This is a genomic window from Streptomyces sp. NPDC047917 (genome assembly GCF_043204345.1).
Classification (GTDB): Bacteria; Actinomycetota; Actinomycetes; order Streptomycetales; family Streptomycetaceae; genus Streptomyces; species Streptomyces sanglieri.
On sequence record NZ_JBIDCA010000007.1, the window covers coordinates 1 to 55399 of the forward strand.

52 protein-coding genes and 1 rRNA gene (1 of these 53 cut by a window edge) are annotated in these 55399 nt (G+C 71.3%); 17 read left to right on the forward strand and 36 right to left on the reverse strand.

Annotated features, from left to right (window positions below):
* Together rrf and ACGF8B_RS17710 are read left to right on the forward strand one after the other, a co-directional pair.
* Nucleotides 1–95 (forward strand): 5S ribosomal RNA (rrf, locus tag ACGF8B_RS17705); the annotation flags it as partial.
* 104 nt (nucleotides 96–199) lie between these two features.
* Nucleotides 200–760 carry a GNAT family N-acetyltransferase gene (locus ACGF8B_RS17710; RefSeq protein WP_392739314.1) on the forward strand — a complete coding sequence of 187 codons (561 nt, stop codon included), beginning with the start codon at nucleotides 200–202 and terminating at the stop codon, nucleotides 758–760.
* A 66-nt stretch (nucleotides 761–826) separates the two neighbouring features.
* Here the strand turns inward: ACGF8B_RS17710 and ACGF8B_RS17715 are convergent, their stop codons facing one another.
* Complete coding sequence (locus tag ACGF8B_RS17715; protein WP_392739316.1) at nucleotides 827–1294, reverse strand: hypothetical protein; 468 nt, start codon at nucleotides 1292–1294, stop codon at nucleotides 827–829.
* A 151-nt stretch (nucleotides 1295–1445) separates the two neighbouring features.
* Between ACGF8B_RS17715 and ACGF8B_RS17720 the strand changes: the two genes are divergently transcribed.
* Entirely contained in the window at nucleotides 1446–2705 is a 1260-nt protein-coding gene (locus tag ACGF8B_RS17720) for a sensor histidine kinase (protein WP_392739318.1), read from the forward strand.
* Entirely contained in the window at nucleotides 2690–3337 is a 648-nt protein-coding gene (locus ACGF8B_RS17725; RefSeq protein ID WP_266797386.1) for a response regulator transcription factor, read from the forward strand. The genes ACGF8B_RS17720 and ACGF8B_RS17725 overlap by 16 nt, the downstream gene beginning before the upstream one ends.
* Before the next feature lie 40 nt (nucleotides 3338–3377).
* Here the strand turns inward: ACGF8B_RS17725 and ACGF8B_RS17730 are convergent, their stop codons facing one another.
* The 8 genes from ACGF8B_RS17730 to ACGF8B_RS17765 form a co-directional block, all read right to left on the reverse strand.
* A complete protein-coding gene (locus ACGF8B_RS17730) occupies nucleotides 3378–5033 on the reverse strand; it encodes a type IV secretory system conjugative DNA transfer family protein (RefSeq protein ID WP_392739320.1) in 1656 nt (551 codons plus the stop codon).
* Between the two features lies 1 nt (nucleotide 5034).
* Nucleotides 5035–6453 carry an ATP-binding protein gene (locus ACGF8B_RS17735; RefSeq protein WP_392739322.1) on the reverse strand — a complete coding sequence of 473 codons (1419 nt, stop codon included), beginning with the start codon at nucleotides 6451–6453 and terminating at the stop codon, nucleotides 5035–5037.
* Nucleotides 6454–6552: 99 nt separating this feature from the next.
* Nucleotides 6553–8103 (reverse strand): SCO6880 family protein, encoded by a 1551-nt coding sequence (locus tag ACGF8B_RS17740; protein WP_392739324.1) that lies wholly within the window; start codon nucleotides 8101–8103, stop codon nucleotides 6553–6555.
* Complete coding sequence (locus ACGF8B_RS17745; RefSeq protein ID WP_392739326.1) at nucleotides 8100–9464, reverse strand: hypothetical protein; 1365 nt, start codon at nucleotides 9462–9464, stop codon at nucleotides 8100–8102. The genes ACGF8B_RS17740 and ACGF8B_RS17745 overlap by 4 nt, the downstream gene beginning before the upstream one ends.
* Nucleotides 9454–10329 carry a hypothetical protein gene (locus ACGF8B_RS17750; protein WP_392739328.1) on the reverse strand — a complete coding sequence of 292 codons (876 nt, stop codon included), beginning with the start codon at nucleotides 10327–10329 and terminating at the stop codon, nucleotides 9454–9456. Before ACGF8B_RS17750 ends, ACGF8B_RS17745 begins: the two co-directional genes overlap by 11 nt.
* A 178-nt stretch (nucleotides 10330–10507) precedes the next feature.
* Nucleotides 10508–10816 (reverse strand): hypothetical protein, encoded by a 309-nt coding sequence (locus ACGF8B_RS17755; RefSeq protein WP_018101695.1) that lies wholly within the window; start codon nucleotides 10814–10816, stop codon nucleotides 10508–10510.
* A gap of 303 nt (nucleotides 10817–11119) precedes the next feature.
* Nucleotides 11120–11758: a DUF402 domain-containing protein gene (locus ACGF8B_RS17760; protein ID WP_392739330.1), complete on the reverse strand. Its 639-nt coding sequence runs from the start codon at nucleotides 11756–11758 to the stop codon at nucleotides 11120–11122.
* Nucleotides 11759–11874: 116 nt separating this feature from the next.
* On the reverse strand, nucleotides 11875–12309 hold the full coding sequence (locus ACGF8B_RS17765; RefSeq protein ID WP_392739332.1) for a DUF6892 domain-containing protein: 435 nt from the start codon (nucleotides 12307–12309) through the stop codon (nucleotides 11875–11877).
* A gap of 120 nt (nucleotides 12310–12429) precedes the next feature.
* Between ACGF8B_RS17765 and ACGF8B_RS17770 the strand changes: the two genes are divergently transcribed.
* Nucleotides 12430–16584, forward strand: a complete 4155-nt coding sequence (locus ACGF8B_RS17770) for a hypothetical protein (protein WP_392739334.1) — start codon at nucleotides 12430–12432, stop codon at nucleotides 16582–16584.
* Between the two features lie 121 nt (nucleotides 16585–16705).
* Here ACGF8B_RS17770 and ACGF8B_RS17775 read toward each other — a convergent pair whose 3' ends face one another.
* The gene (locus tag ACGF8B_RS17775; protein WP_392739336.1) at nucleotides 16706–17281 is read right to left on the reverse strand and encodes a CGNR zinc finger domain-containing protein; all 576 of its coding nucleotides are present in this window, start codon (nucleotides 17279–17281) and stop codon (nucleotides 16706–16708) included.
* A gap of 81 nt (nucleotides 17282–17362) precedes the next feature.
* Here ACGF8B_RS17775 and ACGF8B_RS17780 point away from each other — a divergent pair, with 81 nt between their 5' ends.
* Nucleotides 17363–17818, forward strand: coding sequence for a carboxymuconolactone decarboxylase family protein (locus ACGF8B_RS17780; RefSeq protein ID WP_392739338.1), 456 nt, complete (start codon nucleotides 17363–17365; stop codon nucleotides 17816–17818).
* Nucleotides 17819–17835: 17 nt separating this feature from the next.
* A complete protein-coding gene (locus ACGF8B_RS17785; RefSeq protein ID WP_392739340.1) occupies nucleotides 17836–18759 on the forward strand; it encodes a phosphotriesterase in 924 nt (307 codons plus the stop codon).
* Nucleotides 18760–18849: 90 nt separating this feature from the next.
* On the opposite strand, the gene ACGF8B_RS17790 is transcribed toward ACGF8B_RS17785, so the two are convergent.
* Genes ACGF8B_RS17790 through ACGF8B_RS17800 form a run of 3 tightly spaced genes read right to left on the reverse strand, consistent with a single transcriptional unit; the run spans nucleotide 18850 to nucleotide 20136 of the window.
* Nucleotides 18850–19089, reverse strand: a complete 240-nt coding sequence (locus ACGF8B_RS17790) for a DUF397 domain-containing protein (protein ID WP_392739342.1) — start codon at nucleotides 19087–19089, stop codon at nucleotides 18850–18852.
* Nucleotides 19082–19273 (reverse strand): DUF397 domain-containing protein, encoded by a 192-nt coding sequence (locus ACGF8B_RS17795; protein WP_392739344.1) that lies wholly within the window; start codon nucleotides 19271–19273, stop codon nucleotides 19082–19084. The genes ACGF8B_RS17790 and ACGF8B_RS17795 overlap by 8 nt, the downstream gene beginning before the upstream one ends.
* A gap of 11 nt (nucleotides 19274–19284) precedes the next feature.
* A complete protein-coding gene (locus ACGF8B_RS17800; RefSeq protein ID WP_392739346.1) occupies nucleotides 19285–20136 on the reverse strand; it encodes a Scr1 family TA system antitoxin-like transcriptional regulator in 852 nt (283 codons plus the stop codon).
* Between the two features lie 213 nt (nucleotides 20137–20349).
* On the opposite strand from ACGF8B_RS17800, the gene ACGF8B_RS17805 reads away from it, so the two are divergent.
* A complete protein-coding gene (locus ACGF8B_RS17805; RefSeq protein WP_392739348.1) occupies nucleotides 20350–20790 on the forward strand; it encodes an ATP-binding protein in 441 nt (146 codons plus the stop codon).
* 119 nt (nucleotides 20791–20909) lie between these two features.
* On the opposite strand, the gene ACGF8B_RS17810 is transcribed toward ACGF8B_RS17805, so the two are convergent.
* The 8 genes from ACGF8B_RS17810 to ACGF8B_RS17845 all read right to left on the reverse strand — a co-directional run bounded on the left by ACGF8B_RS17810 (nucleotide 20910) and on the right by ACGF8B_RS17845 (nucleotide 29733).
* Nucleotides 20910–22145: a DUF4185 domain-containing protein gene (locus ACGF8B_RS17810; RefSeq protein WP_392739350.1), complete on the reverse strand. Its 1236-nt coding sequence runs from the start codon at nucleotides 22143–22145 to the stop codon at nucleotides 20910–20912.
* Between the two features lie 55 nt (nucleotides 22146–22200).
* Nucleotides 22201–23190: an alpha/beta hydrolase gene (locus ACGF8B_RS17815; RefSeq protein WP_392739352.1), complete on the reverse strand. Its 990-nt coding sequence runs from the start codon at nucleotides 23188–23190 to the stop codon at nucleotides 22201–22203.
* Nucleotides 23191–23199: 9 nt separating this feature from the next.
* Entirely contained in the window at nucleotides 23200–24186 is a 987-nt protein-coding gene (locus ACGF8B_RS17820; RefSeq protein WP_392740106.1) for a hypothetical protein, read from the reverse strand.
* A 47-nt stretch (nucleotides 24187–24233) separates the two neighbouring features.
* Nucleotides 24234–25259 (reverse strand): LGFP repeat-containing protein, encoded by a 1026-nt coding sequence (locus tag ACGF8B_RS17825; RefSeq protein WP_392739354.1) that lies wholly within the window; start codon nucleotides 25257–25259, stop codon nucleotides 24234–24236.
* A gap of 76 nt (nucleotides 25260–25335) precedes the next feature.
* Nucleotides 25336–25818, reverse strand: a complete 483-nt coding sequence (locus ACGF8B_RS17830; protein WP_392739356.1) for an RICIN domain-containing protein — start codon at nucleotides 25816–25818, stop codon at nucleotides 25336–25338.
* Between the two features lie 114 nt (nucleotides 25819–25932).
* On the reverse strand, nucleotides 25933–27639 hold the full coding sequence (locus tag ACGF8B_RS17835; protein ID WP_392739358.1) for a serine/threonine-protein kinase: 1707 nt from the start codon (nucleotides 27637–27639) through the stop codon (nucleotides 25933–25935).
* 68 nt (nucleotides 27640–27707) lie between these two features.
* Nucleotides 27708–28523, reverse strand: a complete 816-nt coding sequence (locus ACGF8B_RS17840) for a serine/threonine protein kinase (protein ID WP_392740108.1) — start codon at nucleotides 28521–28523, stop codon at nucleotides 27708–27710.
* A 454-nt stretch (nucleotides 28524–28977) separates the two neighbouring features.
* On the reverse strand, nucleotides 28978–29733 hold the full coding sequence (locus ACGF8B_RS17845) for a DUF4232 domain-containing protein (RefSeq protein ID WP_392739361.1): 756 nt from the start codon (nucleotides 29731–29733) through the stop codon (nucleotides 28978–28980).
* Nucleotides 29734–29961: 228 nt separating this feature from the next.
* Between ACGF8B_RS17845 and ACGF8B_RS17850 the strand changes: the two genes are divergently transcribed.
* From ACGF8B_RS17850 to ACGF8B_RS17870, 5 genes are all read left to right on the forward strand, one after another.
* Nucleotides 29962–31908, forward strand: coding sequence for a hypothetical protein (locus ACGF8B_RS17850; protein WP_392739363.1), 1947 nt, complete (start codon nucleotides 29962–29964; stop codon nucleotides 31906–31908).
* Between the two features lie 228 nt (nucleotides 31909–32136).
* Nucleotides 32137–34473 (forward strand): alpha/beta hydrolase, encoded by a 2337-nt coding sequence (locus tag ACGF8B_RS17855; RefSeq protein ID WP_392739365.1) that lies wholly within the window; start codon nucleotides 32137–32139, stop codon nucleotides 34471–34473.
* A complete protein-coding gene (locus tag ACGF8B_RS17860; RefSeq protein ID WP_392739367.1) occupies nucleotides 34470–35075 on the forward strand; it encodes a hypothetical protein in 606 nt (201 codons plus the stop codon). The genes ACGF8B_RS17855 and ACGF8B_RS17860 overlap by 4 nt, the downstream gene beginning before the upstream one ends.
* 275 nt (nucleotides 35076–35350) lie before the next feature.
* Nucleotides 35351–36346: an NlpC/P60 family protein gene (locus tag ACGF8B_RS17865; RefSeq protein ID WP_392740111.1), complete on the forward strand. Its 996-nt coding sequence runs from the start codon at nucleotides 35351–35353 to the stop codon at nucleotides 36344–36346.
* Nucleotides 36347–36636: 290 nt separating this feature from the next.
* Entirely contained in the window at nucleotides 36637–37368 is a 732-nt protein-coding gene (locus tag ACGF8B_RS17870; protein WP_392739369.1) for a phosphatase PAP2 family protein, read from the forward strand.
* 22 nt (nucleotides 37369–37390) lie between these two features.
* Here the strand turns inward: ACGF8B_RS17870 and ACGF8B_RS17875 are convergent, their stop codons facing one another.
* Nucleotides 37391–39004: an FAD-binding oxidoreductase gene (locus ACGF8B_RS17875; RefSeq protein ID WP_392739371.1), complete on the reverse strand. Its 1614-nt coding sequence runs from the start codon at nucleotides 39002–39004 to the stop codon at nucleotides 37391–37393.
* Nucleotides 39005–39177: 173 nt separating this feature from the next.
* Nucleotides 39178–39366 carry a hypothetical protein gene (locus tag ACGF8B_RS17880; RefSeq protein ID WP_384759760.1) on the reverse strand — a complete coding sequence of 63 codons (189 nt, stop codon included), beginning with the start codon at nucleotides 39364–39366 and terminating at the stop codon, nucleotides 39178–39180.
* A 132-nt stretch (nucleotides 39367–39498) separates the two neighbouring features.
* Between ACGF8B_RS17880 and ACGF8B_RS17885 the strand changes: the two genes are divergently transcribed.
* Both ACGF8B_RS17885 and ACGF8B_RS17890 read left to right on the forward strand, forming a co-directional pair.
* Entirely contained in the window at nucleotides 39499–40413 is a 915-nt protein-coding gene (locus tag ACGF8B_RS17885; protein ID WP_392739373.1) for a hypothetical protein, read from the forward strand.
* Between the two features lie 148 nt (nucleotides 40414–40561).
* Nucleotides 40562–40744 (forward strand): hypothetical protein, encoded by a 183-nt coding sequence (locus tag ACGF8B_RS17890; RefSeq protein WP_392739375.1) that lies wholly within the window; start codon nucleotides 40562–40564, stop codon nucleotides 40742–40744.
* 42 nt (nucleotides 40745–40786) lie between these two features.
* Here ACGF8B_RS17890 and ACGF8B_RS17895 read toward each other — a convergent pair whose 3' ends face one another.
* The gene (locus ACGF8B_RS17895) at nucleotides 40787–41137 is read right to left on the reverse strand and encodes a metal-sensitive transcriptional regulator (RefSeq protein WP_392739377.1); all 351 of its coding nucleotides are present in this window, start codon (nucleotides 41135–41137) and stop codon (nucleotides 40787–40789) included.
* 200 nt (nucleotides 41138–41337) lie between these two features.
* Between ACGF8B_RS17895 and ACGF8B_RS17900 the strand changes: the two genes are divergently transcribed.
* Complete coding sequence (locus ACGF8B_RS17900; RefSeq protein ID WP_072488031.1) at nucleotides 41338–41958, forward strand: DUF47 domain-containing protein; 621 nt, start codon at nucleotides 41338–41340, stop codon at nucleotides 41956–41958.
* Between the two features lie 5 nt (nucleotides 41959–41963).
* On the forward strand, nucleotides 41964–42962 hold the full coding sequence (locus ACGF8B_RS17905) for an inorganic phosphate transporter (protein ID WP_093540205.1): 999 nt from the start codon (nucleotides 41964–41966) through the stop codon (nucleotides 42960–42962).
* A 222-nt stretch (nucleotides 42963–43184) separates the two neighbouring features.
* Here the strand turns inward: ACGF8B_RS17905 and pstB are convergent, their stop codons facing one another.
* The 12 genes from pstB to ACGF8B_RS17965 form a co-directional block, all read right to left on the reverse strand.
* Nucleotides 43185–43961: a phosphate ABC transporter ATP-binding protein PstB gene (gene pstB / locus ACGF8B_RS17910; protein WP_392739379.1), complete on the reverse strand. Its 777-nt coding sequence runs from the start codon at nucleotides 43959–43961 to the stop codon at nucleotides 43185–43187.
* Nucleotides 43962–43988: 27 nt separating this feature from the next.
* A complete protein-coding gene (gene pstA, locus ACGF8B_RS17915) occupies nucleotides 43989–45074 on the reverse strand; it encodes a phosphate ABC transporter permease PstA (RefSeq protein WP_392739381.1) in 1086 nt (361 codons plus the stop codon).
* Nucleotides 45071–46066, reverse strand: coding sequence for a phosphate ABC transporter permease subunit PstC (gene pstC / locus ACGF8B_RS17920; protein ID WP_392739383.1), 996 nt, complete (start codon nucleotides 46064–46066; stop codon nucleotides 45071–45073). Before pstC ends, pstA begins: the two co-directional genes overlap by 4 nt.
* A gap of 165 nt (nucleotides 46067–46231) precedes the next feature.
* Complete coding sequence (gene pstS / locus ACGF8B_RS17925) at nucleotides 46232–47368, reverse strand: phosphate ABC transporter substrate-binding protein PstS (RefSeq protein ID WP_392739385.1); 1137 nt, start codon at nucleotides 47366–47368, stop codon at nucleotides 46232–46234.
* A gap of 329 nt (nucleotides 47369–47697) precedes the next feature.
* Nucleotides 47698–48147 (reverse strand): NUDIX hydrolase, encoded by a 450-nt coding sequence (locus ACGF8B_RS17930; RefSeq protein ID WP_392739387.1) that lies wholly within the window; start codon nucleotides 48145–48147, stop codon nucleotides 47698–47700.
* The gene (locus tag ACGF8B_RS17935) at nucleotides 48144–49139 is read right to left on the reverse strand and encodes a CHAD domain-containing protein (protein ID WP_392739389.1); all 996 of its coding nucleotides are present in this window, start codon (nucleotides 49137–49139) and stop codon (nucleotides 48144–48146) included. The genes ACGF8B_RS17930 and ACGF8B_RS17935 overlap by 4 nt, the downstream gene beginning before the upstream one ends.
* Nucleotides 49126–51381 carry an RNA degradosome polyphosphate kinase gene (locus tag ACGF8B_RS17940; RefSeq protein ID WP_392739392.1) on the reverse strand — a complete coding sequence of 752 codons (2256 nt, stop codon included), beginning with the start codon at nucleotides 51379–51381 and terminating at the stop codon, nucleotides 49126–49128. Before ACGF8B_RS17940 ends, ACGF8B_RS17935 begins: the two co-directional genes overlap by 14 nt.
* Before the next feature lie 251 nt (nucleotides 51382–51632).
* Nucleotides 51633–52601 (reverse strand): ABC transporter permease subunit, encoded by a 969-nt coding sequence (locus ACGF8B_RS17945; protein WP_392739394.1) that lies wholly within the window; start codon nucleotides 52599–52601, stop codon nucleotides 51633–51635.
* A complete protein-coding gene (locus tag ACGF8B_RS17950; protein ID WP_392739396.1) occupies nucleotides 52598–53503 on the reverse strand; it encodes an ABC transporter ATP-binding protein in 906 nt (301 codons plus the stop codon). The genes ACGF8B_RS17945 and ACGF8B_RS17950 overlap by 4 nt, the downstream gene beginning before the upstream one ends.
* Nucleotides 53500–53910 carry a GntR family transcriptional regulator gene (locus tag ACGF8B_RS17955; RefSeq protein WP_392739398.1) on the reverse strand — a complete coding sequence of 137 codons (411 nt, stop codon included), beginning with the start codon at nucleotides 53908–53910 and terminating at the stop codon, nucleotides 53500–53502. Before ACGF8B_RS17955 ends, ACGF8B_RS17950 begins: the two co-directional genes overlap by 4 nt.
* Nucleotides 53911–54035: 125 nt before the next feature.
* Nucleotides 54036–54959 carry a mycothiol synthase gene (gene mshD, locus ACGF8B_RS17960; protein ID WP_392739400.1) on the reverse strand — a complete coding sequence of 308 codons (924 nt, stop codon included), beginning with the start codon at nucleotides 54957–54959 and terminating at the stop codon, nucleotides 54036–54038.
* A gap of 180 nt (nucleotides 54960–55139) precedes the next feature.
* Nucleotides 55140–55399, reverse strand: partial view of a TetR/AcrR family transcriptional regulator gene (locus ACGF8B_RS17965; RefSeq protein WP_392739402.1) — the 3' portion only. Its footprint extends 319 nt past the window's final position; the window shows 260 of its 579 coding nt (coding positions 320–579); its start codon lies off the right edge, out of view; it ends in the stop codon at nucleotides 55140–55142.

Below are 55399 nucleotides of genomic sequence, written 5' to 3' on the forward strand. Positions count from 1 at the left end.
AAACGCCCGGTTACATTCCGAACCCGGAAGCTAAGCCTTTCAGCGCCGATGGTACTGCAGGGGGGACCCTGTGGGAGAGTAGGACGCCGCCGAACTCCTTTTACGGGAAAGCCCCGTGTCCTTGTGGACACGGGGCTTTTCTGCGTTTACCCCCTTGATATCGTTTGCGCGGGTCCGGTGGCAGGGGCAGGATCGGCGGATGGAACATGTGATTCGAGCCGTGCGCGCCGATGAATGGCCCCTGGTCAAGGAGTTGCGGCTGGCCGCCCTGCAAGATCCGGCCGCGCCGGTGGCGTTTCTGGAGACGTACGAACAGGGCGTGGCCCACTCCGACGAGTTCTGGCAGGACCGGGCACTCGGCGCGTCCGCGGCCGGCGGCGGTGACGTCCGGCAGTTCGTCGCCGTCGCGCCGGACGGGCGGTGGGACGGCGGGGTCACCGTGCTGATCGAGCGACCGGACGCGGAAGTGCGGTTCGGGGAGGCGGTCGACGTACACCAGGCGCATGTGGTCGGTGTGTTCGTACGGCCCGGGGCGCGGGGCGCGGGTCTGGCCGAGGAGCTGTTCCGGGCCGGGACGGACTGGGCCTGGTCGCTGGCGGCGCCGCGGATCGAGCGCGTGCGGCTGTATGTGCACGAGGACAACCCGAGGGCCGCGGCGTTCTACCGGCGGATCGGATTCTCGGCGACCGGGCGTTCGGTGCCCGTGCCGGGAGACCCGTCCGCCCGGGAGATCGAGTACGCGGTGGAGCGGGAGGCGTAGACCCCGGGCCTGCGGCCGGGGCGCGCGGCGTGCGGTGTCGGCGTGTGCCGGGTGGGGCAGTGTGTCTCAGCGCGTTCCGGGGAAGGCGGCGCGCAGTTCGGGGCTTCTGGTGAGGAACGCGACCCGGACGACGGGCAGCATGCAGACGGTCTGCACCACGGCGTACCAGAGCGGGCAGACCCCCGGGATCAGGTCCACGCCGACGATCGCGATCGGCATGACGACGGAGACGGAGCGCACGCGCTCGAAGGCCCGCCGGGATCCCCGGGAGGCGGAGACGGTCATCCGGTGGAGGAGCACGGCGATCAGGGGCAGCAGCGCCGCCCGTACCCACATGAAGGTGTTGACCGGGTGGCCGCTGCCCGCCACCGCGGCGACCGCCAGGAGAGCGGTGGTACCGAGTGCGCCGTAGAGCTTGAAGCCGTTCCGCGCCGTGCCGAGGGCTGCCCGGGTGCGGGGGCCGTCGAAGAGGGCCGGTCCGGTCGTGGTGCCCCTGCCGGTTGCCGGGTCCGCCGTGAGCTTGTTGGTTTCCATGTTCAGCGACGCTACGAAGCGATCGGCCGGCCCGGTATGCGTCTGGGCCCACGGGTGGGTGGGGCCAGACCCACTCCTCGGCCGACCGGGGCGGTCGCGGGCTCCGCGCGGTGCACAGTGGGAACACCGAAGGGGAAGCGGAGGAGGAGCCATGACGCAGACGGGTTCGTGGCCGGTGCGCGCCGGGGTGGGTTTCGTACGGGCGTGTGCCGTGGCGGCCGTCAGCATGCTGGTGCCGGCGGGGTGGGCCGCCTCGGTGGCGCTGGGCATCCGGTGGGGGGCGTCGAACCCGTGGTCGTGGCTGTTGCCGGTGGTGCTGGTGTGCGTGGGGACGTTCACGCTCTCCCGCCCGGTCTGCCGTGCGGTCCGCTTCCTCGTCGAGAGGTGGACCGGCACCGTCGTTCCGGCCGGCTACCGGCAGGCCGGGACGGTGACGCAGCTGTCCACCGGGTACTGGTGGAACGGCTTCGGTTACGAGCGCAGCAGGCATGATGCTGTCATGGACCTGAAGTGGCGGGTCCGTTGGAAGGACCCCGCCAACTGGCGCGACCTGCGGTTCCTGGCCGTGGTGCCGTTCACCGCGGGTGTGGTCGCGTCGCTCCCGCCTGCCGGGCTGGCCGCCGCGGTCGTCGGGCTCGGCGGGCCCGGGGCCGTCGCACGTGTCGTCGGGGTGGCCGGCCTGGCCGTGGCGGTCGCCGGTGCCCCGTACGCCTGGCGGTGCGTGGAGCCGGTGGCCGTCCGCTTCCTGCGGGCATCGCCCGCGATGGTGCTGGCGGACCGGGTGGCGGAGCTGACGGCCCAGCGTGCCGATACGACGGTCGCGCAGGCCGCCGAGATCCGCCGGATCGAGCGGGATCTGCACGACGGGGCGCAGGCCCGGCTGGTCGCGCTCGGGCTCTCCCTGGCGACGGCGGAGAAGCTGATGGAAACCGATCCCGAGCAGGCCGGGGCACTGATGCGGGCGGCACGGGCGGGTGCCGCCACATCGCTGACCGAGCTCCGTGAACTGGTCCGGGGCATCAACCCGCCGGTGCTGAGCGACCGGGGGCTGGTCGAGGCCGTTCGCGCGTTCGCCCTGGACAGCCCGCTCGAAACCGATGTGACCGCCGACCTCCGGCTGCGCCCGGAGCCGCCGATCGAGTCCGCCCTCTACTTCGGGATCGCCGAGCTGATGACCAACGCGGTCAAGCACGCCCGAGCGGCCCGGGCCCGGATCTGCATGGTCCGGGACGGTGCCCGCCTGGTCGTCGATGTCGAGGACGACGGCCGGGGCGGGGCCGCCGTGGGCGACGGCGGCGGACTCGCGGGGTTGCGGCAACGCCTCGCGGTCTTCGACGGCACCCTGGAGATCACCAGCCCGGCAGGCGGTCCGACCCGCGCGAGGATAGTGGTGCCATGCGAATCGTTGTAGCCGAGGACCTCTACCTTCTGCGGGACGGAATGGTCCGCCTGATCGAGGCGTACGGGCACCAGGTGGTGGCGACGGCGACCACCGGGCCGGAGACGCTCGACGCGCTGCTGGAATGGCGGCCGGACGTGGCCGTCGTCGACATCCGTATGCCGCCGACCCAGTCGGACGAGGGCCTGCGGGCAGCCCTGGCCGCGCGCCGTGAACTGCCCGGACTTCCGGTCCTGATCCTCTCCCAGTACGTCGAACAGCTCTATGCCCGCGAGCTGTTGGCCGACGGCGCCGGGGGAATCGGCTACTTCCTCAAGGAGAGCGTGTTCGATGCCGACCAGTTCATCGACGCTCTGGAACGCGTCGCGGGTGGCGGGACCGCGATGGATCCGGCCGTCATCGCCAAGCTGCTCTCCAGCGGGTCCTCGAACCGGCGGCTGGAGGGGCTGACCGAACGCGAGCACTCCGTGCTCGGTCTCATGGCCGAGGGGCTGTCCAACCAGGCCATCGGCAGGCGGCTCTTCCTCAGCGAGAGCGCGATCGGGAAGTACACCACCTCCATGTTCGGCAAGCTCGGCATCACCGATGACGACGACGGCAACCGCCGCGTCCTCGCCGTACTCGCCTACCTGAACAACCCCTGACGGCGCGCCGGGTGGGTGGCTCCGCCCCGGCGCGGGCGGGTCATACCCCCTGGGGCCAGCGGGCGCGGGCCTGTTCCCGCGAGCGGAGGAGGGCCAGGGTCGGCAGGCCCGTGGCCCGGCCGTTCGCCAGCAGTTCCGGGAGGCGGGGGAGCGGGGCCACCGCGGCGATGTCGTCGAGCACCAGCGTCATCGGCGGGTCGAGCCGACCGTCGGCCGACCGTGCGGCCATGCGGCGGCCGTGCTCGACCACGTGTGCGGCTAGTGCCGTGAGCAGGGGCATTGCTCCCGGACCTGAGCGGGGGTCCTCGATCGGCTCACCCACCACATAGAGGGTGCCCCCCTCGTCCGCGAATGATTCCAGCGCGAGCGAATCGGCCCGGTTCGGTGTGCAGGCCTCGCGGATGTGCACCGACGAGAGTGCGCCGAAGGCCCGTACCGTCAGCTCCTGTGCCATTTCGCGGCGTTCGGGGTGTGCGGTCAGTGCCGATTCCAGCAGACCGGCCAGTCCGGAGGCCGCTTTGGGGTGGGTACGGAGCAGGCGTACCGGTTCGTGGGCGCTGCCGCCGAGGGCCCAGCGGTGGACCTGGCGGAAGGGGCGGCCGTCTGTGGCGGCGGCGTGCAGCCAGCACTGCAGGAGCGTTTCCGCCGTGTCGGCGGTCGCCGCGTCGATCCGGGCCTGCGGACGGACCGGGGCGAGGAGAGCGGCGGAGCGGGCGGCGGCCGTGTCGGGCTTTTCGCAGCCCGCGGTGGGGGACCAGTGCAGGCGGGCCGGGGTGTCGCAGAGGTGGCCCGGGTCGTAGACGAGGACCGGGCCGAGCTTGGCGCGGGCGTCCTTGGTCTCGGCCCAGACGGTGGGGTCGGAGGTGACGACGAGCGCGGGGCCGTCGGCTTCGTGGATGGCCTGGACGGCGGTGGGGCGGCGCGTGGTGGCGGAGCCGTAGACGACGGGGGCGCGGGGGGAGGGGAGCGGGGGGAGGGCGGGGTCGCTGAGGCCGGGGGCGGGGCCGGGTTCGGCGTGCGGGCCGGTGGTCGCTTCGGTTCCGGTGGGGGGTTCGGTTCCGGTTCCGGTGGTGGCCGTGGTGGCCGTGGTGGCCAAGGTGGCCGTGGTGGGTTCGGCTCGCGGTCCGGGGGCGGTTTCGATCACGGGGCCGGCTTCGGTCCTGGGGAGAGGGGCGGTCTCGGCCGGGGAGTGCTCCAAGGAGACGGCGGTGTCGTCCCGCCGGGCCCGGCGGCGGGGCCCCTGCCGTCGGCGGGCCCGTACGGGCCCGTCCTCGTACGCGTACTCGTCCGCCCCGTCCCCGTAGCGCTCGGCCCGCTGCCGGGCCCGTACCGCTCGCCAGCGGGCCACCACACCCAGCACGAACACCGTCAGCACCAGCAGCACCATCAGTTCGCCGATGAACAGGCCCCAGAAGAGCCCGTACCCGGAGAGTTCGCCCGCCGGGGTGTTCGGCCAGGCGGCCGGGAGGTCGTGCGGAGCGGTGACGAGCCGGCGCACCGACAGCGGCGACTCGGCGAGCGTGACCCCCTCCGGCCAGGCGCCGTGCGCGAACAGTCCGGCCAGGCCGGTGGCCGTCCACACCAGCAGCGTCAGCCCGAGCAGGAGGGCCAGCAGGCCGATGAGCATGCCGTCGGGGATGCCACCGCCGGTGCCGCCGCCGTTGCCGCCGGTACGTTGATCAGCGCGCCCCGCCATGTCATGCCACCGTTGACTCGGACGACTCGTTCAGCCGTTGCTGGTGCTCGATCCGGGCCGCGCGCTGCTCCGCCTCCAGGTCCGCGGCGCGTACGTCCTCGGGCAGGGGGTCGCCGGCGGAGGACTCGGTCATCGCGCGGTCGGTGAAGACCAGCGGGCGTTCCGCCTCGGTGATCAGGTGTTTGACCACCTGGACGTTGCCGTTGACGTCCCAGACCGCGATGCCTGGGGTGAGCGTCGGGATGATCTCGACCGCCCACCGGGGCAGGCCGAGCACGCGCCCCGTCGCTCTGGCCTCGTCGGCCTTCTGGGCGTAGATCGTGCGGGTCGACGCCATCTTGAGGATCGCCGCGGCCTCCCGCGCCGCCGCTCCGTCGACGACGTCACTGAGGTGGTGGACGACGGCCACGAACGACAGGCCGAGGCGGCGCCCGAACTTCAGCAGGCGCTGGAAGAGCTGGGCCACGAAGGGTGAGTTGATGATGTGCCAGGCCTCTTCCACCAGGAAGATGCGCTTCTTCCGGTCGGGCCTGATCCAGGTGTGCTCCAGCCAGACGCCGACGATCGCCATCAGGATCGGCATCGCGATCGAGTTCCGGTCGATGTGCGAGAGGTCGAAGACGATCAGCGGGGCGTCGAGGTCGATGCCGAAGCTGGTCGGCCCGTCGAACATGCCGCGCAGGTCACCGTCGACCAGCCGGTCCAGGACGAGGGCGACGTCCAGGCCCCAGGCCCGTACGTCGTCTATGTCGACGTTCATCGCCTCGGCGGACTCGGGCTCCGGGTGGCGGAGCTGGTCGACGATGTCGGTGAGGACCGGCTGCCGGTCGGTGATCGTCTCGTTGACGTAGGCGTGGGCGACCTTCAGCGCGAAGCCGGACCGCTCGTCCAGGCCGTGCCCCATCGCGACCTCGATGATCGTGCGGAGCAGGGCGAGCTGGCCGGTGGTGGTGATCGCGGGGTCGAGCGGGTTGAGCCGGATGCCGCCGTTGAGCGCGGAGGTCGGGTCGAGGCGGATCGGGGTGAGGCCGAGCTCCTGGGCGATGAGGTTCCATTCGCCGACGCCGTCCTCGCCCTGGGCGTCCAGCACGACGACCTGGCGGTCGCGGAAGCGGAGCTGGCGCAGCACGTACGTCTTCTCCAGCGCGGACTTGCCGTTGCCCGACTCGCCGAGCACCAGCCAGTGCGGGGCCGGCAGCTGCTGTCCGTACAGCTGGAAGGGGTCGTAGATGTAGCCCTTGCCGGAGTAGACCTCGCGGCCGATGATCACGCCGGAGTCGCCGAGGCCGGGGGCCGCGGTGGGCAGGTAGACGGCCTGGGCCTGTCCGGTCGACGTGCGGACGGGCAGCCTGGTCGTCTCCACCTTCCCGAAGAGGAAGGCGGTGAAGGCGTCCGACAGCGCGGACAGCGGGTCTCGCATGGCGTGACCGACCTCCCTTTCGGTTCTCTCGGTTCTCTTGGTTCTTGGTTCTCGGTTGCTGTGCTTGTGCTTGTGCTTGTGCCGCGCTGTGCTGTGCGGCTAGCGGCGGATGCCGGTGGCGAACGGCAGGGTGTTCACGAAGGCGCGGTGGTGCTCGCGGTCGCACCACTCCAGCTTGAGGTACGACTTGCCGGCCGAGGCCCGGATCGTCCGCTTGTCGCGGGCCAGTGCCTCCGGCGAGCGCGACGACACGGTGATGTACCCCACCAGGTTCACCCCGGCCGCGCCGCTCGCGAGGTCTTCACCCCGCTGGTCGAGACGGCCGTGGGCGGCGATGTCGCGCGGGTCGACGGTGCGGTTCATCTTGGCCTGACGGCTGGCTTCCGCCTCGTCGTTCGTCTTCTCGGTGAGCATCCGCTCGATGGCGACCTCGGTGGGTTCCAGGTCCATGCAGACCGCGACCGTACGGATCACATCGGGGGTGTGGACGAGGAGCGGGGCGAGGAAGTTGACGCCGACGGGGGTCATCGGCCACTCCTTCACCCAGGCCGTGGAGTGGCACCAGGGGGCGCGGGTGACCGACTCGCGGGTCTTGGCCTGGAGATATGTCGGCTCGACCGCGTCCAGCTCGGCCGGCCAGGCGTTGCGCTTGGTCATGGCCTGGATGTGGTCGATGGGGTGGTCGGGGTCGTACATCGAGTGGACGAGGGAGGCGAGGCGGCTCTGGCCGAGCGGCTGGCGGACCCGGATGTCGGCCTCGGCGAGGCGGGCGCAGATGTCGGTGAGCTCGCGCGCCATGACGACGGCGAGGCCGGCGTCCCGGTCGAGCCTGCGGCCGGACTCGGGGCGGGCGGCGCGGGCCATGGCGTTGGCTTCGGCGGCCAGCTCGCGGGTGTAGTGCATGCAGGCCACGAGGTAGGCGCGGTGCTGCTCGCTGGAGGTGGAGACCATGGACTGGAGCTGGTCGTAGGACTCCTGGAGCCAGCCGGGGGAGGCCTTGTCGCCGCGCTGGGCGACGTCCTTGGCGTGCGCGTCGGGGTCGGCGGGCAGGGTGCGGGCCAGCATCTGGATGCGGGTCACGAAGCCGTCGCCGTTGGCGACGTGCTTCAGCAACGTGCCGAACCGGTCGACGAGAGCTTCCTGGTCCTCGCTGTCGCGGAGACCGACGCCGGGGCCCTCGATCTCGATCGCGGCGGTGACGGTGCGCCGGTCGGCGTGCAGGAGTACGGCGATCTCGTCCGGGCCGAAGGGGGCGGCGAGCCAGTTGATCCGGCCGATGCCGGGGGGCGGGCCGATCTCGACCTCACGCCCGTCGACGCCGACGCCCGCCTCCATGGCGGCGGAACGGTAGGCCGTACCGCGGCGCAGGGAGCGCTTGTAGCTGCGGTTGATCTCAAACCATTTGTAGAAGGTGCGGTGCTTGTACGGGAGGTACACGATCGCCAGGGCGAGGATGGGGAAGCCCACGAGCAGCATGATCCGCGGGCCGAGGTAGGGGACGGCCAGTCCGCTCACCATGCCGAGGAACGCGCCGGCGATGATCAGCGCGATCTCGCCGGTCTCGCGGTTCTTGCCGACGATCGCGTTCGGCCGGGCCCGGCCGATGAGATACGTACGGCGGGGCGCGATCGTGTGGGACGGAGTCGTCAACGCCCTCCACCTCCCGTGCTGTTGTTACCTGAACTGCCTGATCCGCCACCTCGGTGGGAGCGGCTGCCGTGCGGGGTGCCGGACGTCGGCCCGGATCCGCTGCGCGGCGGAGGTGCGGCGGAGGGGACAGATCCGCCGCCTGCTCCGCTTCCACCGGAGTTGCGGGAGCTGTGCGCGGCGACTCCGCCGCTGATCGCGTTGGCGGGACGGCCGCCGCCGTTGCCTCCGTCGCCGCTGTTCTGGCCGCTGCGGCTGCTGTGGGTCTTGATGCCCTGGGAGACGAGGGCGGCGGGCGAGCTGATCAGCGCGGCGGCCTGGGAGCCGTCGGTGGCCGCCTTGCGGTTGGTGCGGGCGCCCTGGATCTCGTCGCCGAAGCCGGGGACGAAGCGGTAGATCATCGCGGAGGCGAAGATCGCCAGCAGGATGATGGCGAGGCCGGAGACGACGGCGGAGAACGCGTTCGGCCCGTCGTTCTGGGAGAGCGCGCCGGCCAGGCCGAGCACGACGACGATGACCGGCTTCACCATGATCACCGCGATCATGATGCCCGCCCAGCGTCGGACGTGGCCCCACATGTTCTTGTCGACGAGCCCGGCGTAGACGACGGTGCCGAGCAGGGCGCCCACGTAGAGCAGGGCGGCCCGGATGACGAGCTCCAGCCAGAGGACACCCGCGGCGAGGATCGAGACGAGCGAGACGACGATCAGCATGATCGGCCCGCCGCCGATGTCGGAGCCCTTCTTGAGGGCTTCGGCGAACGACCCGAAGAACACGTCGGTCTGCCCGCCGGAGGAGGAGGCGACGACCTCGGTGACGCCGTCGGTCGCGGAGACGATCGTGTAGAGGATCAGCGGGGTGAACGCGGAGGCGAGGACCGTCAGCCACAGGAACCCGATGGCCTCGGAGATCGCGGTGGTCAGCGGCACGCCGCGGATCGCCCGCTTGGCGACGGCGAGCAGCCACAGGAGGAGCGTCAGGACGGTGGAGGCGGCGAAGACGATTGCGTACTGCTGGAGGAACTTGGTGTTCGTGAAGTCGACGTTGGCGGTGCCCTTCACGGCCTCGCTGAGCTTTCCGACGATCCATGCGGCGGCGTCGGCGCAGCCGCGGGCGAGGGAGGAGAGGGGGTCGAGGGAGCTGTCGACGGAGGGGGAGATGTTGGTCTTGGGGGCTGCGTCGCCGTTTTCGCAGTAGTCCTTGGCGGGACCACGGATCAAGTCACACGCATTGTTGCTCTCGCTGGGCGTTGGGCTGGGAGAGGGCGCGGCGAACGCGCGGCCGGCCAGCAGCACGAGCGCGACCTGCAGGCCGGATGTCGCCGCAGCTACTGAAAGGGCTCGGCTGGATCGTTTAGCGGGCATAGGTGAACCCTCCGAACTGTTCCACGGCGTTGGCCATTTCTTCCGCGGGGGAAGCAGCCTGGTCACGGCCGACAGGTGTGGGGCCGTCCTTCTGCGTGAAATCGGTGATCTTCCAGTTCCCGTCGATCCAGACCAGTTCGAAGGTGTTGGTGTACCAGCTCTCGGAGACCGGGTTCTTGGAACCCTCGCCGGCCAGTCCGAACAGGGCTGAGTACCAAACGGCGATGCTCGCGGAGTCGCCGTTGAATTTCACGGTCTTGGTGCCGGCCGGGTTGGAGCGTGAGATGAAGGTCAGGCCCGTCGGTGCGCTGCCGTCAGCGTTCAGCCCGATGCTGGTGAGGAAGTCCTGGCCGGAGTACACCTTGTCCAGATCGCCCTGACGGGCAGCGGCGACCTCGGGCGCGTAGACGGCCGTGACGACCGTGCGACGGCGGGTCTTGTCGAACATGTCGGCCGAGCCGAGCGCCACAGCGTAGTTCGCCGCCGCGCTCTGCGCCCCCTGCTCGTCATGCGCGAACCCCGACGGAATCGTGCCGTTCTTCCCCGTCACCGGCTTCGTCCCGGTGGCAGCCGTGGACGCTGCCTCCGGCTTGCTCCCCGAGCTTCCCGAACCGTTGTCCTTGTCGTCTCCGCGCCCTCCGCCCATGTTGGCGAACGCGATGGCCGCGATCAGGAGGACGACCACGCCCGCCATCGTGAGGAGCGAGCGGGAAGCACGGGCCGGGCGGCGGGGGGCGTTGTAGCCGTCGCCGCCCTCGCCGTCGGGCAGGCGGGTACGGGTCTGGCGCGTCCCGCCGATGGTGCTGTATGCATCGTCCGTACGGCCCGAGTCGTTGCCGTAGCCCTTGTCGTCGCCGAGACTCATGCCGCGTACGCCCCCTCAACCGTTGCCTGAACCGGGTAGTACGACGGTAGCCGTGCGGGATGCCGCGCGGACGCGGTGTTATGACTCGACATCAGGGGACGCAACCTCTGCCGGTGGGCACGACGGACGGATGGTGTGGGGGTGGGCGGGACTGCCCCTGGCGTGGGATGACCGCCGGTCAGACGGCCATTCCATAGACGATGGTGAAGAGGGTTCCGAGCGATCCGATGATGAACACACCGGTCAGACCGGCAACGATCAGCCCCTTGCCCTGCTCGGCGCTGAACGTGTCGCGCAGTGCCGTCGCGCCGATGCGCTGCTTTGCCGCACCCCATACCGCGATGCCGAGGCAGAGCAGGATGGCGATGGCCATCACGACCTCGATCATTACGCGGGCCTCGTTGCCCAAGGTCCCGAACGGCCCCCAGTTCGGGGCGATTCCGCCGATGATGGTGGTGATGTCGCCCTTTTCAGCTGCCAGGATCATGTAAGTCACCGCCCCTGTTGGGTAGTTCAATGCCCCTGCCGCACGGCACGGGTCGCTCTCTATCTTCGCTGATGAAACTGCTCTCGCACGACGGCTTGACGGCTCTCTTTACCCGGATCCCGCACATGTGACCGGTCCGACCGCCCTGACCAGCGGATCGAATCGATGTATGACCGAATACGTATGGTTACTCTGTGTATCACGGGGTGTGACCCCGGGCAATGACTGCCATCCCGCCACCCTGGCCGAGAATTTTGAACATGCCCTGGTCAGCGCGCCGTACCCGGTCGGAGCAGGAGCCGGTCAGAGCAGCGGATGGCGTGGGACGGGCGGCCGGGGCGGTGTGGTCCAGGAGGGCGGTGGCCGGAAATCGCACCAGGTGCCGTCGAAGGGAAACGTTCCGGCCTCGGCGAGCCGGGCCACCGAGGCGCCCTCGTCCCGGATCGCCGAAGCCTCGTCAGCCGACCAGTAGACGGGGTGACCGGTCTTGTCGGCGAAGGACTGCTCGTCCTTCCACCGCCAGCTCCGGTCGGGTGCGACGTTGATGTCGAGTTCGTGGTCGGTGATGTCGATGTCGTCACCGCGATGGATCCGGCGCTCCAGGTTTACGTACCAGCCACGGAACTTCCGTCTGCGGCCGAAGAGCCAGAGCACCGAGTGCGCTGCGTCGGTCGGCTGGTAGAAGAGCGCGTTGCCCATCGGCCAGCGGTCGGCGACCACCGGGTAGCCGCCGGGCGGACGGTCGTCCGGCGCGATGTCCCTGAGGTGCGCCCCGTTCGGGAGTTCCGTACGCCACATAGGGGTGCCGGTCTCCATCCACACCAGCTGGCCCCGGTCGGTGCGTTCGACGAGGCGTACGGGGACCGACACACTCAGGTGGCCGCCGATGAAGAAGTTCCAGCGGAGGATCCGGCCCGGCTCGTCGTTCATGCCGTCGTTCATGTCGTTGATCATGCCCGCGCCACCGAGCCCGGACACTTCGTCCGATTACCTGACGTGGCACCGGCGGCGCCACGCCTGCCACAGCCGCGGCCGGCCGCCCTGCCGGTGACGCCGCCTCAGTCGGAAACGATGCCCCGGGCGGCGAGGATTTCTTCTTTGAACGGGACGCCCATCCCGCAGTCCCCGGCGCCGGTGACCCGGCGCAGGTTCGGCAGCAGGTCGAGGTCGTCGAGCGATTCCACGTCGAACAGTTCGTCCTCGCCGTCCCAGACCGGGGAGCACTCGTAGTAGACCTGGAGCCCTCCGTCGAGGACGAGGGTGTCCACGGTCGCGAGCAGCTCCTCGCTTATCTCCAGCGCCTCGAAGTGGGCGCGGGCCTCGTCGAGCACCGTGTACGCGAGATCGTTGTCGAACGCGTAGAGCTGCGGGTCGGTGATTCCCTTGGCCCGCAGGCACTCGTCGATGCTGAAGGCCGGGGTGAGCTTCTCGTCCTCGTACATGAGCTGTTCGATGACCAGGAGCTTGAAGTTGAAGTCGCGGAAGACAGGCATGCGGGGACCCTACACAGGCCTCATCCGGCCTCGCCCGGCCTCGCGCGACCTCGCGCGACCTCGCCCGGGCCTCCGGAGCGCGCCGGCCCGCTGTCAGTGCCGCCTGCCAGACTCGTACACATGACCAGCAGCACCGGAACTCCCGTTCCGCTCCCGGCCAATCACCGCATCTCCGAGACGTACGTCGACTGGGCGCGCGCCCGTGTTCCGGGCGCCGAGGACGACGCGCGTGACGCGTTGGAGCGGGCCGGCCGTGGTCGGCACCGGGCCTGGGAGAAGCCCGGACGGTTCATGGACGAGACGGAGCGTCTGGCCAGGGGCCTGCCCGCCGCCCATCTGCCATGGTTCTGGGACACCATCGGGCACTGGATGCTGGAGACGCACCGCCGCTCCGCCGCCCGCGCGTACGGGAACGCGCGCACCGCGGAGCGCACCCACGGGCTGCCCGTCGACCCCGACTGGCGGTCGGCGAACGTTCGGCTGTTCGCCCGGTTCGGCGCCCTGCCCGCCACCGAACTCAGCGGCGCCCCCGCCTGGCTGACCGAGGTTCACGGGCCGGTCGGCGCGCACCGCGAGTTCACACGGCTGCTGGCCGACTGGGCGGCGTCCCCCGGCGAGCTGCCCGCCGATCTGGCCCGCCGGGTCAGGGACTCCGCGCGGGCGGCCGGGCTCGGCACCGACGAGGAGGCGCGGGTGCTGGGCGAGGTGCTCGCGTCCGCTCCCGGCAAGGCCGTGCCGGACCGGCTGTTCGGCGCGGCGCTCGCCCCGCTCACCGCCCACCCGCCGGCCGACGACCGGGCCGCCGCCCTGCTCGACCTGTTCCCCGAGTCGAAGAACGACGCGGCCGCCTGGCTGCGGCTGCTCATCGGCTGCGGGGCCGCCGACGCCGCCGCGACCGGCCGGATCGCCCCCGAGGGCGGCCCCGGTGAGTGGCTGCGCCGGTACGCCACCCGGTACTCCCACCGCACCGTCGCCGGCGGCGGGGTGACCCGCCAGGCCATGCCGGTCGAGCTCTTCGAGCTGGTGGCCCGGTTCGCGCCGCTGCTGAAGGAGGACGGCACCCCGGTCCGGCTCCACGAGGACCGCTACCAGTGGCCGCATCTGGACGCCGATCTGCTCGATGTCTGCCTCGCCGAGGGGATCCCCGTCCACGACCCCGGAGCCACCGTCCCCCTGGAGTTCTGGGACAAGGAGGCGCGGCGCGACCTCAGGGCCCTCGCCGCCGACCCCGTGTTCGGATCCCGGCTCGAAGGCACGGTGCACGCCGGGCTCCGCTCCCGGGGTGGCACCGCCATCAGCCGCCTTCCGCACAATCCGGGTATCGCCGCCGAGGTGCACGGCCGGATCGAGAAGCTGCTCGACAGCCTGCGCGGTGGCGGGCTCGCGGCGGCCGACGAAGCGGTGGACGAGCTGCACGGCCTCCTCGACCGGCCCACCGCCATCGCTCTGGACGGCATCGAGGAGGCGCTCGACGCGCTGGACCTCACCGGCCCGCTGGCCCGCGCCCTGCGTGCCGGGCTGCCCGAGGAGCTGGGCTGGCCCGCCATGGAGGAGGCCCTCGCCGAATTCCGGCCGGACGAGACGGTGTACGTCACCAGCACCTGGCCGGTGCTCACCCTGTACGGGGAGACCCGCGCGTTCGCCGTCGACCACGCGGGCCGGCGCGGCGAGCACACCCTGGAGCTGCCGGATGGCGCCGGGCCGCCCACGGTGCACTGGGTCGGCGGCCAGTTCCTCGTCGCCTGGTCCGGAGCGGGCACGGGCGAGAGCAATGCACCCGACACGGCGGCGTACTGGTCGGGCAGCCCCGCCGACATCTTCATGCCGGAGGAGTCCTACGGGCTGCGCCCCTACGGCGGCAGTATCCGGGGCGGCCTCGGCTATCAGTTCCAGACCCCGGACGGCGGCGGCCGGTTCGACGGCGAGAAGATCCTGCGGCCCGGCGGCACCGGAGGGATCGGCCACCGCGACTACCAGATGTACGACGGTCAGTACCTCTGGAGCACCACGGTGTTCAGCGAGGACCGCGGCGGCGGGTGGCTCCGTGTGGACCCCGCCACCGGCGCACCCACCGCCGACCACCCGCTGCCCGGCTTCCACACCCCCGACTCGGGCCCGGACGGCACCAGGCCCTTCCCCGACCACCGGATCCTCGCCGAACTCCCGCCCGGCGCCCCGCCGTCCCCGCTCGGCCAGGACGGCCGGCTCACCGGCTGCCGGGTCGACCACCGCACCCCGTACGCCGGTCCCTCGCCCCGCGAGTTCGAGCTGGAGTCCGTCGACGGCCGCACCGCGTCCTACCGCACCACCACCTGGGGCCGCCGCCCGTGGGGCATCCTCGGCCTTCCGGCCGGCGGTGCGGACACCGTCGTGGTCGGCAGCACCACGGTCCGCTGCCACGCCGCCGAGGACAACTCGCTGCTCTGGCAGGTCCGGGGCTTCCCCGGCAGCCACCGCACCGGGCCGGTCCGGACCACCCTCGGTGAGCAGGCCGGGCCCGTGCCGCCACCCGCGTTCTGGCACTTCCTCACCCCGCGCGACGAGCCCTCCTCCGGCGTACTCCGCGCGGTCACCGACGGGGCCGTGCGCGAGCTGCTGTCGTGCGGCGCCGAGGACGCGCTGCCCGGGGTGACCGATCCCCGGATCCGGCAGGGCCTCGACCGCGCGGCCCGGCTCGCCGCCGATGTGCTGCGCCGCCGCCGCGAGCTGTCGCACCGGGTGGCCGTCATGCGCTCCGGACCGGTCGTCGAGCTGCCCGACCCGGAGCCCGACACCCGGCTCGTCCCGGCCCTGCACGGCCTGCTGCCCCAGCTGCGGGGGTACGAGGAGCGGCCGCCGCAGCCGCAGCCCGCCGTCCTCACCGCGGTCGCCGCCGACGGCCGGTATCTGCGCGGCGAGATCGACGACGAGGTACGGGTGCTGGCGCTGCCGGCCCCGCCCTCCGAATGGGCGGTGCTGACCGGCCGGATCGACGCCGTGGCCTGGCGCGCCGCCGTCGCCGCCACCCCGGATGAGCACCGGCGGGCGCTCACCGCGCTGCTCGGCGTGTGGAGCCGCCAGCCGTTCGCGGAGCCCGGCACCACCTGGCGCACCGGCCGCGCCCCGGAGCCCCGGATCGCCGAGCTCCGCTCGTCCGGTGTCCCGGTGGCCTCCGGCCCGGTCCGCAGCGACCTCGTCCCCTTCCTCCAGCGGGCCGCCGACCCGGCGCCCGCCGATGCCGAGGAGTGCGGGACCCGCACCGTCGAGGGCGACGACACGACAAGACTGCCCCGGCTGCTGGCCCTGCTCGCCGAGCGCGGTCCGCTGCCGGTGCCCGAGGAGGCCGTGGACCTGTTCCGGTGGCGTACGGGGGTGCCGCGCGCCATCGCCGCGCTGGTCCTCGACGGCTTCGCCGGCAGCGACGACTACGCGGTCCACCTCAAGCTGTGCCGCGCCAAGCCGTACAAGGCCGACCGGGACCTGATCCACCGGTACGACGTCGCGCGGACGGACCTCCGCCCCGAGGGCCGGCGCGCCGTGCTCGCCGCCGCCGTCCCCGCCGATCCGGCGGACCTCTGGGCCCCCGGCGGGATGACCGCCGCGGCGGGCCGGATGGCCGCCGAATGGTGCGCCCGGCTCGCGGTCACCCCGTACGCCGACGACGGCAGCCATGCCGCCGCGCTGGCCAGGGACCACGACCTGCCCACGGCCTGGGCCACCGCCCTGCTCACCGGACACCTGGCGGAACCCCCGCAGGACGCCGACGGCATACGGGCCGCCGTCACCGCCCTCATCTGGGCGTTCACCGAGCGGCCGGTGGGCGACCCGGTCGCGGAGGGCGCCCGCTCGCTGCTCGACCGGCTCACGGAGTCCGCCACCGAAGCCCGCGCCGGGGCCGCCGAGGCCCCCGCCACCGTCCCCGCCGACCTGCTGGCCGCCCTGCGCGCCCTGGCGGACCGCTCGGCAACCACCCCGGTCCCGCCGGGCCAGTACGAGTCCAACCCGCTCTTCAGCGTCCCGGCCCTGGTGGACGAGGTGGCGGCGGCCCTCGGCGTCGGCCGCGACGCGGCGGCCCTCCACCTCCAGCTGCACGCCCTCGACCGCCCGGCCGACCGCACCGTACGCCGCTGGAACACCTGGACCCTCGACCACCATCGCGCCGTCCGCAAGGAGCTCACCGCCGCGAAGGCACCCCGTCCTGCCCCGGCGGCTCCGGCCGCCGCCGCCGTTCCGCCGCCCGCTCACGAACGGTTCGCCCGCGCCTGGGCGGGGGCCGGCGCTCCTCCTCGGCGGTGAGGCCAGGCCCCGGCCGGCGGGTTCAGCCGGCGGGTTCAGGCGATCCTCGGGACGCCGTAGGCGCTGCCCGGCTCAATGTGGACCGGGCGTATACGCCGGGTGAGCCGGTCCCGGCGGGACCTCAGGGTTCCGCGCCCTGACGCTTGGGTGCCGCTAGCCGGGCGCGGTGCGCGCGGACCCGTCCGCGGCTGGCGCACGACGGGGAGGGGCACCACCGGCGACGGCCGGCGGGGTCGGTGAACACGCCACGGCAGTCGTCTTCGGGGCACACCTTGAGCCCGGCCCGGTCCGTGCCGGTCAAGTGGTCCGCGGCCTGCCGCGCGATGCGGACGAGGGCTTCGCCGACGGTCTCCGGCGAGCTGCGGCGCAGGCGGTCGCCGCCGGTGAGTTCCACCGGGTCGTCGGCGGCGAGGAAGTCACCCAGCTCCGCGACCGCTCCGTCCGGCGGGGTACGGTCCTGGGCGGTGGCGAGGGCCAGGGCACGCAGGCACTCCCGCAGCTGCCAAGTGCGTTCCAGGTCGGCGTGTGTGGGCCTGCGGTGCGGCGCCAGCTCGCTCGTCCCGAGCCATTCCGCCAGCCGCTCCGCCGAGTCGAGGCGTTCGATCGGGTGGCTGCTGAACGTGCGGCCCCGCGTGGCAAGCAGGTTGAGCCAGGTGGCGCCACAGTCGAAGCGGAAGCTGTGCGGGGAGTCGACCATGCCCCGAGTGTAACGCCTCAGACGTTACGTCTGTTAGCGTCGTAACGCCCTGCCCGTTACGTACTGACGAGGAGGCCGACCATGGCCGATCCCGGACCTGCCGACCCCGAGCCTCTCTCCCAGCGGCTGACCGCTGCCGTTCTCGACCGGGAGGAGGGCTATCGGACGCTCGACACCCTCCAGGACCCCGCGACCCAGTCGCTCTTCCCCTGGTTGGAGGATGTGGCTCCGGGCTTTCCCGACTGGCTGATCACCGTCCTCTTCGGCGGTACCTATCAGCGCCCCGGACTCTCTCCGCGCGAGCGGCAGTTGGCGAACCTGGCGGCGCTCACCGCGCTCGGCGGCGTCGATCCGCAGCTGGCCGGGCAGGCCGTCACCTCGCTGCGGGTGGGCCTGACGCCCGAGGAGGTGGTCGAAGTCTTCGTCCATCTGGCGCCGTACGTCGGCGTTCCCAAGGCGCTGGCCGGCCTGCGGGTCGCCGCCGCGGCGCTGGAGGACGCGGCCCCGCGCGAAGCGAACCGGAGCGACCTCCGGTGAGTGAAAGGACGGACCACATGACGGGGCAGACGGTCAGGACCGTACTCGGCGACATCGCCCCCGGCGACCTGGGCGTCTGCGACGCCCACGACCACCTGTTCCTGCGAAGCCCGCGCCTCCCGGGCGAGGAGCTCGACGACACCGCAGCGGCACGGTGGGAGCTGGACTCCTTCGCGCAGGCCGGGGGGCAGGCCCTGGTGCAGTGGACGCCCTGGGGCATGGGACGGCAGCTGTCCGTCCTTCCCGCGCTCTCCCGCGCCAGTGGTGTCCACCTGATCGCGGCGACCGGCCTTCATCAGGCGAAACACTACGAAGGTGACTGGTTCCCGCACGGCGTCGACGAGTTGGCGGACCTCTTCACCCGGGAACTCACCCAGGGCCCGGTGAGAGCGGGCCTGATCAAGGTGGCCGGCGCCTTCCACCGCCTGGACGGGCACGCCCGCCGGACGATGGCCGCGGCGGCGGCCGCCCACCACGCCACCGGCGCACCGATCGGCGTCCACCTGGAGGGCGGCACCGCGGCCCTGGAAACCCTCCAACTCCTCTGTGCGGACCATGGCGTACCCGCCCACCGGGTGATCCTCGGCCACCTGCTCCGTTACCCCGACTCCGCCGTCCACTTGCGCGCCGCAGAAGCCGGGGCGTACCTGGCGTTCGACGGGCCGTCCCGGGCCCATCACGCCGGTGACCACCGACTGATGGAATGCGTGGCGGCACTCGCCGACGCCGGGCACGCCGACCGCGTGCTGATCGGCGGCGACACCGTGGTGGCATCGGCCCGCTCGTCGGCGGACGGACCAGGGATGCGTCACCTCCTGGAAGGGGTCAACCCCCGGATCGCCCAGGAAATCGGAAGCGACGTGGCCCACGCGATCTTCGTCGAGAACCCCTCCCGGGCCTACGCGGCACGCTGGCGGACCGCCGTGCGAGCGGCGTCGTAGACATTTCCCTCGGGGTCCTCGCCGCCGGGCGCGCGAACGGGGCGCCCGGGTCTGGCGGGTATCGGCTCTCCACAGCGATGGGGCTCGGCGCTAGTCGGCGGGTTCGGCGAAGTGGTCGAACTCGCCCGCCACGACGCCCTTGGTGAAGGCCACCCATTTCGTCCGGGTGGTCGTGACGATGTTGGTGGGGTCGCCGGTCTCGCGGAGGTAGACCAGTTCGTCCGGACCGAAGGCGATCTCGATCCAGGGGCCCGGCCCCTCCTCGCCTTCGGGGGCGGCGCGGACCCAGGTGAGGTCGGTGGGGATGCCGGGGGCGGGAGTGTCAGTCACGTGTGCGGCTCTCCTTGATCGTGCGTACGAGGGCGGCCCAGGCGGTGGGGGCGGTGCGGAGTATCGCTCCGGTGGGGTCGCCGGATTCGGTGAGTTCGACCGTGCCGGGTCCGGCTGCCGCCACGTGTATGCATGCCTCGCCCTGTGCGCAGTAGGACGACTTCTGCCAGATGCACGAAGACATCTCGGCTCCTTTCACAGGCCTCGGGCGACCTTGTGGATGAGTTCTCGGGACCGACCGATGTCCAGAGCCGCGGCGTCGAGGCGTTCGAGCAGCAGGCGGTACTGGGTCAGTTGGGCCTCCGCGTCGATGAAAACGGGGCCGTGTGACTGGTCGAGTTGCGCGGTATCGAGCGCGGGCACCGGTCCCCGCATGTAGTAGACGGACTGTCCTGAGCCCGGGTAGCAGGTGGCCTCGAAAGGGATTACGCGAATGGTCGTGCAGGGCAGTTCGCTCACCTTGAGAAGGTGCTGGAGCTGGTGCCGCGCGATGTCCGAACCGCCGAACTTCATGCGCAGGGCAGCCTCGTGGATGACGGCCCGGTAGGGGACGGGGGTCGTCCGGTAGAGCACTTCCTGTCGTTTGATGCGGTACGAGACGCGGTGCTCGATCTCCGGCGGCGACAACTCGGGAACGGCTTGCCGATAGATCTCCCGGGCGTGGTCAACGGTCTGGAGCAGCCCGGGAATGTGGATGCTGTGCGCCGCGTGCAGGCCGGTGCCGTGGTGTTCGATCTCGGCCAGGTCGAGCAGCTTGGGCGGCAGGATTTCCCGGTACTCCTCCCACCAGCCGCGCTTGCGGTCACCTGTCATGGCGACGAGCGCATCGACCAGCGCTTGATCAGTGCAGGAGTAGGTGTGGGCCGCGACCCGCACACGATCTGCGCTCACGCCGAAGCGTGCCACTTCTATGTTGCTGAGCTGCCCCGAGCTCGTGCCGAGAAGGTCGGCTGCCTGCGTCGTGGTCATCCCGGCGCGTTCCCGCAGTTTTCGCAGCTCGGCACCGAGCCGGGTGCGTCGCGCGGTAGGGGCGGCCCTGCCTGCCATCTCGAACTCTCCCTGGAATACGGCTGAGACGGTCGGTCACTCACACGAGTGGTTCAGTTCAAGGATTCCGGTCGATCGGTGAAAACAATCCTTGCACGAGTCTAGTCTCGGTCTCAGGCCACCCGCCCGGAAGTACCCCGCTCGACGGAGCGGCCTCGTCACCGGGCATCTCGAAGCACACCCTCCAACGTCCCTCCGTGAACGGAGACTTCCATGGTCGCTTCCACGGTATCCCCGCCCTGGGCATACACCCTCCAACTCCCGCAGGATCCCCGTGCCCCCGGCGTCGCCCGCGCCACCCTCCGTAACGTCCTGCGCGTGCACGGCATGCCCGAACTCACCGAAGTGGCCGAGCTGCTGGCCAGTGAGCTGGTCACCAACGCGTACCTGTACTCCTCGGGGCCGTACTCGCTCCGGCTGCGCGATGCCGGGCGCAGCCGCGTACGGATGAGCGTGTGGGACAGCGATCCGCACATCCCGGCACCGTTCCGGTGGGGCGGCCCCCAGGCGCCGGAGGAACTGGCCGAACGCTGGCGCGGGCTGTATCTCGTCACGCTCTACGCGGAGTGCTGGGGTGCGTACCCCATGCGCGGCGGCGGGCTGCCCGGGCAGGGCGGGAAGCTGCTCTGGGCGGAGTGCGCGGCGAAGGCGTAGCGGGCGGAGGTGTGGCGGGCGAAGGCGGCATATGGCTCGGGGCGCCACCGTGGTGCTCGGTGACGCCCCGATGTGCCTGGTGAACCGGTGTGGCCGTTACGTGCGCGGCGCCCTGCGCGTCAGGGCTGGATGCCGTCGTACTGGAGGACTCGGTAGGGCGTCTTTCCGTGGTTCACGGACTGCCACTGCGAGGCGATCAGGGTCAGGGACGATGCGCTCGCGCTGCCCGGGTGGATGTATCCGCCGTACAGGAATGGGAGTTGGGGCTTGCCCCAGTGGTGGGGCGGGAGGCCGTCGCCGACGATCTGGGGCTTGGGGGCAGTCCATACGGCGTCGGGGCGGGCGGCGGTGCGGGTGCAGATCGAGTAGTCGTCGACGTCGAAGTAGCTCATGCAGTACGTGCTACCGATCCGCTTCACGGAGAACTCCCCGATCTTGTTCCCGGACAGCATGATCGACGGGCCGACCGCCGTGGTCCACTGCCAACGGCCGTCCAGGAAGGCCCAGTTCTCCTGGGCGCCGAAGTTGCCCGCGCGGAACTCCTCTGGCCGGATGCGGAACAGCTGGATCGCCCCGCCGTCGGCGGTGTTCGCATGCGTGCCGTTCCAGCGCTTGGAGAAGATGTACAGCCAGCCGTCGGGGTCGATGCCCGCGAACGACCACATCCCGTACATGGACTGGTTCGAGCCCTGGGTGTCGCCGGCCCAGTGGTACGGGTAGTCCTGCCAGGTGACGCCGTAGTCGTCCGAGTACGCGACGCCCGACATCAGCGAACCGTCGTAACCGGCCGGGATGTTCTCCCACAGGGCCACGGACGTGTACTGGATGTAGGTCCGGCCGCCGAACTCGATGCAGTCGTTGGGGATGCGGGAGATCTCGAAGCCGTGCCCGTTGTCCGCCCAGTGCGCGTAGTCGAAGCACTGGTTGGCGGCGCCGCCGGTCGGCATCGCCCAGGAGAACGAGATCGGCGACGCGCCGGAGGCGTCGAAGCCCGCCTGGTTCAGGATCACCGGGGAGCCCAGGTACGGGTCGGCCTGGGCGATTCCGCCGAAGGCGTCGCCGAACACATAGCCCCAGGTGTTGTCGTGCTCCCGGTAGTACGGGATCGCCAGGTCCCCGGAGCCGAGCCCCTGCGCGCTCGCCGAGTCACCGGGCTGCTCGCACAGCGGGGCGCCGGTCTGGAGCAGCCGCGCGGACGGTTTCCCGGCTGCGTCGGCCGGTACGGACCGGTCGCTCGCGGCCGCCACGCCGGGGGCGGCCCCCAGCAGGCCGGCGCCCAGGGCGAAGCCCATGCCTGCCTTGAGCGCCGACCGGCGGGTGGCGGATCGATGCTCAGGCTGCGAGGGGGTGGGCATGTTCGGTCCTCCGTGTGGGTGGGATGAGAGCGGCGGGGAAGAGCGGCGGTCCGTGTCAGGCCTTGCGGAGGCGTCCGATGATGCCGTCCAGGTCGCGGAGGAACAGCGGTACGCGGAACTCGTGACTGCCGGGCTCCTCGTGCGCCTCGTACGGGATGCCGGCCCCGTCGAGGAGGCCGCGGAACTCCCGCTGGCCCTGGAGCACGTTGTCCTCGCTGACCTGGCTGAACCAGGGCACGGGCCGGCCGCCGGTGCCGGCGACCAGGAAGATCCGCTTGTTGCGGTAGCTCTCGATGCGCTCGACCGGGTTGTCGGCGCTGACCCGGGCCTCGTCCCACAGCGGAGCGCCGTAGACCGTGCCGCCCGCCAGGTCCGCGGCGGCGGAGGACACATTGGCCCAGTGCACGACCGCGCCGAGGTTGCGGCGCAGGCTGGCCGGGCCGGAGTGGGCGCTGACCGAGGCGAAGTGGCCGTAGTACTTCGCGGCGTACTTCAGCGCGCCGAAGCCGCCCATGGAGAACCCGGCGACGGCGCGGCCGTCGTATTCGGCGTACGTACGGAAGTTCGCGTCGATCCACGGGAGCAGCTGGGCGATGTGGAAGGTCTCCCAGTTCCGGGCACCCGTGTTGGAGGCGACCGGGTTGGAGTACCAGCCGGCATGGCCGCCGTCGGGCATCACGACGATGATCGGTTTCCCGGCGGTCCAGTCGCGGACACCCGCACGGTCGAACTCGATGAAGTCCGAGGTGAGACCGCCGCCGTGGAAGAGGTAGAGCACGGGGTAGGTGCGGCCGCTGGTGGCGTAGTCCTCGGGGAGCAGGACGTTGACGCCCGGGTTCCAGCCGATCGCGTCGGTCCGGAAGCGGTAGTACTTCAGGCGGCGGTCGCTCTCGTCACGGTCCACGATGCGCAGCCCGAAGCCGTCACCGGCCGCGCTCGCCGACGTGGCCGCCGCGAGGACGCCCCCGGTGCCGAGTGCCAGCGCGGCGGAGAGACCGCCCGCGGTCCTCAGGACGTTCCTACGGGTGGGGTGGTGCTGGCTCAACGCGGTCTCCTAGTTCTGGGTGATCCAGGTGCCCTTTTCGGCGGTCCAGTGGATGGTGGCCTTCTGGAATTTCTGTGCCTTGCCGCCGCCTGCTTCGTCGGTTTCGTCGGTGAGGGGGTAGCCGAGTGTGCCTTCGTGTCCGGCGGCGTGGAAGGCGTCGTAGATGGCGCCGTGGACGGTGTGTGCGCCGGTCTGGGGTGACCAGAGGAAGAGTCCTCGTTCGAAGAACTGGTAGCGGCCCTTGGTGCCGTCGGGTGCTTGTGCGGCGTCGGCCTCGTCGGTGGTGGGGAAGCCCCAGCGGCGTTCGGCGTCGGTGTCCCAGAACTTGGTCAGGATGTCCCCGTAGACGGCGTGGGCCTCGTCCGGGTGCCAGATGATGATCCCGTTCTGGAATTGCTGGAAGCGCCCGCCGAGCGAGGAGTCCCGTTCACCCGTGATCGGGCTGCCCAGCGGGCCGCCGGGGCCGCCCGTACTGTCGTACTTCGCCGCGATGGTGCCGTACGGGACCAGGTCGTCCAGGTTGTTGTAGCGGCGGGGCGTGAAGCCCCTGAGCCCGTCGCTCCAAACCCGCTCCTCGGCGACATGCCCGAAGTCGTACTCCTCGCGCACCACCGGCTGGGTGTGGGCGGGGTCCGCCCAGCGGAGGAACAGCGCCACGTGGTCCGTGCCGCCCGAGTCGCGCAGCAGGGCGTCACCCGGTTGCAGGTCGTTGGCGGGAACGTCGAAGGTGACGTCCCACAGGCCCCAGGTCGTCAGGGACGTACCGAGGTTCCAGGCCATCGACACATAGCCCGAGCAGTCCGGCCGGTAGCAGCCGAACTGGTTCTGATGGCAGCCGCTCTGGCTGTACGGGACCTGCTCGGCGATCCACGACCACGCCCGGTCCATCGCCTCGCCGCGGCCGATCGGCCCGCCCGGCTCCGAAGCACTGGCGGCCGGCGCCGTGCCGAACATGACGGCGAGGGCCGCCAGGGCCAGCGTCACCGCCCCGATCATGCGCCGAAGACTCAGTGGTGCGCGTGAGTTCATGACTGCCTCCCCCGTCAGCTCTCGGTGATCCAGGTGCCCTTTTCGGCGGTCCAGTGGATGGTGGCTTTCTGGAATTTCTGTGCCTTGCCGCCGCCTGCTTCGTCGGTTTCGTCGGTGAGGGGGTAGCCGAGTGTGCCTTCGTGTCCGGCGGCGTGGAAGGCGTCGTAGATGGCGCCGTGGACGGTGTGTGCGCCGGTCTGGGGTGACCAGAGGAAGAGTCCTCGTTCGAAGAACTGGTAGCGGCCCTTGGTGCCGTCGGGTGCTTGTGCGGCGTCGGCTTCGTCGGTGGTGGGGAAGCCCCAGCGGCGTTCGGCGTCGGTGTCCCAGAACTTGGTCAGGATGTCCCCGTAGACGGCGTGGGCCTCGTCCGGGTGCCAGATGACGATCCCGTTCTGGAAGAGCTGGAAGCGCCCGCCGAGTGAGGAGTCCTCCTCGGCGCGGACGGGCCATCCGAGCGGCCCGTCGTGGCCGCCCAGACCGGCGTACTTCGCGCCGATCGTGCCGTACGGCTGGAACGCCTCGCCCATCAGCTCCCGGGCGTAGCCCTCCGCCTGCGGGTAGCGCTCGGGGTACGCGGAACGCTGGACGGCCTGGGCCAGTTCGCCCGCGGTGTCCCAGTCGGGCTCCATCTGCTGGGCCACCTCGAAGAACTTGTTGGCCGCGAAGCCGACGTCGAGGCACTGGGCGGGTTCGCACCAGCCCATCGACGGGCGCTGCTGGAAGACGCCGAGCGAATCCCGGTCCCCGCACGCCAGGTTGTTCATCCGGGACTCGACCCAGCCCGTCTCGAAGCCGGCGAGCATCACCTTGTCGGACACGCCGCGGCGCTGCCCGACCTCGTACACCTTGCGGGTCACCGCGATGTCCCGGTCCGCCGGGATGTCGCAGAACAGCGCGGCCGGGGCGGAGTTGTCGAGGGGGCCCGGAACCTCGCCCGCGTTCTGCGCGAGGGCCGGGTTGCCGAGGCCGGTCGCGGCCACCATGGCCAGCAGGACCGCTGATCTCCACATCGCGCGTCGTCGTTCGGTCGAGCCACGCATCCGACTGCTCCTTCGCTTCGGAATGGCCGTGCGGGAAAGGGGAGTTGGGGGAGAGTGCGTTGCAGGTGCGCCGGTGTCAGAACCAGCTCTGGTACGGGGTGTCGTTGCACGGCCAGGTGCGGAAGCCCAGGGAGCTGTCGTCGATGCACCGCAGGGTCGCCTGGTTCTGGAAGCGGACGGTGCCGTCGGACCAGACCTTGATCCACCAGCTCTGCTCCGGGGTGGAGCCGCACGTGCCGACGGTGCGGAACCCGTTGTCGCTGTCCTCGATGCAGCGCCCCGTGTTCACGTTGCGCAGCTGGCGCGTTCCGTCCTCCCAGACCTTCACGTCCCACAGCTGCGGGTTGCTCCCGTTGCAGCTCCACGTGCGGAACCCGTCGTCGGTGTCGTCCATGCAACGGCCCGTGGCCTGATTGCGGAAGCTCTGGGTGGCGTCGGCGGCCCGCGCGGGGGACGCGGAGCCGTTCCCGGCGGCCAGGGCCGTGCCCGTCGGCACGGTCACGGACAGGGAGGCGAGGGCGAGGACCCCGCCGATCAGGAGCGAACGCGTGCCGCGCATGGGCTGTTTCCTCTTCCTTCCGGTGACTGTCGGGACCGCAAACTAGCCCTCGGGCTGCCGGGTACGACATCCGGAACGATCCGGAGTGACACCCCGCGACGCGAACGCCGACACTCAACGGACAGGCAGGGACGCGGGCACGGAGGTGGGCACGGAGGCGGGTACGGGGACGGGTGCGGGCGTGGGTACGGACGTGGATACGGGCTTGCCCGTGGGACGCGGGCAGTCGGGAACCCGGGGGTGATCCGCCGTACGCACGGCCGGCAGCCAGGCGGAGGCATCGGCGGCCGAGGGGGTGGACGCGGAGGCAGAAGCGGCGGACGCGGTGGTGGAGCGGGCCGGCAGGCGGACCCGGTACCACTCGGTGGAGCTGGCGTCCGACTCGTCGATGATGGGGATGCCCCGGGGGAGGCGGCAGTCGACCGCGAGGACGTCGCCGTGCCACACCCGTACCGGTACAACGTTGTCGACGGTGTACGGCTTGAGTGGGTCGATCGCCAGGCCGAGGCTGCACTGCGGGTTCCGGTCCGTACGTTCCCGGCACCCGTCGTCGGCGTTGAACACCCGCAGCCGTGCCGGTGGTTCGCCCTTCGCGCCCGAAGCGGCGTCGCCGACGGCGTGCGACCAGATCGTCGCGGCCACCGAGCACAACGCGACGGTCACCAGAGCGGTGCGGGATCTCCACCGCCGGCCTACCGGGCGGGGTGCCGTCGACCGTGCGGCGACGCGTGCCAGCAGGCTCTCGGCGCTGTGCGCGGCGCGCTCGGCGTGGGTCGGCGCGAGGCAGTCGGCGGCCAGCGCGCGCCAGAACGGTGGCAGCGCACTGTCGATCCGCAGCGGTGCGCGCCCGTCGGCGTACTCCTGTACCGCCGCGCCGCGTGCCACCGGGGTGGCGCCGGGGAACGGCGAGGCGCCGGACGCGAACGCCTCGTGGACCATGATGCCCAGGGCCCAGATGTCGGCGCTGGGCCGGACCTCCACGCCGTGCTCGCCCAGTGGGGCCTGCCAGCGCTCGGGCGGGAGGTAGTCCAGGGTGCCCATCGGTGGCGCGTACCCGTGGGTGCCGTGGGTGCCGGTCAGTTCGGTGGCGAGCCCGAAGTCCGACAGCTTGAGCGCGCCGTCGGCCATCAGCAGGATGTTCTCCGGCTTGAGGTCGCCGTGCACCCAGCCGCTGCCGTGCAGATGGGCCAGCCCTTCGCAGATCTCGGCGAACAGCCGGGCGACGTCCGCCTCCACGGCCCCTGCGGGCCCCGCGCCCCGTGCGGTTCCTGCGCCCCGTGCGGTCCCTGCGCCCCGTGTGGTCCCTGCGGCCGCTGCGGCCTTTGCGTCCCGTGCGGTCCCTGCGGCTCCCGCGCCCCGTGCGGTCCCCGTGACCCCGGCGGCCCCCGCGACCCGTGCGGCTCCTTCCGCGATCCCGGCGTCGAACAGGTCCCGCAGACTGCGCTCGGCCCGCTCCATCACCAGCACGATCGCACCGTCCAGGAACGCCCGGTCCGGATCACTGATCACGACGGAGTCCAGCAGGCGGATCAGCCTCGGATGGCCGGCCCGGCGGCCGAGCTCGACCTCCCGCCGGGCGGTCTCCGCGACCTTGCGGGCCTGGCGCGGCGCGAGCCCCGCGGTCGGCAGGAACTTGAGCGCGACCTCCACGGGTTGAGGTCCCGTCTCGGGTTGACGTGGTGGGCCGTCGACCGGGCGGCCCGCGTACACCGTCGCCCAGCCGCCGGAGGCGATCGGCTCGGTGACCTCCCAGCCGCCGACCCGGTAGCCGGGCGGGAGCAGTTCCGTACGGTCGTCGTCCACCTGCGGACTGTCGCCCATCCGCGGACTGTCGCCCACCTGCGGGCCGTCGCCCGTCCGCGGGCCGTCGCGCTCGGTGGGCTCCCGGCTCAACGGCCCGTCTCCCGCCCGTGGTTGCGTGCGGCGGCCCGGGGCGGCAGCAGCGCCAGATGCTCCTCCCGTACGAGTCCGAACCGCAACGCGATCCCGACCAGGGCCTCCCGCTTACCGTTGCGGCGCGCTCCGCCGGACCCCTGCTCGGGCGGGACGCTGATCCGCATCTTCTCCTCGGCGAGGTAGTCGATGTGCGAGCTGACCGCCCGCGCCTTCAGCCGGCCGCACGCGGCGTGCCCCTTGAGCCGTTCGACGATCTGCGGAGTGGTCGGCACGGCGACCGGCGACTCGTCGCGCAGCCGGGGTTCGCAGAGCGCGACCAGGATCAGGAAGTAGAGGGCCGTCTCGTCCAGCGAGTACGCCATGACGGTGCGGCTGCCCCACTGGCCCGCCGCGACGGCGGGGTCCGGGCAGGGGTCCAGATAGACGTGGTCGGGCGCGAAGACCTGGAAGGAGACGGTGGCGTCGCGGCGGGTGGGCAGCACGACCCGGGAGAACTCGAAGGGGATGGGCGCGCCGGCCCGCCGGGGCGGAACCCGCAGGTACTCTCCCGCGCCCTCCGGGTTCTCCACCAGGTAGCTCTGGGTCGTGCTGTGGTTGCTGAGCTGCCAGTGGTCGTCCGTCACCCGGATCTCGCCGGCCAGCCGGGAGATGGCCTCGTCGTCCAGGCGCAGTTCGACCGGGGTCGTCGTGGAGCCCCGTCCGAAGCGTGCTGTCTGTCCCGGGCCGAGCCGCAACGTCACGGGGTCACCGGACGGTGCCCCTCCGATGTCGTCGCTCCGCCGCGGCAGATAGACCACGATCCCGCTCAGTGCACCCACCTCGCCCCCGTGCCGGTGAACTTCCACACCGGCCGAACGTTACCCATCGAGGGGGGCCGTTCCCGTCCGGATTCTGGTCGTTTTCTGTCTGCCGCCGGACCGCCGCCCGACCGCCGCCGGCCATCGGCCGTGGCGCGGTGCCGCCCCCGGAGCGAGGGGCGTCGCGGCCCGCGCCGGGCGTCCAGCTTCGGGTTCTCGCGCCGGGAGAAGAGGGCGGGCCGGACGGGCTCCGCGGTCGGTCCGGCGCCGGGGAAGAAGTGTTCGATATGGGGCGAGACTTTGCCCGCTTTGGCGAACTGGCTCGATTTGGTGCATCGGCTGCCGCGTTGTTTACGGAGCGTCCAACACGTGGGGCCCGGATCGCATGGATCCGGGCCCTGTGTGTCGGGTGCGGCGGGAGGTGCGTCGCTTCCCGGGGGCTCGTCGTACGGCCCGTCCGATCAGGTCAGTTGCCGGCCTGCTTCATGGAGTTCACCGCGTCGGCGACCGAGCCCTGGTACAGGCCGAGCTTCGGGCTGCCCACCTTGACGTCCGGGCCGAGGTCGAAGTTCTGGGTGTCGGCGTTGGCCATGTGGTCGCCGTCGGCGAGCACGTTCATCTCGTTGACCCAGGTGACGCCGTTCTTGCCGCTCGGGTTGAGGTCGATCACCGCGATGGCGGCCGTCTTCGGCTTGACCGGGTACGCGGGCGCGCCGCCCAGGCCGCCCGGAACCGACGGCTTGATGTCCCCGCTGTGGTCCGAGGCCTTCGAGGCGCCCAGGCTGACCTGCGGGAAGTAGCTCAGGCCGCAGGAGTTGGCACCGGTGTTGTTGACCTCGATCACCTGCTGGGTGGACGAGCCCTCACGCGGGTAGACGCGCACCGACAGGTCCGAGCTCTTGCACGGGTGCTTGTAGGCGTAGCTGTCGCTGGTGTTGCCACCCGTCGCGCTGCTGCCACCGGTCGACCCGGACTTCGAGCTGTCCGTCTTCGTGGCGCCGGCGTTCTGCGCGGTGCCGCCGGTCTTCTTGGTGTCCGTGGTCGTCGCGTCGGTGGAGGGCTGGGAGGCGTCGGTCGAGGCGCCGGCCGAGGTGCTGTTGTCCGCCTTGCCGGCGGACTTCGTGCCGGTGTCGTCCCCGCCGCAGGCGGTGAGCGACAGGGCGAGCACGGCGGTGACGGTGGCGAGAGCGGCGGTGTGCTTGCGGCTGCGGAACGTACGCATGGAATTCTCCCAGGATGAGCATGAGGCAAGGCCCGGATCCTGCGGCGAACCGCTCTCTCTGACCTCTTGACAACATAAGCATCCTGTGGATCGCTCACGTTCCGCTGACGCCTCACTGACGTCCGGCTGACGTCCCCGAAGTGGCCTACGGGGAAATCGGCTGGTGCGTGGTCGGGCCGCCTGCGAGACTCCGCGCATGACTCATGGAATCGAGACCCACCCCGCCCGTTGAGCGCCCCGGAAGAGCGCACCGCGCTCCCTCCCGCCTCCCTGTACTCCCAGGCGCTGCGGCTTCTTCGCGCCGAGCCCGACGGCAGGCTCCCCGAAGGGGGATACGCGCTGCCGGGCCCGCCGGAGCGCCGCCCCCGGACCGGAACGTCCTGGAAATCGGCCTGCGCGGCGTTGACGGCGGTGCTGACCCCGCTTGTGTCCCGTACCGGTGCCAGCTCCGATGCCGACCCCGATGCCGTTGCCGATCCCGGCAACGATCCCGGCACCGACAACGATCCCGGCACCGGCACCGATCCCCGCTCCGATGCGCCCGGTGTGGCACAGGCCGCCGAAGAGATTCATCTCCGCCTCGTCGGACTGAGCATCCGGGGCGGACACGTCCGGTCCGTGGTGGCCCGGCTGCCGCTGCCGGACGAGGGCCGGGCGCGGGCGCTCGGCCGGTGCCTGACCCGTACGGGAACCAGCCCCATGGCGGTCTGCGTCGGCCTCGCCCTCCTGACCCGTCTCGGCGAACCGGAGGACGTCCCGTATCTCAGGGTCCTCGGCGGGCTCCGGGACCTCGCCGACCATGCCGTGCAGACGCTCGACCCCCTCGACGGCCCGGCCGCGGCTCTGGTGTGGCTCGGGCATCACGCCAGGGGCCCGGAGCTGCGCGGCCTGGTCGACGCCCTGGCCGCCGGCGAGGAGTCCTCCGTACCCGGACTGCTGGACGCGGTCCTGCGGAAGGTGAACGCGGTGCGGCCCGAGACCGCCCGCCGGGTCGCCGAGGCCGTCCGGCTCGCCGACCTCCTGCGGGAGGCCCGTCCAGGAGGAGCGGGGCTCGTGGCCGGGGCGGGACGGGTGCTGTGCCGGATGTCGAGCGTGAACGACTACCGGGCCGAGGTCCTGGCCTGCCCGGTGGCCGTCGGCCTCTTCGAAGCGTTCGCCGTACGTGCCGCCGACCTGCCACCCACTCTCGACCACCACGCACTCCTGCTGTCCGTCGCGCTCGAACTGCACAGTGGCCCGAGCCGCCTGCTGGAATGGGGGCCCGGCCGGCGCGAGGCGCTGCTGGACCGCCTGGAGTCCGTGCTGGGCCGACCGGAATGGCGGGCGCTCCTGGCCGGCGGATCCACGGGGAGCGGCGACTCGGCCGGGCAGCGGCGGCTGGGCTGGGCCCGGCGCACGGCCCGTCAGCCGTTCCGCCGCGATGCCGGAGGTACGGGCCCGGCGGGCCGGCTGAGGATCGAGGCCACCGTGCTCGACCCGGTGGATCCGGGCATCGTCGAGACCCGCATCCTGATCGACGGGCGCCCCCTGGTGCCGGCCGCCTTCGGCCGGGGCGGCGCGCACGCCCCCGAGTACCTGCTGGACAGCGGCCGCCTGCGGGCCACGGACGAACCACGGGAAGTGCAGCTCGCGGAGGCGTACTGCACCGAGGGCTGCTGCGGCGCGCTCCACGTCACCATCCGCCGGGACGGGGACCACGTCGTCTGGTCCGACTGGCGCCGCCCGTCCCCGCCGCCCTCCCTGCTGCCCGTGCGCGAGCTGCCCGAGTACCGCTTCGAGGCCGCCGCGTACGACGCGGAGATCGCGCGTGCCGAGAACGACCACGGGTGGACATGGCCGGCCCGCAGGACCGCGCGGCTCATCGCGGCGGGTCTGCGCGACCGGCCGGACCTGCTGACCCGCTGGAACGTCGAACAGGGCTGGATCGGCACCGACTTCAGGGACCGGGACCGCACGACCGTGAACCTCGCACACCGCGCGAGCCCGCCCACCGGCAGTGGCGCGGAGGACGGCAGTGGCGCGGAGGACGGCCGTCGGCAGCACCTCGTGTGGCACATCCCGGACGACGGAACCAGCCCCGAACACCGGGCCGCCGCGGCGTTGCGCCGACTCGCCGCCGAGGACCCGAGGACGTACGGCGGGGGCGGCGCCGGGCGGTCCGCCCGATCGTCCTGACGCCCCGTCGGTGCCCCCAATGACCCGTAACGGGCCGGTCGGTGGCAGTACGGGATAGGCCGGGTGTTCGACGTTGAGCCCGGCATTGGGTCCTGGGGCCCATGCCGGGTCGGCGGCGCTGTGGTCGCATACGGATACCGGGGGGAACTGTCGCTGCGCCCACTCACAAAGCTGGGGAGACTCGCCGTGTCTGGCATACGAGAACTAGCGGTACCGGGTGGTGCTGACATGAGCACCGCCGAGGTCCCTCCGGGCCGGCAGCCACTGTCGCGCCCCTTGCAGGCGGTACTGATTCTCGTCCGACTGCTCTTCGCCGTCACGGTCGTCGGCGCGCTCGACGCGCTGCTGCTGGCCGCGTCGGTCGATGCGGTGGACGGCCGGCTGATCGGCATGGTGCTGTACGCCTCGCTGCCCGGCATCACCGGGTTCGTGCTGTCGTTCCGGGTGCGGACCGGAGGTGTCTGGGTCTGGCGCGGGCTGCTGGCCGTGAGTGCCTGGCTCACGCTCGGAGCGCTGGCCACCCTGGGCGACGCGAACGGACAGGGCGTGGCCCAGCTGGTGCTGCCCGTCGTCCTGATCGTCCTGCTGCTCCGGTCCCGTTCGCGGGCCTGGTTCCGGCTCGCCGCCGAACAGCGCGCGGAGCACCGGCCGTTCAGCATCGTGCGGATGATCAAGCAGCGGCGTGCCGACACCGGTCAGACCGCGATGGAGTACCTGGGCATGATCCTCGTGGTCGTCGCCCTCATCGGCGGGCTCGTGGCCACGGGGATCGGCGGGCAGCTGACCGGCCGGATCCAGGACGCCATCTGCCAGCTGACCGGCGGCGGCTGCGCGCCCTCCAACGTCGAGGCCGGTAACGGCGGCCGGGGGAACGGCGGCGGCAGCGGTGGCGGTGGCGGCGGGTCCGAGGGCGCGACCGTGACCGGTGGAACCGGCGCCGGCACCGCGGGCTCGGACGCGACGGGCGGCAGCGGCTCCGGAGGCAGCGGGGCCGGCGGCACCGGTTCCGGAGGTAGTGGTTCCGGGGGCAGTGGCTCCGGCGGCGCGGGCGGCAGCGGATCCGGTGGGTCCGACGCCTCCGGCGGGACCGGCGGCACTGGTGGTTCAGAAGGAACCAGCGGTTCTTCCACAGGAGTCGACGCGGGTAGACAAACCCCCGGCACTCCCGGAGGCTCGGGCGGCGGCTTCCTCGACGGCATCGTCGGCGACGACGGTCTGCTGGGCGACGTCACCGGCGCCATCGACACGATCACGCACCCCGGCGACACCGCCAAGGACGTCGTCGACCAGTACGCACAGGTCGCGCACAAGGCCGGCGACAAGTGGGACAAGGGCCAGTACGTCGCCGCCGCCGCGGACATGACCAAGGGCTCCGGCGGCGGCGTGTTCACCGGGATGCCCGGATCCGGTACGCGGGTCGATTCGGCGGTGCGTGACGCGCGGCGGCAGTACCTCAACGACCGCATCCCGAAGGGCGGCAGCGCGGCCGGCCGCGCGTACTGGTGGAACGGACTGACGCAGGAGCAGCGCGATGAGTACCTGGAGCTCTCCCCGGACCAGATCGGCAGCCTCGACGGGATTCCGGTGGCGGACCGCGACAAGGCCAACCGCCGCAACCTGCCGGATCTGATCTCGAAGCTGGAGGGCAAGACCGACAAGACGTCGAAGGAGCAGCTGGCCGGGCTGCGGGAGATCGACCGGCAGCTGAAGGAGGGCAGTCAGCCCCCGATGTACCTCATCGGCATCAGCGACGAGGGCAACGGGCGGGCGATCGTCTCCTACGGCAACCCCGACACCTCGAAGAACGTGTCGGCCTACGTGCCGGGGCTGAACACCTCCCTCGACGAGGAGTTCGCGAAGAACGACCTCAAGCGCGCCCGTGACACCGCGATCGGAGCCCAGGGCTACGACCCGTCCAGCGCCTCGATCGTCTGGCTCGGCTACGACGCACCGCAGGCGCCGGACGGGCTGAGCAGCCTGGCGGTCGCGGGCACCGGCCGGGCCGAGAAGGGCGGCGCGGCGTACTACGACTTCATGGGCGGCATCGCGGCCACCAACCAGAACAAGGACCCGCACATCACGGCCATCGGGCACTCCTACGGCTCGCGCACCCTCGGTGCCGCGACCCAGAAGCTCGGGGGGATCCCGGGGGTGGACGACATCATCCTGGTCGGCAGTCCCGGGGTGGGCGTGGACCGGGCCGTGGACCTCGGGGTCGGTGCCGGGCACGTCTTCGTCGGCGCCGCGGCCAACGACCCGGTGACCAAGCTCCCGTCCAAGACGCAGGTCGTCGTGGGTGGGATCGGGATGATCCTGGGCGGTCCGGCCGGCTCCTACATCGCCGGCGACCTGGCCGACCCGGGCGACGACGACCTCTGGTTCGGCAAGGACCCGGCGAGCAAGGCCTTCGGGGCGACGCGCTTCCCGGTGGACCCGGGCAAGCCCATGAGCTTCGACTCGCACTCCAACTACTTCAACCCGGCACGGGACGCCGTGTCCGCCGACAGCATCGCGCTTATCGTGTCGGGACACTCCGACCGGCTCAAGATGGAGGAACAGCGATGAGGCGCAGGTTCCAGATCGTTGCGGTGACTCTGGCTGTCGGCTTCGCGCTGTCCGCCTGCGGCAGCGAGAATGCGCAGTCGGGTGCGAACACGAGCACCACGGCCACCAAGAGCGACAAGAGCACCGAGGGCACCAAGGGGAACGGCATGGACATGCAGGAGGCTGCCGACCGGGCCGACAGCATGCTCGACGCCGTGCTGAAGAAGATCGACCCCGAGGTGCAGTGGGCCCACGGCCAGACGACCAAGGGCAGCTGCGACGTGACGCGCAGGCGCACCGTGATGACCATCGTCTCCGCGGAACGGCGGCAGGGCTTCCTCGACCAGATCGAGCAGTTCTGGCGGGCGAGCGACTACCGCATCAAGGCGAAGAACGTCGACGAGCAGTTCCCGGCGGTCTACGCGGTGTCCAAGGACGGCTTCGGGATCAGCGTGAGCATCCGTGCCAAGGGGCAGGCCTTCTTCGAGGCGGACACCCCCTGTGTGAAGGAGTCGAAGGTCGCCGACTCCTCGTCCGAGCCGAACGGGCCGTCCTACAAGGGCGTCTACCCGCTCCCCAGCCCCAATGTGCGCTCCGGCTTCTGGTCGGCCGCAGCCTCCTGACGACCTGACGACCGACCCCGCCGACCTGTCGACCTGCCGACCTGCCGACCCGGCAGGTCGGCAGGTCGTTCGGTCACCCGGGCCGGCCGACCGGCCCCGCGCATCCGATGTATCCGGTGCGCCGGGGCGGGCGCCCGGTGCGCCGGTCCGGTGGTTCCGTGCGCCGGAAATGACGGCCCGGCACCCCCGGTGACCCGGAAGACTCGCACACACCGTCGAAACCGCCCATGAACGGGGCCCCGATGGGGGATGGTTGAGGGGTGCGGAAATTCTGGGTGTTCGGTGGCATCGGTGTCGGCGTGGCCATGTCCTTCGTGGCGTTGCTCGTCGTCGGTACGTACTCCGCCGCCGCCGGACTCGCGGGTTCCGGTGGCGGCGGAGCCGTTGCGCTGGCCAAGGGGGCCGTGCCCGCGAAGTACCAGCCGCTGGTGGAGAAGTGGGGCAACCTCTGCCCCGCCATCAACCCGGCCCTGCTGGCCGCCCAGCTCTACCAGGAGAGCGGGTGGAACCCCCGGGCCGAGAGTCCCGCGGCCGCGCAGGGCATCGCCCAGTTCATCCCCGGCACCTGGGCCGGCCACGGGATCGACGGGGACAAGGACGGCGACCGGGACGTCTGGGACCCCGCCGACGCCATCCCGTCCGCCGCCTCGTACGACTGCGAACTGGCCGGGTACGTGAAGAAGGTGCCGGGGGATCAGACGGACAACATGCTGGCCGCGTACAACGCCGGCGCGTACCGGGTGATCCGGTCCGGTGGTGTTCCGGACATTTCGGAGACCCAGAACTACGTCACCATCATCCGGTCCCTGGAGAAGAGCTTCGCCAGGCCGGTCGGGCGCGTACAGCCCTCTCAGCAGGCGGCCGGGGCGATCTACTTCGCGCAGAAGAAGCTCGGCACGCCGTATCTCTGGGGCGGCAACGGCACGCCCGAGCAGAACGGGCGGTTCGACTGTTCGGGCCTGACCCAGGCCGCGTACCGGACCGTGGACATCGAGCTGCCCCGGGTGGCGAACGATCAGTACAACGCCGGACCGCACCCCTCCCGGGACGAGCTGCTCCCGGGCGACCTCGTGTTCTTCTCCGACGACCTGACCAACTCGCGGGCCATCCACCACGTCGGGCTCTACGTCGGCGGCGGGTACATGATCAACGCCCCGTACACCGGGGCCGTGATCCGCTTCGACAAGATCGACACCCCCGACTACTTCGGTGCGACGCGCGTGACCAAGGACGGGGCCGCGGCCCTTCCGACGGCCCGGCCGGCGGCATGACGCAACGGCGGCGGTGGCCGGAACTCTCTGTGAAGCCTGGGCCCTGAGCTGCGACGATGAGTCACTCTTCGATAACGTCATGGTGATCATTCGGTGGAGAGTGGAACGCACGCTCGGGGGAGGTCGTTCCCTGAGGGGACCAGGACGACCGATTCGCGCAGTACCGGTCCACGCAGTACGGATCGGACGCAGTGCCGATCAGACACAGTGATCGAACCGACACGGGGGTTCGTCAAAGCGGTGCACACCGGTGTGCCCGCGGCAGCAGACAAGGCAAGGGGCCGCAGCAGATGGCTGGACTCGCACTGGATGGGTCGAACCCCGATGTCAGCCTGCTCTACGACATCAACGGGCTCGCGAAGTCCGCTCCCACCTGGTTCGACCGGGTCATGGAGTTCGTCGGTGAGTACGGAATCATGCTCGGCATGGTCCTCGTGGTCCTGTGGTGCTGGTGGAGTGTGCGCCGGCGCGGTACGGCCGACGACTCGGTGACGGCGGTCGCCGGCCTCGTCTGGGCGCCGCTCGCCGCCGGGATCGCGCTGCTGATCAACATCCCGATCCGCGGATTCGTGCACCGGCCCCGCCCGTTCAGGGACCACCAGGGGCTGGACGTCCTGGTGACGGGGAAGAACGACTTCTCCTTCGTCAGCGACCACGCCACGATGGCGATGGCACTGGCCGTCGGGATCTTCGTGGCCAACCGGAAGTTCGGCATCGCCGCCATCGCGCTCGCCCTCCTGGAGGGCTTCTGCCGGATCTACATGGGCGTCCACTACCCGACCGACGTCGTCGGCGGATTCGCCCTCGGTACCGCGGTCGCCCTGCTGCTCGCCCCTCTGGCGATGATGCTGCTGACCCCGCTGATGGCGGCGGTCTCGCGGACGGACCGGTTCGGCCGGCTCGTACGGTCGCGCCGGCCGGTGCCGGCGGCGGCGGCCGGGGAGCCGGCCGGGGCGTTCGGAATCCCCGAGCCGAGGCCGGGCACGTGCGGCGGCGACGGCGAGAAGGACCTCGCCGCGTAGGAGACCCCGTCCGCGCCCCCGGCTAGAGCGCCTGGGGGAAGGCGAAGAGGCGCTCCGGGTCGTACTGCTTCTTCAGATCGGCGAGGCGGTCGGCCGCCGAACCGTAGTAGGCCCGGCGCCAGTCGGTCAGCGCCGGGTCGGTGTAGTTCTGGTACGCAGCTCCGGACGCGTGCCGGCGCATCGCCGCGTGGGTGTTTTTCAGCCAGTCCTGCTGGGTGGTGCCCGCCGTGCCGGGGGTCCAGGAGGCGATGTACTGCGCGAGCACCCGCGAGCCCCGGTGGACGAAGGCCGTCGACTGCGGGGAGACCCGGTTGATCGCCCCGCCGAGCGCGGTGAGCGCGACGGAGCCGCCGCCCCCGGCCGCCGTCACCGGGATCCGGGTGAACGCCTCGGTCCGGTCGAGCAGGGCCTGCACTCCCGCCGGGGACAGCGAGCGGTCGTAGAAGTCGGACGCGGCGGCGTACGTCTCGCGCTGGAGGGTGCCTTGGGTGGTGCGGCCGGGTGTCGTCCCCGGCAGATGGCACTGCGCGTCGGTGATGCCCGAGCAGCCCGCGTACACGAGCATCGACTCCTGGTAGCTGCGGCGGCGCAGCGATACGGAGGAGGCCGGGGCACCGATCCGGTCGGCGAGGAGGTCGACGGCGTTCTGCAGGCCGCCGTACGTACCGAGGCTGAACGCGGCGACCGAAACGGTCGGGTCGGCGCCCCCGGGACCGCCGGCGAGGTGCGCAGAGGACCAGATCTCGTCGGGCTGGGCCGGGCCCCACTCCTGCCAGGCCGAGACGACCGACCGGGCACGTGACCACGGCCACGACATGTACGCGGTGACGGTCTGCGGGACCGGACGGGTGCGGAACGTCAGCCCGGTGACCACGCCGAAGTTGCCGTTGCCCGCGCCACGCAGCGCCCAGAAGAGGTCCGGGTGGTTCTCGGCGTCCACGGTCAGGGTCTTGCCGTCGGCCGTGACGAGGGTCGCCGCGGTCAGGCTGTCGCAGGTCAGACCGTACGCGCGGGAGGCGACGCCGTGGCCGCCGCCGAGGGTGAGGCCGGAGATGCCGACGGTGGGGCAGGAGCCGCCGGGGATCGTCAGACCGCTGCGGGCGAGTCCCTGGTAGACGTCGATGAGCTTGGCGCCCGCGCCGATCGTGCCGTCGCTCCCGACGCGGGAGAGCGACGAGACGTCGAGGACGAGGCGCCCGTTCCCGCTGGACCAGCCCGCGTACGAGTGTCCGCCGCTGCGGATGGAGACGGGGGTGCCCGTGCGGCGGGCGAAGGCCAGGCACTCGCGGATGTCCGCCTCGTGCCGCACATAGGCGACAGCCGCGGGCTTCAGGCCGTCGAACCGGGTGTTGTAGAGCTGACGGGCGGTCGGGTACGAGGCGTCCTGGGGCCGTATGAGGCTGCCGTCGAGGCTCTCGGCCAGGGCGGAGAAGTCCGCAGGCCCGGTGGGGGCGGACTTCGACGGAGCCGGCGAGGTGGGGGAGGCGTCCGTGCCGCCCGAGGTGCCGGAGCCGTCGGACGGGCCGGTGGTGCCGCCGGACGTGCCGCTGCAGGCGGTGGCGGTGACGCCGGTGAGTACCGCGGCGGCGCCCGCGGTGAGCAGGGTGCGCCGGGCGGGCAGGGGCGGCAGGTTCATCGGATCTCCGAGTCTTGGCGCTCATGGGCCGGCCGGCGGCGGGCGGGGGAGGCCGGGCGTGGGGGGATCGGCTGGAGAGGTCGGGGACAGCGAGATGGCGGAGAAGACAGAGAAGACAGAGAAGACAGAGAAGGCGGAGGGGAAGAGGGAGGAGCGGGAGGAGAGAAGTGGCGTCAGGGTGCCGCCAGGTGTTCCGCGGCGTCCGTACGTGCCCGGTCTCTGGACCGGCGGGCCGGGCCTGACCAGCCACAGGAGCAGCGCGCGGTGCAGAAGGAGCCGCGTTCCACGGTGGTGGACCGGTGCCCGGCGGACGCGGGAGTGGGGGCGGTCGGCGGGACCTCGTCGGTGCGTCGGTCATACACCCGTCCACGGTACTGGCCGCGGCCACCCGGCGGTGTGCCCGGTGGGGGCGGCGTGACGGGGGACACGGGCCGTCGTTATCCGGAACGGACGGGCCTCTCGGGCAGGCGTTACGCGTTGGGGGTTGGCAGGCGATGGTGGTGCAGCAGCACAGGTCCGGAGGCGGGGCGCGCGCTGTCTGCGCCCTTGCCGTGGTGGGCGTGATGGCGGCGACCGCCGGGTGCTCGGCAGGCGGTGGCGGTGACCGGGCCGTGGCCGACGAGCGGGGCGGGGCCGGCTCCCTCGACGCGGTCCGCCGCGCGGCCGCGGTGCTCGCGGGCACGGCGAGCGGGACGGGGACGGCGGCGGTGGCCGGCACCGCCCCGGACCCCGGCGCCGGCACCGTCGCCGGGACCGCCGAGGTGCGTACGTCGATGGAGACCGCGGCCGGCGGGACTCGGGTCACCATCCGGGGCCGGGGCACGTACGACTTCCGCACCCGGACCGGCCGGCTCACCGTCGTACTGCCCAAGGACGCCGCCGGTGAGGACGAGCACCGCCCCATCACCGAACTGCTGGCCCCGGGCGCGCTCTACATGAAGAACCGCGGCGCCGGAGTACCCGCCGACAAATGGGTCAGGGTGGACACGACGGCCCTGGAGGACGGCAACCTCGTCACCGGCGGGGTGACCGATCCGATGGCGGCCGCCGAACTGCTGCGCGGAGCGCGGCAGGTGACGTACGAGGGCAGGACCGAGCTCGCCGGGGTCACCGTGCGGCACTACCGGGGGACGGCGGACATCGGGCTGGCCGCGCGCGAGGCCGCGCCCGGGTCGCGCGGGGTGCTGGCCGCGGCAGCGAAAGGGTTCAGCGAGGACACGGTCCCGTTCGACGTGTACCTCGACGAGCAGGGGCGGCTGCGCAAGGTGCGCCACCGGTTCAGCTTCGCCAACGAGGGGCCGCCGGCGGAAGTGGTGTCGACCACACTGCTGTTCGGGTTCGGAGTGCCGGTCTCGGTGCGGCTGCCGGACGGCGGTGACATCTACACCGGGCAGATCCGGCAGCGGTAGGCGTGCGGCGCGGGGACGCGGGCGGTGACGTAGGCATGCCGGTGCCGGCGAAATGGTCCGTCCGTGCCATGCGGGGCGCATGGTCCGCTCCCTAAGCTTGCCGGGAGGGGCACCGGGATGTTGGCGACGGCAGTGAGAGGCGAGTGACGTGGTGAGGCTCAGCGCGCGGACCGTATCCGATCAGGTGGCCCTCGCCGAGATCGAGCTCTGCGGCGAGCTGATGATCGCCGCGTCGGCCGCGATCGGGGAACGGCTCAGCGCGGACCGCATCGACGAGGTGCTCGACGTCCGTGTGATCACCGAGCGGGCCACCGTCCCCCGGCAGGGATAGCACCGGGGGTGTGCGCGGCGCCGCGGTCCGATACGCCCGCCATCAGGTGCGGAGCAGCCGGGCGATCGCCTTCGTGGCTTCCTCGACCTTGGCGTCGATCTCCTCGCCGCCCTTGACCGCCGCGTCCGCGACGCAGTGCCGCAGGTGCTCCTCCAGCAGCTGGAGGGCGAACGACTGGAGCGCCTTCGTGGACGCCGATACCTGGGTCAGTATGTCGATGCAGTAGACGTCCTCGTCGACCATCCGCTGGAGGCCGCGGATCTGGCCCTCGATCCGGCGCAGCCGCTTGAGGTGCTCGGCCTTCTGATGGTGATAACCGTGTATGCCCCGGTCGTGGTCGGTGACGGGGGATTCCGTCTCCGTGGTGCTCCCCGCAGCCTCGGTGGTGGTCATTACTGCCTCCCGTTTTCCCTTTACCCTGCCGTTTATATACCCCTGGTGGGTATATCCTAACGAATTCATCTGAAACGTGACCGGGGGCCCGTGCTGATCACTGTGCCTGATGCGCGACACTGAAGAACGCCGGTTAGCCGTGGCCGGATGATGCGCCTAGCATCAGCCTGACCGAATCCAAAGCACCCCGAGGACCCCACGTGCGCTTTCGTCTGACCCCCAGGGAGACGAGCTTCTACGACATGTTCTCCGCATCCGCGGACAACATCGTCACGGGCTCGAAACTCCTGATGGAACTGCTCGGGGCGGACTCTGCCTCCCGAGTCGAGATCGCGGAGCGCATGCGGGCAGCGGAGCACGCGGGGGACGATGCCACCCACGCGATCTTCCACCAGCTGAACTCCTCTTTCATTACGCCGTTCGACCGCGAGGACATTTACAACCTCGCTTCGTCGCTCGACGACATCATGGACTTCATGGAGGAGGCCGTCGACCTGGTCGTGCTCTATCAGGTCGAGGAACTCCCCAACGGCATTGCCCAGCAGATCGAGGTGCTGGCCCGGGCGGCCGAGCTGACCGCCGAGGCGATGCCGGGGCTGCGGACGATGGACAATCTCACCGAGTACTGGATCGAGGTCAACCGTCTGGAGAACCAGGCCGACCAGATCCACCGCAAACTGCTCGCTCATCTCTTCAATGGCAAGTACGACGCCATCGAGGTGCTGAAGCTCAAGCAGATCGTGGACGTGCTGGAAGAGGCGGCCGACGCGTTCGAGCACGTCGCCAACACGGTGGAGACCATCGCGGTCAAGGAGTCCTGAACCACGTGGACACCTTTGCGCTGATCGTGACCATCGGTGTCGCGCTCGGCTTCACGTATACGAACGGTTTCCACGACTCGGCGAATGCCATCGCCACGTCCGTCTCCACCCGTGCGCTCACCCCGCGCGCGGCGCTGGCGATGGCCGCGGTGATGAACCTGGCCGGTGCGTTCCTCGGCAGCGGTGTCGCCAAGACCGTGAGCGAGGGCCTGATCGCGACGCCCGAGGGCCACAAGGGGATGGGAATCCTCTTCGCCGCGCTCGTCGGCGCGATCATCTGGAACCTCGTCACCTGGTACTTCGGGCTGCCGTCCTCGTCCTCGCACGCCCTGTTCGGTGGAATGGTCGGTGCCGCGCTGGCCGGCGGGACGATGGTGCACTGGGACGGGGTGCTCGACAAGGTCGTCATCCCGATGTTCGTCTCCCCGGTCATCGGCCTGGTCGTCGGCTATCTGGTGATGGTCGCGATCATGTGGATGTTCCGGAAGTCCAACCCGCACAAGGCCAAGCGCGGCTTCCGGATCGCGCAGACGGTCTCGGCCGCGGGCATGGCGCTCGGCCACGGTCTCCAGGACGCGCAGAAGACCATGGGCATCGTGGTGATGGCGCTGGTCATCGCCGATGTCGAGAGCCCGAGCGACCCGATCCCGGTCTGGGTCAAGCTGGTCTGCGCGCTGATGCTCTCGCTGGGTACGTACGCCGGCGGCTGGCGCATCATGCGGACGCTCGGCCGGAAGATCATCGAGCTGGACCCGCCGCAGGGGTTCGCGGCGGAGACGACGGGTGCGTCGATCATGTTCGGCTCGGCGTTCCTGTTCCACGCGCCGATCTCCACGACGCATGTGATCACCTCCGCGATCATGGGTGTGGGCGCCACGAAGCGGGTGAACGCCGTCCGCTGGGGCGTCGCCAAGAACATCATCCTGGGCTGGTTCATCACGATGCCGGCCGCGGCCCTGGTCGCCGCCGCGAGCTACGGAGTCGTGGTCCTGCTCTTCGGCTGACGGCCCGCCGTGATCACGGCGGTACGGAAATGGGGCCGCCCCCACTCCCTCTGCGGGAGTGGGGGCGGCCCCTTCGCCTTGCGGTGGCACCGCCATGCAGCACCCCAAGGCCGTCTGGGACGAGGCCGGTCCGCCGGAGGGTGGGACGGTTCGCCGGTGGAGATCCACCACCGGGCGTAACCATCCACGCCCCCGGCCCACATCGGCCCCGTTGCCGGGTGACTATCCGAAGCGTCCCGAGATGTAGTCCTCGGTGGCCTGGACGGACGGGTTGGAGAAGATGCGTTCCGTCTCGTCGATCTCGATGAGCTTGCCGGGCTTGCCGACCGCCGCGAGGTTGAAGAACGCCGTGCGGTCCGAGACGCGGGCCGCCTGCTGCATGTTGTGCGTCACGATGACGATCGTGAAGCGCTCCTTCAGCTCGCCGATCAGGTCCTCGATGGCGAGGGTGGAGATCGGGTCCAGCGCGGAGCACGGCTCGTCCATCAGCAGCACGTCCGGCTCGACGGCGATCGCGCGGGCGATGCACAGACGCTGCTGCTGACCGCCGGAGAGACCGGAGCCGGGCTTGTTCAGCCGGTCCTTGACCTCGTTCCAGAGGTTGGCGCCGCGCAGCGACTTCTCGACGATCTCGGGCAGCCGGCTCTTCTTGTACGAGCCGTTCAGCTTGAGGCCGGCCGCGACGTTGTCGAAGATCGACATGGTCGGGAAGGGGTTCGGACGCTGGAAGACCATGCCCACCGTGCGGCGCACGGAGACCGGGTCGACGTTCGCCCCGTACAGGTTCTCGTCGTCCAGCAGCACCTTGCCCTCGACGCGGCCACCGGGGGTGACCTCGTGCATGCGGTTCAGGGTGCGCAGGAAGGTGGACTTTCCGCAGCCGGACGGGCCGATGAAGGCGGTCACGGAGCGGGGCTCCACGGTCATCGAGATGTCCTCGATGGCGAGGTGGGAGCCGTAGTAGGCGGACAGGCCGCTGACGTCGATGCGCTTGGCCATCTGAATCACTGCTTCTTTCGTGCCGCGTCAGCGGCCGGTCTTCGGGGCCTTCCAGCGGGCGATGCCGCGGGCCACCAGGTTGAGGATCATGACGAAGGCGATCAGGACCAGCGCGGCGGCCCAGGCACGGTCGTACGACTGGTCGGTGCCGACCCGGTACTGCTCCCAGATGTAGAACGGGAGCGAGGACTGTGCACCCTGGAACGGGTTGGGGTTGATCAGCTGGCTGCCGAACACCAGCAGCATGATCGGCGCGGTCTCACCGGCGATGCGGGCGATCGCGAGCATCACACCGGTGGTGATGCCGCCGATCGCGGTCGGCAGGACCACCTTCAGGATGGTGCGCCACTTGGGGACGCCGAGGGCGAGCGATGCCTCGCGGAGCTCGTTCGGGACGAGCTTGAGCATCTCCTCGGTGGAGCGGACCACGACCGGGATCATCAGGATCGTGAGTGCCAGCGCACCCATCAGGCCGGACGGCTGGGTCTTCGTCATCAGCATGATCGAGAGGATGAAGAGACCGGCGACGATGGACGGGATGCCCGTCATGACATCGACGAAGAAGGTCACGGCCTTGGCCAGGGCGCCCTTGCCGTACTCCACCAGGTAGACGGCGGTCAGCATGCCGATCGGGGCGGAGATCAGGGTGGCGATGCCGACCTGCTCCAGCGTCCCGATCAGCGCGTGGTAGACACCGCCGGTCGGCTCGGAGCCGAGCACGCCGGCCATCGAGTGGCTCAGGAAGTACCCGTCCAGGCGCTCCGCGCCCCGGCTGACCGTCGTCCACAGCAGCGAGGCGAGCGGCACGACGGCCAGCAGGAAGCACACCCAGACGATGCTGGTGGCGAGCCGGTCCTTGGCCTGGCGCCGGTTCTCGACGACCGAGGTCGTGACGTACGAGATGACGACGAAGAGCAGGGCGGAGAACAGGCCCCACTGGGTGTGGCTCTGCCAGCCGGCCGCGGCACCGGTGCCCACGCCCAGCGCGAGCGCGAGCGCGGCGAAGGCGAACGGGGCCCAGCGGGGCAGTGCCCGGCTGCTCAGACTGGTCGGACGGGCGGTCTCCGCCGGGGCGGGGCGCTCCTGTATGCCGGTGTTGGCTGCCTGGCTCATGCGTTGGCCCCCGAGTATTCCTTGCGGCGGGCGATGATCATCCGGGCCGCGCCGTTGACCAGCAGGGTGAGGACGAAGAGCACCAGGCCCGAGGCGATCAGGGCGTCGCGCCCGAACTCGTTGGCCTCGTCGAACTTCGCGGCGATGTTCTGGGCGAAGGTGCCGCCGCCGGGGTTGAGCAGGTGCCCGGAGATGACGAAGCTCGGCGACAGGACCGTGGCGACGGCCATCGTCTCGCCGAGCGCACGGCCCAGGCCCAGCATCGAGGCGGAGATCACGCCGGAGCGGCCGAAGGGGAGCACCGAGAGGCGGATGACTTCCCAGCGGGTGGCGCCCAGGGCGAGGGCGGCCTCTTCGTTCATCCTCGGGACCTGGAGGAAGACCTCGCGGCTGACACTGGTCACGATCGGCAGGATCATGATCGCGAGCAGGATGCCGACGGTGAAGAGCGAGCGGGCGACGCCGACCTCGGTCTTCTCGAAGAGGTAGGTCCAGCCGAAGAACTGGTCGAGCCAGAGGTTCAGGCCCTCCAGGTACGGGACCAGGACGAGGGCTCCCCAGATGCCGTACACGATGCTCGGCACTGCGGCGAGCAGGTCGACGACGTAGGCGAGGGGCGCGGCCAGCTTGCGCGGCGCGTAGTGCGAGATGAACAGGGCGATGCCGACGGCGACCGGGACGGCGATGGCCATCGCGATGATCGAGCTGACGACCGTGCCGAAGAGGAGGACCGCGATACCGAACACCGGCGGGGTGCCGGCCGGGTTCCAGTCCAGGGTGGTGAAGAAGTTGCCCTCGTCCTTGGAGATCGCGAGGGAGGCGCGGTAGGTCAGGAACACGGCGATCGACGCCATGATCACGAGCAGCAGAATGCCCGAGCCCCTGGAGAGGCCCAGGAAGACCTTGTCGCCCGCGCGGCCGGTCTTCGTCCCGGCGCGCTTGCGCGCCACCGGCGGTGCCGGCGGCGAATCTATCGGTGTGGTGGAAGCCATGGTCTTTCCGGTCTGTGTGGGGGAGCGGTCTGGCTCCCCTGGCGGCGGTGCACCGGATGGATGGTGGCGGACCGGTCCGGAGGGGTGCACCGGACCGGTCTGCCGGATGTTGCTGGTGTGACTGGTGTTGCTGAAGGTGTTGCGGGTGTTGCTCGCGCGTCCCGGTTACGAGAGGGCGGCGATGGTCTCGCGGACCTTGGCGTTGATCTCGGCCGGGATCGGCGCGTAGCCGGCCTCGGTGAGGAGCTTCTGGCCCTCGTCACCGGCGGTGTAGTTCAGGAAGGACTTGACCGTGGAGAGGGTCTCGGGCTTGTTGCCCTTGTCGCAGACGACCTCGTAGGTCACCAGGACGATCGGGTAGGCACCCTCGGCCTTGGTGGTGTAGTCGAGCTCCAGCGCCAGGTCCTTGCCGGTGCCCTTGATCTTGGCGGCGGCGATGGCCTTGGAGGCGTTCTCCGAGGTGGCCTTGACCGGGGTGGCGCCACCGGTGTTGATGTCCACGGTGGAGATCGACTGCGAGGCGGCGTAGCTGAGCTCGAAGTAGCCGATCGAGCCGTCGACCTGCTTCACCTGGGCGGCGACGCCGGAGGAGCCGGACGCGGCCTGGCCGTTGGGGGCCGGCCACTTCTTCTCGGCCTCGTACTTCCAGTCGCCCGGGGCGGCGGCACCGAGGTACTTGCCGAGGTTCTGCGTGGTGCCGGAGTCCTCGGAGCGGTGGAAGGCCTGGATGTCCTTGTCCGGGAGCTTGACGCCGGTGTTGAGCTTGGCGATCGCCGGGTCGTTCCACTTCTTGATCTTGGTGTCGAAGATCTTGGCGAGCGTGGGGGCGTCCAGCGTCAGGCTGTCGACACCCTCCAGGTGGAAGCCGATGGCGATCGGGCCGCCGACCATCGGGAGGTTGATGCCCTGGCCGCCCTTGCAGATCTTCTTCGACTCGGCGACCTCTTCGGGCTTCAGCGCCGAGTCGGAGCCGGCGAAGCCGACGGTGCCCTGGTTGAAGGCGACGATGCCCTCACCGGAGGAGGAGGACTTGTAGTTGATCTCGACGCCGGAGCAGCCGGCCATGTAGTTCTTGGCCCAGAGGTCCATGGCGTTCTTCTGCGCGCTGGAGCCGGAGGCGGGCAGCTGGCCCTTGGCGTCGTCGCACTTGATGTTCGACGCGGCGCTCGTCTTCCCGCCGTTGCCGCCGGTGGTGCCGCCGCTGTTGTCGTCCGAACCGCACGCCGTGAGGACCAGGGCGCCGGAGACGGCGAGGGCACCGAGCGCGGTGGCACGAAGCCGGTTCTTGCGCTGAAGCTTCACTTTCGGGTGTTCCTTCCAGGAGCCGCCGAGGTCTTTTCGTTCTACGACGGCGTGCGTTGTCGTGGGTGCTCCGGCGTTTCGCCGCGCACCGTGCACTGCCGAAGTTAGGCAGAACAGGTGAAGCGGCCTACGGGGGAGAGTGAACGGAAGGTGAACCGTGCAGGACGGTGCGGTTCTCGCCCCCCGGCCGGAACGGCTGCGGAGCCGGCGGTCCGGGAAGGCCGGGCCCCTTCGGCGCGGCCGGAGCCGGCGCAGGGACCCGGTTTCGGCGCGGCCGCAGACGGCGGAGGCCCGGTTTCGGCGCGGTCAGGGGTCCGCCGGCAGCGTGGTCAGTGGTCCGCCGGCAGTGCGAGCAGGGCGTCGACCAGCTCCCGGTCACGGTCCTGGCTGAGGCGGGCACGGGCCGCCTCCGGGGCGAGCCAGCTCACCCGGTCGACCTCGGAGCCGGGTACGAAGGAGCCGCCGGCCGCCTCCGCCGCCCAGTAGGCGACCTCCTTGGGGCGGCCGTTCGCGAGGTAGCGGACGGTGGGGAGCGGGGCGCCGGGGACGCAGTGGTGGCCGGTCTCCTCCAGGACCTCGCGCAGGGCGGCGTCCAGCGCCGGTTCACCGCGCTTCAACTTGCCCTTGGGATGCGACCAGTCGTCGTAACGGGGCCGGTGGACCAGACAGATCTCCAGCCTGCCGGAGTACTCGGACCGGCGCCACAGCACGCATCCCGCGGCGAGCACCGGCCCGTTCCTGGCGCGCGGGGTGCCGGGGGCGCCCGCCGCCCCGTTCATGGCGCGATCACGGCCGCGGCGTACGGCCAGCTCGACCGGAACACTCCGCGGGCCGCCGTCACCTCGTGGCGCTGGTCGGCGTGGAGCACCCCCAGGGCGTACGCGGTGGCCGGCGCGATGCGGGGCGTACGGGCCGCCGATGCCGCCGCCGCGGCCGCCTCCGAGGCGTCCCGGTGCAGATCGAGGGCGTGCCCCGGCCCGGCCAGGACCGGGTCCGGGGCGCCCCGGACCACCTCGTGGGCGTACCGGTGCAGCCGGAGCAGCAGCCGGGTCCGGTGCCAGGGCGCGTCCTGCGCCTCGTTGTACGGCTCGACCGCCTGTCCGGACGGGAGCGCCGCCACCGCACCGAGCAGCTGCTGCTCGGCCCGGTCGGCGGGCCCGTGCAGCATCTCCTCGGCCGGGGCCGCGGCCGCCGGGGCGAGCGGGACCTCCGAGGCGAGCAGCGCGACGGCGTCGGCCACCGCGTGGAAGCGGGCGGAGCCGAGCGCCTGGAGCGCCGCGGAATGGGCGCGGGTGCGGGCGAGGGTCAGCTGCCGTTCGAGCAGCGCTCCGGCGCGGGCGGCGCCGACGCCCAGGGCGGCGCGCTCCTTGTCGGTGGCGCCGTCGGAGCCGGACCCGTTGCGGGCGGTGGGCAGCGAGGTGCCGGACAGCGTGTGCAGCGCTTCCAGCAGCCGGTTCAGCCGGGTCGCGTAGGCGTGTTCTCTGGCCAGGGTGCCCGAGAGCCAGGCCAGTTCGGTACGGAGCTGCTCGGCCCAGGTGGCGTCCAGCGCCGCCCGGAAGGTGTGCAGCGTGCCGCCGATCCGGCGCGAGGAGCGGCGCAGCGCGCCGGCGGCCTCCTCGGCTCCGTGGCTTCCGGCGTCCGTGGGGGCGCTGTTCTCGCGGTGCAGGCGCAGGCTGCGGAGGAATTCGGCGGCCTGTTCCTGAAGGTAGGGCGCGAGTACCGCGCCCGCCGTAAGGTCCGCCTGCGTCGTCTGGTGGTCATGGCGTCGCACGCCGGCGCCTCCGGGCGTCAATGAGCATTTCCTGTACGTGCCGCAGCGGCTGGCCGTCCGCGTCCGTGGCGTGCCGGGTCCAGTTCCCGTCGGGACCGAGGTGCCAGGACGAGGTGGTGTCGGCCATGCCGGTCTCCAGGAGACGGCTGAGCGCGGCGCGGTGGGCGGGGTCGGTGACCCGGACCAGTGCTTCGATCCGGCGGTCGAGGTTGCGGTGCATCATGTCGGCGCTGCCGAACCACACTTCGGGTTCGCCGCCGTTGCCGAAGGCGAAGAGCCGGGAGTGTTCGAGGAAGCGGCCCAGTATCGAGCGGACCCGGATGTTCTCGGAGAGACCGGTGACACCGGGGCGGATCGCGCAGATGCCGCGCACCCAGATGTCCACCGGTACGCCGGCCATCGCGGCCCGGTAGCAGGCGTCGATGATCGCCTCGTCGACCATCGAGTTGACCTTGATGCGGACGTAGGCGGTCCGCCCGGCCCGCTGGTGGGTGATCTCCTTGTTGATCCGGGCGATCAGCCCGTCCCGCAGGGATTTCGGGGCGACCAGGAGACGGCGGTAGGTCTCCCGGCGGGAGTAGCCGGAGAGCCGGTTGAAGAGGTCGGAGAGGTCCGCGCCGACCTGTGGGTCCGCGGTCAGCAGGCCGATGTCCTCGTAGAGCCTGGCGGTCTTGGGGTGGTAGTTGCCGGTACCCACGTGGGAGTAGCGGCGCAGGGTGTCGCCCTCCTGCCGCACGACGAGGGAGAGCTTGCAGTGGGTCTTGAGGCCGACGAGTCCGTAGACCACGTGGCAGCCGGACTCCTCCAGCTTCCGCGCCCACTTGATGTTGGCCTGTTCGTCGAAACGGGCCTTGATCTCCACGAGGACCAGGACCTGCTTGCCGGACTCGGCGGCGTCGATCAGCGCGTCGACTATCGGCGAGTCGCCCGAGGTCCGGTACAGGGTCTGCTTGATGGCGAGGACGTCGGGGTCGCTCGCGGCCTGCTCCAGGAACGCCTGTACGGAGGTGGAGAAGGAGTCGTACGGGTGGTGCAGGAGCACGTCGCGTTCGCGCAGCGCGGCGAAGACGTCGGGCGCGGAGGCGGATTCGACCTCGGCCAGGTCGCGGTGGGTGCCGGCGATGAACTTGGGGAACTTCAGCTCGGGCCGGTCCAGCGAGGCTATGCCGAAGAGCCCGGTGAGATCGAGCGGTCCGGGCAGCGGGTAGACCTCGGCGTCGGACACCTTCAGCTCGCGGACCAGCAGGTCGAGCACGTACGGGTCGATGGACTCCTCGACCTCCAGCCGGACCGGCGGCCCGAAGCGGCGCCGCATGAGCTCCTTCTCCAGGGCCTTGAGGAGGTTCTCGGCGTCGTCCTCCTCGACCTCCAGGTCCTCGTTGCGGGTGACCCGGAACATGTGGTGGGCGAGGACCTCCATGCCCGGGAAGAGCTCTTCGAGGTGGGCCGCGATGACGTCCTCTATGGGCACGTACCGCTGCGGCGACGCCTCCAGGAAGCGGGTCAGCAGCGGTGGCACCTTGACCCGGGCGAAGTGGCGGTGGCCGCTGACCGGGTTGCGCACGACGACGGCGAGGTTGAGCGAGAGACCCGAGATGTACGGGAAGGGGTGCGCCGGGTCGACGGCGAGCGGCGTCAGCACGGGGAAGACGCGCTGCCGGAAGAAGGTGAACAGGCGGGCCTGCTCCTTCTCGGTCAGCTCCGGCCAGCGGATCAGCTGGATGCCCTCGTCGGACAGGGCCGGGGCGATGTCCTGCTGGAAGCAGGCGGCGTGCCGGGCCATGAGTTCGCGCGAGCGGGTCCAGATCAGGTCCAGGACCTCGCGGGGCTGGAGTCCGGAGGCGGATCGGGTGGCGACACCGGTGGCGATGCGGCGTTTCAGACCGGCCACCCGGACCATGAAGAACTCGTCCAGGTTCGAGGCGAAGATGGCGAGGAAATTAGCCCGTTCGAGGAGGGGGGTCGCCGGGTCCTCGGCCAGTTCGAGCACCCGTTCGTTGAACGCGAGCCAACTGCGCTCACGGTCCAGGAAGCGGCCCTGCGGCAGTTCGTCGCCGTCGACATCGGGTTCGTACGCGTCGACGTCGGCGTCGATGTCGGGATCCAGGTCGGCGGCGGTGGACAGCGCGGCACCGTTGGACGCGGCGGTGGCGACGGCGCGCGGCCGGTGCGCGGCGAGTGAGCCGACCGACGGCTGCACGGTGGACTGGACCGGTACCTCGGAGCTGGGCTGCTGGCTCATGGCCCTATTCTTCCGCGCGGATGGCCCAAGGGGCGCGCCGGAGGGTGCGGAGATCGCGGGAAACGCGCGGTTCGCGTCGTTCGTGCGGTCTCCGCCGGGATTTCTCCCGTTGCGGGGGGTCGGCACAGCTGGCTGCATCCTGAAAGGGTGGCAAGCGCTTCTGAATGGCTGGTAACGGCGACATGACGTGCAGGAAGCGGTGTGGCCGTGCCCGGGTACCGGAAGAGGCACCCGGACACGGCCCGGCGGTCTCAGCCGTGCCGGCGGCGCAGCACCCGGAAGGCGAGGGCGGCGGCGAGCGCGGCGAGGGCGAGCAGGATGCCGGTCTCGACGAGCTGGAGGGGCCAGAAGTGCGAGGCGGGGTGGTAGTCGGCGAAGTGGGTGACGCCGCCGAGCTCGCGCATGCAGTCGGTGGGCTCGACCGCCGCCCCGGACCCTCTGCAGTCCGTCCAGTGCACGGTTTCACCGGAGGCGGTGAGCCTGCCGGAGTCGATCAGCCAGGAACCGCCCCCGACCGGGCCGTTCCCGAGCAGCCGGGTGGTCGGCCAGAGACCGTCGCGCACATGGTTCAGGACCATTACCAGCGGGACGTACGCGAGCACGGTCACGACCATCGCGGCGACGGTGCGCCGCAGCAGCAGCCCGGCCAGCGCACCGAGGGCCAGCATGCACAGGGCGTAGCCGAGAGGAGCGGTGCCGATCGATACGTACGTCTCGCGGGAGTACCACTGCGACGCCTCGTGGACCGCGTTCTCCCGAGTACGGGCCCAGTCGCACACGGCCGACAGCACGGACACGGAGAGCAGCGTCACCACGGTGGGCACGGCGAGTTTGGCGGTGAGCCAGCGGGCGGGGGTCACGGACTGTGTCCACGCCAGCTTGTAGGTGCCGCTCTCCAGCTCACGGGCGATGACCGGCCCCGCCACGAACATCCCCACGAGCGCGGGCAGGACCGTCATCAGCGGCCCCGACCAATTGAGGACCTTCTGCATCCACAGCTGACGGTCGAGATACGCGTCGACCGTGTCACCGCAGTCGGGCGTCGTGTGCATGACCGAGCAGCCCGAGGCGGCGAAGGTGTCCACGACATGTTCCGTCCACAGCCAGGCGCCGACGAGCGAGACGATGGCCAGGACGGGAAGCACTCCCATGATCCACAGGGCCCATCGGTGCTGGCGTACGACGACTCGTACCGGGCCGCGCAGGGTGATCGCGCTCATACGGCGCTCACCTCCCGGCCGGCCTCGACGGCCGCCGCGCTCGGCGTCAGCAGTGCCGGCGCCTGTGGCGACCGCAGGTGGGCCAGCAGCAGTTCCTCCAGTGAAGGCTCGGCGGCCTCCCAGACGTCTGTGTCCACGGCGCCTTGCCTCCGCACGAGTGTGGTCTGCACACGTCCCGCGGTGCGGGACTCGACGACGGTGTGCGGTGCGGTGTCCCGTACCGGACCGGTGAGCAGGGTGTGCGCGGCGAGCAGGTCGTCCGTCTCGCCGCCGAGGCGGACCCGGCCGCCGTCGACGAGCAGGAGGTAGTCGCAGGCGCCCTCCAGCTCGGTGAGGATGTGCGAGGACATCACGATCGTGGTGGAGCGCTCGGCGGCCTCCGCCATCAAGGCGCCCATCAGCTGGTGGCGGGCGAGCGGGTCGAGGTCGGCCATCGGCTCGTCCAGCAGCAGCAGTTCGGGCCGCTTGCCCAGCGCGAGGGCCAGGGCGAGCCGGGTGCGCTGACCGCCGGAGAGGTCACGGACCCGGGCATCGCGCGGGAGCTCCCCGGCGATGCGCTCGGCGGTCTCCTGGTCCCAGGTCACGGGGTTCAGCTCGGCGCCCGCCCAGAGCGTCGCGTCCACCGTCAACTGCGGGTACAGCGGCTTGTCCTGGGCCACGAAGGCCATCCGGGAACGGGCGTCCCCGGGTGCCGCGCCCAGCACCCGTACCGTCCCTTCCGACGGCCGCAGGAAGCCGGCCGCGAGGGCGAGCAGGGTGGACTTGCCCGCGCCGTTGGGCCCGACGAGGGCGCACACCCGTCCGGCGGGCAGCCGGAAGGAGCAGTCGCGCAGCGCCCAGCCCCTGCCTCTGCCCCGGTACTTCATCCCGAGGCCGGTGGCCTCGATCGCAGCGCCTGTCATCCGGCCCGATCCCCCTCGAAAGTCCTGTCCAGTACGGCGGTGAAGAGCGCGCTGACGTCTTCCTTCTCCAGCCCGGCCGCGCGGGCCCGGCGGGTCCAGTCGGCGAGCTCGGCGCGCAGCGGTGCGTCGTCGGCGGCCGCCGCGCCGCCGAGTGCCCGGGTGACGAAGGTGCCGAGCCCGCGCCGGGCCTCGACCAGGCCCTCGCGTTCCAGCTCCCGGTAGGCCTTGAGCACGGTGTTCGGGTTGATGGCGGTGGCCTCGACGACCTCGCGCGCGGTGGGTAGCCGGTCGCCGGGCTCCAGCAGGCCGAGGCGGAGCGCCTGCTTGGTCTGCTGGACGATCTGGAGGTACGTGGCGACGCCGCTGCGCCGGTCGATGCGGTACTCGACCGCTGCGGACTCTGCCATGTTCACTCCTTTCACTAATTGAGTAGTGAAAGGGTGGCGTAAAGCGGGGGCGGCGTCAAGAGACGCCGCCCCCGGGTGAGTTGGGCCCGTGGGCCCTTGCCTCAGGATTCCGTGCGGTACATGCCTCAGGATTCCGTGCGGTACATCAGGTCCACCTCGTGGGTCGTGAAGCCCATCCGCTCGTAGACGGCCAGGGCCGCCTTGTTGTCCGCGTCCACGTAGAGCATCGCGGTCGGCAGCGCCTGGGCGGCCAGGTGGCGCAGCCCGATCGCGGTGAGCGCCTTGCCGAGCCCGCCGCCCTGCGCGTCGGGCCGGATGCCGACGACGTACACCTCACCGAGCTGCTCCTCGGCGTGCACCTTCGTCCAGTGGAAGCCGATCAGCTCGCCGTCGCGCTCGGCCAGGAAGAACCCCTTCGGGTCGAACCACGGCTCCGCCTTGCGGTCGTCCAGGTCGCGCTGGGTCAGCGAGCCCTGCTCCGGGTGATGGGCGAAGGCGACGCGGTTCACCGCGAGCCAGGCGGCGTCGTCCTCGCCGGGCACGAAGGTGCGGACGCTGATGCCGGGCGGCAGCACCGGCTCCGCGATGTCCAGCGGGGCCAACGGGCGGCGCAGCTGGCGCAGTTCGCGGAAGAGCGAGAGACCGAGGACCTGCGCGAGATGCCGCGCCGCGGACTTCCCGCCGTGCGCCCACGCCCGCAGCCGCTTCCCGGTCACGGCGAGCAGCGCCGCGCCCAGCGCCCGTCCGTGCCCCTGCCCCCGGTACGCCGGATGCACGACCAGCTCGGCGGCCGGCGCCTCGACGGGGTCGGTGTCCTCCAGCTGCGCGTACCCGACCAGGACCGCCCCGCTGGTCAGCAGCAGATGCCGGACCCCGGCCCGCCGCCCGCCCCGCAGCTGCAACCGCCCCTGCTCGGAGACGGCCTGCCTGCCGTCGGACCGGGCCGCCTCGGCGAGCAGATCGGACACGGCGTCCGCCTGCTCGGGGGAGAGCTCGTCGAGCGTCCGGATCTCACGTCCGGGAGCGGGGAGGGGTGCGTCAGTCGTCATGTCTACGAGCCTACGGGGGCGGGGTGGGTACCGGGTGGTGCGCGGGCGCTTCGGGACTCGGTCGGCGGTCTGTGGCGTGTTCCGGTGTGCCGCCGGCGACGAGAGTGCCGGTGGTGGGCCCGTCGCACTCCATGGCGCTCCCCTTCGCGGCCCCGGTCGGGTACCTGCCGGGGCGGTGGGTCAGACCACGGCGAGCCGGTCCACCAGCAGGTCCACCCTCGGCCCGGTTTCCTCCGGCGGCAGCCGACCCGACCGGGTCAGGGTCGCCACCCCGTGCAGGGCCGCCCAGAACACCTCGGTGAACAGTTCCGGTTCGACGCCCTCCCCGGCGACCTCGCCCAGGCACTCCAGCAGCGCGGCGAAGGCGTCCTTGAGGGGTTCCGGGGTGTCCTCCTGCGCGTACGCCAGACCGCCGTCGAGCTGGAACAGGGCGTCGTAGA

Bases quoted from the DNA above. Each gene is read 5' to 3' on its own strand.
- ACGF8B_RS17710 (WP_392739314.1), top strand. From the start codon at position 200: ATGGAACATGTGATTCGAGCCGTGCGCGCCGATGAATGGCCCCTGGTC.
- ACGF8B_RS17715 (WP_392739316.1), bottom strand. From the start codon at position 1,294: ATGGAAACCAACAAGCTCACGGCGGACCCGGCAACCGGCAGGGGCACC.
- ACGF8B_RS17720 (WP_392739318.1), top strand. From the start codon at position 1,446: ATGACGCAGACGGGTTCGTGGCCGGTGCGCGCCGGGGTGGGTTTCGTA.
- ACGF8B_RS17725 (WP_266797386.1), top strand. From the start codon at position 2,690: ATGCGAATCGTTGTAGCCGAGGACCTCTACCTTCTGCGGGACGGAATG.
- ACGF8B_RS17730 (WP_392739320.1), bottom strand. From the start codon at position 5,033: ATGGCGGGGCGCGCTGATCAACGTACCGGCGGCAACGGCGGCGGCACC.
- ACGF8B_RS17735 (WP_392739322.1), bottom strand. From the start codon at position 6,453: ATGCGAGACCCGCTGTCCGCGCTGTCGGACGCCTTCACCGCCTTCCTC.
- ACGF8B_RS17745 (WP_392739326.1), bottom strand. From the start codon at position 9,464: ATGCCCGCTAAACGATCCAGCCGAGCCCTTTCAGTAGCTGCGGCGACA.
- ACGF8B_RS17750 (WP_392739328.1), bottom strand. From the start codon at position 10,329: ATGAGTCTCGGCGACGACAAGGGCTACGGCAACGACTCGGGCCGTACG.
- ACGF8B_RS17755 (WP_018101695.1), bottom strand. From the start codon at position 10,816: ATGATCCTGGCAGCTGAAAAGGGCGACATCACCACCATCATCGGCGGA.
- ACGF8B_RS17760 (WP_392739330.1), bottom strand. From the start codon at position 11,758: ATGAACGACGGCATGAACGACGAGCCGGGCCGGATCCTCCGCTGGAAC.
- ACGF8B_RS17765 (WP_392739332.1), bottom strand. From the start codon at position 12,309: ATGCCTGTCTTCCGCGACTTCAACTTCAAGCTCCTGGTCATCGAACAG.
- ACGF8B_RS17770 (WP_392739334.1), top strand. From the start codon at position 12,430: ATGACCAGCAGCACCGGAACTCCCGTTCCGCTCCCGGCCAATCACCGC.
- ACGF8B_RS17775 (WP_392739336.1), bottom strand. From the start codon at position 17,281: ATGGTCGACTCCCCGCACAGCTTCCGCTTCGACTGTGGCGCCACCTGG.
- ACGF8B_RS17780 (WP_392739338.1), top strand. From the start codon at position 17,363: ATGGCCGATCCCGGACCTGCCGACCCCGAGCCTCTCTCCCAGCGGCTG.
- ACGF8B_RS17785 (WP_392739340.1), top strand. From the start codon at position 17,836: ATGACGGGGCAGACGGTCAGGACCGTACTCGGCGACATCGCCCCCGGC.
- ACGF8B_RS17795 (WP_392739344.1), bottom strand. From the start codon at position 19,273: ATGTCTTCGTGCATCTGGCAGAAGTCGTCCTACTGCGCACAGGGCGAG.
- ACGF8B_RS17800 (WP_392739346.1), bottom strand. From the start codon at position 20,136: ATGGCAGGCAGGGCCGCCCCTACCGCGCGACGCACCCGGCTCGGTGCC.
- ACGF8B_RS17805 (WP_392739348.1), top strand. From the start codon at position 20,350: ATGGTCGCTTCCACGGTATCCCCGCCCTGGGCATACACCCTCCAACTC.
- ACGF8B_RS17810 (WP_392739350.1), bottom strand. From the start codon at position 22,145: ATGCCCACCCCCTCGCAGCCTGAGCATCGATCCGCCACCCGCCGGTCG.
- ACGF8B_RS17820 (WP_392740106.1), bottom strand. From the start codon at position 24,186: ATGATCGGGGCGGTGACGCTGGCCCTGGCGGCCCTCGCCGTCATGTTC.
- ACGF8B_RS17825 (WP_392739354.1), bottom strand. From the start codon at position 25,259: ATGCGTGGCTCGACCGAACGACGACGCGCGATGTGGAGATCAGCGGTC.
- ACGF8B_RS17830 (WP_392739356.1), bottom strand. From the start codon at position 25,818: ATGCGCGGCACGCGTTCGCTCCTGATCGGCGGGGTCCTCGCCCTCGCC.
- ACGF8B_RS17835 (WP_392739358.1), bottom strand. From the start codon at position 27,639: ATGGGCGACAGTCCGCAGGTGGACGACGACCGTACGGAACTGCTCCCG.
- ACGF8B_RS17845 (WP_392739361.1), bottom strand. From the start codon at position 29,733: ATGCGTACGTTCCGCAGCCGCAAGCACACCGCCGCTCTCGCCACCGTC.
- ACGF8B_RS17855 (WP_392739365.1), top strand. From the start codon at position 32,137: ATGAGCACCGCCGAGGTCCCTCCGGGCCGGCAGCCACTGTCGCGCCCC.
- ACGF8B_RS17860 (WP_392739367.1), top strand. From the start codon at position 34,470: ATGAGGCGCAGGTTCCAGATCGTTGCGGTGACTCTGGCTGTCGGCTTC.
- ACGF8B_RS17870 (WP_392739369.1), top strand. From the start codon at position 36,637: ATGGCTGGACTCGCACTGGATGGGTCGAACCCCGATGTCAGCCTGCTC.
- ACGF8B_RS17875 (WP_392739371.1), bottom strand. From the start codon at position 39,004: ATGAACCTGCCGCCCCTGCCCGCCCGGCGCACCCTGCTCACCGCGGGC.
- ACGF8B_RS17885 (WP_392739373.1), top strand. From the start codon at position 39,499: ATGGTGGTGCAGCAGCACAGGTCCGGAGGCGGGGCGCGCGCTGTCTGC.
- ACGF8B_RS17895 (WP_392739377.1), bottom strand. From the start codon at position 41,137: ATGACCACCACCGAGGCTGCGGGGAGCACCACGGAGACGGAATCCCCC.
- pstB (WP_392739379.1), bottom strand. From the start codon at position 43,961: ATGGCCAAGCGCATCGACGTCAGCGGCCTGTCCGCCTACTACGGCTCC.
- pstA (WP_392739381.1), bottom strand. From the start codon at position 45,074: ATGAGCCAGGCAGCCAACACCGGCATACAGGAGCGCCCCGCCCCGGCG.
- pstC (WP_392739383.1), bottom strand. From the start codon at position 46,066: ATGGCTTCCACCACACCGATAGATTCGCCGCCGGCACCGCCGGTGGCG.
- ACGF8B_RS17930 (WP_392739387.1), bottom strand. From the start codon at position 48,147: ATGAACGGGGCGGCGGGCGCCCCCGGCACCCCGCGCGCCAGGAACGGG.
- ACGF8B_RS17940 (WP_392739392.1), bottom strand. From the start codon at position 51,381: ATGAGCCAGCAGCCCAGCTCCGAGGTACCGGTCCAGTCCACCGTGCAG.
- ACGF8B_RS17945 (WP_392739394.1), bottom strand. From the start codon at position 52,601: ATGAGCGCGATCACCCTGCGCGGCCCGGTACGAGTCGTCGTACGCCAG.
- ACGF8B_RS17950 (WP_392739396.1), bottom strand. From the start codon at position 53,503: ATGACAGGCGCTGCGATCGAGGCCACCGGCCTCGGGATGAAGTACCGG.
- ACGF8B_RS17955 (WP_392739398.1), bottom strand. From the start codon at position 53,910: ATGGCAGAGTCCGCAGCGGTCGAGTACCGCATCGACCGGCGCAGCGGC.
- mshD (WP_392739400.1), bottom strand. From the start codon at position 54,959: ATGACGACTGACGCACCCCTCCCCGCTCCCGGACGTGAGATCCGGACG.